This window comes from Streptomyces sp. NPDC001153, assembly GCF_053598315.1.
Genome location: NZ_JBSFJZ010000010.1, coordinates 56,172 through 113,376 on the forward strand (window position 1 = coordinate 56,172; position 57,205 = coordinate 113,376).

Here is a 57,205-nt window from a genome sequence, read left to right on the forward strand (position 1 = left end):
GTAGACCGTGCCCTTCGCGACCCCGGCCCGCTCCGCGATCTCGTCCACCGTGGTCGCGGAGAAGCCCTGCTCGGCGATGAGCGTGACGGCCGCCTCGTAGAGCTTCTGCCGGGTGGCCTCGCGGCGCGTGCTGCCGCCGGACCTGGCGCTGCTGCTTTCCATGGCCCTGATTCTCACAGGTACGCGTGCGTGCGGGGCGTCCCCCTGGCTCACAGGCTCAGCTCCGGGTGCAGCCGGTCCAGCGTCCACACCTGGCGGCGGCGGGCCGCGAGGGCCGTCAGCGCGAGCGCGCCCGCGGTGAACGCGGCCAGCACACCGCACGCCTGCCAGACCGGGCCGAGCCCGCCGCCGGTGATCAGCCGGCGCAGTGCCTCCACGATGTAGCTCATCGGCAGGAACGGGTGGATCGCGTTGAAGAAGCCCGGGCTGGTCTGCACCGGGTAGGTGCCGCCCGCCGAGGTCAGCTGGAGCATCAGCAGCGCGAGCACCAGGATCCGGCCGGCCGCGCCGAAGCGGGCGTTCAGCCACTGCACGATCGCCCCGAAGCACGCCGTGACCAGGCACAGGAAGCCGATCGTGCCGGCCGCGCGGAGCATCTGCAGACCGATCGCCCAGTGCAGGACGGCCATCAGCGCGGACACCTGGAGCACGCCCACGGCGACCACCGGCAGCCAGCCGGCGAGCGCGATCCGCCAGGCCGGCGAACCGGCCGCCAGGGCACGCCGGTTGAGCGGCGGGATCAGCATGTAGGCGACCATCGCGCCCACCCACAGGGACAGCGGGATGAAGTACGGGGCGAATCCCGTGCCGTAGTTCGGCGCCTTGTGCAGGTCGTGCGAGGCCAGCTGGACCGGGTCGGCCATCACGCCGGTGCGCCGGTCGCGGTCCTTCTTGTCGTAGTCCGGGATCTTCCTGGCGCCGTCGTGCAGTCCGCCGGCCAGCTTCCCGGAGCCGTCGGACAGCTTGTACAGGCCGCCGTTCAGGGTGGTGGCGCCCGACGCGGCGGTGCCGATGCCCTCGTCCAGCGTGGTCGCGCCGGTCTGCGCGGTACCGAGCCCGGAGTGCAGTTTCCTGGCGCCTTCGGCGACCTTCAGGGCGCCGGCGTTCAGCTTGTCGATCTTCGCCACGGCGTCCTCGACGTCCTCGTACAGGTGCGGTGCGCGCTTTTCGAGGGCCGTGGCCTGGTTCTGCAGGGTGCCGAGGTTGTCCCGCATCGTCTTCAGGTCGCCGTCCTGGTCCGCGATCAGCGTGTTGAGGTCGTCGGCGACGGTGGCCACCTCGGCGGCGGCTGTCCTGGCCCGCTTCAGGTCCGGACAGACCGGGTCGGGAACGGCCGCGGTCTCGCAGCGCGCCTTGTAGATCTCCTCCAGGACGGCGGAGTTCGTGTGGGCGGCCTGTGCGGCGCCCGGGGCGAGCTTCACCAGGACGTCGAGGTTGTCCTTGACGGTCTTGGCCGAGTCGGCGACCAGGCGCGCGGTGTCCCCGATGGTCTTCTCGTTGTCCTTGAGGTAGGGCCCTGCCGTGTCGTGGACGCCGTTGACCTTGTCGGCGAGGGCCTGGGTGCCGTCGGCGACCTGGCGGGACCCGTCCTGGAGGTCACCGGCGCCGGTGTTCAGCTTCTTCAGGCCCGTGGCCAGCCTGCCGCTGCCGCTCTTGGCGTCCTTCAGCCCGTCGGCGAGGTCCCTCGAGCCCTTCTCGGCCTTCCCGATGCCGGTGTTCAGCCGGTCGGCACCCGCGGCGGCGGTGACGGTCTTGTCGTGGATGCCGGAGAACGAGACGAAGATCTTGTCCAGGAAGGTCCGGGAGGCCTTGGCGGAGGCGGCCGAGCGGACCTCGTGGAAGACGGTCCGGGAGATCTGGCCGACGATGTAGTTGTTCGCGTCGTTGGTGCGCACCTGAAGGGCGCCGGTCTCCGGGGAGTCGCCGGAGCTGGAGGCGATCCGCCGGCTGAGGTCGGCCGGCATGGTCAGCGACAGGTAGTACGTGCCGTTCTCGACCCCCTCGCGAGCCTCCTCGTCGCTCACCTCGTGCCATTCGAAGGTCCGGCTGTCGCGCAGTCCGTCCACGATGTCGTCGCCGGCGGTGATCCTCTTCCCGCCCGCGGTGGCACCCTTGTCGTCGTTCACCAGGGCCACCGGGATCCGGTCCAGACGGCCGTACGGGTCCCAGAAGGACCACAGGTACAGGGCGCCGTAGAGCAGCGGCAGCACGAGCAGCGCCACCAGGGCGGCGCGCGGCAGCCGCCCGCGTCCGAAGCGCCTCAGCTCGAGCACGGCCAGCCTAGGCGAGCGCATCGATGTCCTCCTTCGGGTCGCTCTTCTCGCTCGCGCCGTCCGTGCCGGCACCGGCTTCGGTGTCCTTCGGCCCGGTCGGTACGACGACGCAGTCGCCGGGGGCCGTGCGGCAGACGACCGCCACCGTCGTCCCCGCGCGCGTGAGCGAGCGCAGCAGCTCCCACAGCTCGGCGCGTTCGGTGTCCGAGAGTTTGGTGCCGATGTCGTCGACGCCGAGCAGTCCGGGCCTGCCGAGCAGCGCCAGGGCGATGGACAGGCGCAGTTCCTGCGGCCGCTCCAGGTCGCGCACGGCCGTCCGGGAGCCCTTGGGCAGCGTTTCCGGATCGAGTCCGGCGGCGGCCAGGGCCGCGTCGACGCGCAGCCGTGCCTCGTGCACGCGCTGGGTGCGCGGGCGCAGCAGTTCGCGCAGGGAGTCGCCGAAGCGGCTCTGCAGCAGGGCCCGTTCGCGCAGGTGCTCGCCGACGGTCAGGGCCGGCTCCAGATCGGTCACCCCGGCCACGTTGGCGACCGCGCTGACGCGGCGCAGCCGGGCCATGTGCCGCGGGAGCCGGAACCCGCCCACGGTGGCCGTGCCCTCGGTGGGCTTCATCCGTCCTGTGAGTGCGAGCAGCAGACACGTGCGGCCCGAGCCGGACGGTCCCTCGATCGCGATGAGTGAGCCGGGCTCCGCGTCGAGGGTGACGCCGCGGAAGGCCCACCCCCGCGGTCCCTTGAGGCCAAGGCCCTCGGCCCTGACGTGCACGCCGTCCACAAGCCCCCCTGCGGCTTCGTGTTTTGAACTGACTGGTCAGTGCAAAAGTACGCCCGAACCTACGCTCGAAGCAAAGTCCCAGGTCAGAACGGATTGTCAGTGCCATACCTCACGATGGGCACATACGGCACCCGTGCCGTCACCCAGACGACAGGAGGTTCGTCATGGCCAACCCGTCCGCAGCCGCCGCACGCCGGCGCCGCGCCACCGGCCCTGCCCCCTCACTGACCGGCCCGGCGAGCGACGTGCACCCCGTGCTCCGCCGGGCCACGGCCCCGCCCGCCGCCCTCGACCTGCTCGCCCAGGCCCGCGCAGGACTGGACGAGGCCGCCGTCCTGGAAACGCCGAACGAGCGCTATGCGACGGCCCACCTCGCCGCCCTGCGCACCGCCGCCGCCGTGCTCGCCGCCCGCGGCCGCCCCGAGACCTCCCCGCGCCGCCGCGCCCGGATCCGCAGCGCCTGGGAGGTACTGCCCGAGATCACCCCCGAACTGACCGAGTGGAGCGCGCTGTTCGCCTCCGGCGCCGCCCGCCGGGCCCGGGCCGAGGCCGGCATCCAGGGCGCGGCGAGCCGCCGCGACGCCGACGACCTGATACGCGACGTGGCGATGTTCCTGCGCATCGTCGAGCGGATGCTCGTCCTCCAGCCGGTCCTGCCCCAACCCCGCCAGGACCCCGGACAACCGGACGGCCCGAGAGCGCGCGGTGACCTTCCGGACGCGGGCTGACCACCGGCGCGGAGCGCCCCGGAGGCGAACGGACGGAGAGGCCGTCCGGCCTGCGAGACGCGGGCGGCGCTACCCGCCCGCGGTGACCGGGTACGGCGGCGGAGGCAATAGGGTGGAGGACGTCTGAAGCCTTCAGCCTTCCGCCCCCGCCGAGGAGTCAACTGCCGTGTCGGACCCGATGCGCCCCCGCGCCTCCCTGCGTACCGCCGTGGTCTGGGAGGTCCTCCAGGACGCCCTCGACCGCCGGGTCAAGGCCACGGGCCGGGAGTCGCTGGACGTCCTCGACACCGGAGGCGGCAGCGGCAACTTCGCCGTGCCCGTCGCCCGGCTCGGCCATCGCGTCACCGTCGTCGACCCCAGCCCCAACGCGCTGTTCGCGCTGGAGCGCCGGGCCGCCGAGGCCGGCGTCGCCGAGCGGGTCCGGGGCGTCCAGGGCGATGCGCACGGCCTGTTCGACGTCGTCGAGCGAGGCGGCTACGACGTCGTGCTGTGCCATGGCGTCCTGGAGTACGTGGACGACCCGGCCGAGGGCGTCCGCAACGCCGTCGCCGCGCTGCGCTCCGAGGGCGTCCTCAGCCTGCTCGCCGCCGGCCTCGGCGGCGCCGTGCTCGCCCGCGCCCTCGCCGGACACTTCACGGAGGCCCGGCAGGCGCTGCAGGACCCCGAGGGCCGCTGGGGCGCCGGTGACCCGATGCCGCGCCGGTTCACCGCCGAGCAGCTCACCGCGCTGGTCGAGGGCGCGGGCCTGAACGTCGGCGCCGTGCACGGCGTGCGGGTCTTCGCCGACCTGGTCCCCGGCGTCCTCGTGGACACCGAGCCCGGCGCCCTGGACGCGCTCCTCAAGTTGGAGGCCGCCGCGGCCGAGCAGCCCGCGTTCCACTCCGTCGCCACCCAGCTGCATGTGCTCGGTGAGACGCCGGGTGCCGCCGAGGTCTGAGCGGACGACCGTGACCCGCCGCTGATCAGGGCCTCGGCGGTGGATGGAGTACGCCACAGGACCCCCGATCGAGGGGTTTGCGCCGTATGATCGAGGTACACCACCCGGCATGACGGGTCGGCCGCCGGGGAATGGAAGCCTCAGCGAGCCGGGACTGTCATGGCGGATTCCGGTTGGCCAATTGGCGTAGAGGGGCGGGTTTCACGGGGGCGATTCCCTGCCTATCCTGAAGGGACCCCCCGGGTCGCCCCGGCGACTGCACGATGAGGAGGACTCCGTGCCGCTCTCGGAGCACGAGCAGCGCATGCTCGAGCAGATGGAGCGAGCGCTGTACGCCGAAGATCCCAAGTTCGCGTCAGCGCTTGAGGGAAACGGGCTGCGGACGTACACCCGGCGGCGGGTCTACCAGGCGGTTGCGGGCTTCCTCGTTGGTATCGCGCTCCTCATGACCGGAATGGTCATGCAGCTGATCTGGGTCAGCGTGGTGGGTTTCCTCGTCATGCTGGGCTGTGCCGTACTCGCCGTCACCGGCTGGCGCAAGGCCCCCAAGCCGGGCGAGCAGCCCGCGGCGGGTGCCGTCCGTCGCCAGGTGCGGCCGAAGCGCTCGATGATGGACCGGATCGAGGAGCGCTGGCAGCGCCGCCGGGACGAGCAGGGCCACTAGGCGTCCGGCGGTTTCCGCGGACGCGGAGGAACAACCACAGACAACGTGTGAGGGGCGACCACCGGCGGTGGTCGCCCCTCAGCCTTGCTCTCAGCCCTGCCGCTGCGGCGTCCGGCGCGGGACGCCGGGCCGGGCCGCCGCCACCCGCGCCCCGAGCGCGGACCAGCGGGCCGACACCGCCCACAGCACCCGCACCGACGAGCGGGGCAGGAACAGCGCCCGCAGCCGCGTGCCGGTGCTCGCCGTGCCGCGCAGCCCCTCGATCACCCGGCGCACGTCCGCCGCCGTACCCGCCGCCGGGCGCGGCCGGGGCGCGTACAGCACCTGCTCCAGCGCGTCCGCGACCCGGTGCACCGCGGCCCCGTTCGCCGGGTCCAGCCGACCCAGCTCGACGATCCGCCCGGCCGCCCTGCGCGGGGTCAGCGACTCGTCCGGCGCGATGCCGTGGTCCCAGGCGCTGTCCGTCAACTCCTGCCAGGCGTCCAGGGTGTGCGCCGCCGCGCCCTGCTCGGTCCGGGCGTGCCCGCCGAGCCGCGCCGAGCGTACCCGTGTCCGCCACAGCAGCGGAGACAGCGGAACCGCGAGCACCACCAGCGCGGCCAGAGCGATCAGCGGATACCACCACGGGCCCGTGCCACCGCCGCCGCCGTGCGGGGCCGCCGCGGCCGACGCGGTTCCGCAGTCCCGCAGCTTGACCAGCTCGGGCGGGCAGCTCCGGCTCGGCGAGGCCGCCGCCGAAGGAGCCGAGGACGACTGGTGCGAGGGCAGAGCCGGGTCCGGCAGCGTGGTGCCGGGCGTGTCCGACTGGGTGTACGACGGCGTGGTGCCGCGGGTCGGGGTCGGCTCGAAGCGGGTCCACCCCACACCCTCGAAGTACAGCTCGGGCCAGGCGTGCGCGTCCTTCTGGTTCACCGCGACGGTGCCGTCGGCCTGCGGGGTGCCGGGCGCGAAGCCCACCGCGACCCGGGCCGGAATGCCGAGGGTGCGGGCCATCGCCGCCATGGCGAAGGAGAAGTGGACGCAGAAGCCCTGCTTCTTCTTGAGGAAGTTGGCGATGGCGTCGGGGCCGCGGCCGACCTCGACCTGGGTGTCGTACTGGAAGCCGCCCGTGACCGCGAAGTAGTCCTGGAGCCTGACCGCCTCTTCGTAGTGGCTCCGCGCGCCCGCCGTGATCTGCCGGGCGGTCCTGGCCACCACCTTCGGCAGCGAGGACGGCACCATCGTGTACTCGCGCTTCAGGGCCGCCGGCGGCTCCGGCGCGCTCGACAGCTGCTCGGCGGTCGGCTGCACGTCCAGGCTGGTCACCTGGTAGGTCTCGCCCCGCGTGGTCTGGCCGTGGTCGCCGACCAGGGTCATGCCGACGGGCTCGTAGCGCCAGCGGCCGCCGATCTTCACACCACTCGGCGGGTACGGCATCGGCAGCCAGTTCTGGGCGTACCAGTCCGACGACGTGATCGTGGTTTTCACCGTGCCGCGCCTGATGTCCGCGCCGAGTCCGATGGGCGTGGGGAACTGGTCCGGCACCCCGACGATGTGCCGCTGGGCCGGTTTCCACGTGGTGCCGTCGAAATCGTCCAGGGACACGATCCGCAGATAGAGGTCCGAGACGTCGTCCGTGCTGGTCTTCAGGGTCAGCACCTGGCGGTCGTCGTTCGTGTTCAGGCTGTCGCGCAGCGACACCAGCGGGTTCACCGCGGAGATCATGCCGCCGTTGCCGTTGCCGACTCCCACGCCCGTGCCGGCGGCGTCCAGCAGGCCTCCCTGCATCGCCGGCAGGGCGAGCGGCACCACCAGGGCCGCGCCGAGCGCCAGCGCGCCGATCCTGCGCCCGGTACGCACCGGGGCCACGACGTCGTCCTCCAGCGGGCCCGGAGTACGCGGGGCACCGCCGAAGACCCGGCCCCACTGCGCCAGCCGGTCCCGGCCCTCCGCGAGCAGCAGCATCAGATAGCCGGCCGCCGCCACCAGGAACCACAGCCAGTCGGTTCCGCCGTCGGACAGCCCGGCGGCCACCGAGTACAGCGCGAGCAGCGGCAGTCCGGCCGGGGCCGCGCTGCGGAAGGTCACCGCGAGCGTGTCCACCAGCAGGCCGATCAGCAGCACGCCACCGATCAGCATCAGCTTGATGCCGTCGGTCAGCGGCGCCGGTATCGCGTACTCGCTGACATCGGTCGAGCCCTGCTGGAGCAGGTCGGCGAAGTGCCGGAAGGCGTCCGGGCCGGGGATCAGCCCGATGACCGCGTACCCCCGGGCGAAGACCAGGGTCAGCAGCACCAGGGTCACCAGCGACTGCGCCGCCACGGTCAGCGGCCGGCCCAGCGGCACCCGGCGGGCCGCCGCGCCCACCCCGGTCTGCACGGCCACCAGCGGGACCAGCTGCAGCAGCCAGGTCGGCTCAGCCACCAGGGGCAGCAGCGCGCAGGAGGCCATCAGCGTCGCCGCGGCCGCGCACAGTGCCAGCCGTGCCCGCCCGCTCATCGCACCGTCTCCCCGCCGACCGGGGCCAGGCCCGAGCGCTCCCGGTCCGCCTGCTGCCACAGCCCGTTCAGCGCAGCGCCGCGGGGCACGCTCAGCGCCGTCCAGCCCGCCTCGCGCAGCATCCGCAGCCGCTCGGCGTGCCGTTCGCCCGGCTGCGGCACATCGGTCGCCTCCCGGGTCCAGGTGTCCGGGTCCAGCACGAAGGCGACGGCACCGCCGCTGCGCCGGCTCATCTTGGCGACCGTCGCCGCCTGCTCCTCGTCCAGGTCGCCCAGGAAGGCGACCAACAGCCCCTCGTTTCCGCCGCGCAGCACGTCGTACGCCCGGGACAGGCCGCTGCCGTCGGAGTGGTCGATCACCGCGAGGGTGTCCATCATCAGCCCGGCCGCCTCCGCGGTCTCCTGGCCGGTGCCCGCGAACCCGTCGGCTCCCTTGCCGGGCACCACGCTGCCGCTGTCGGTCAGCAGCCGTACCGAGAAGCCGCGTTCGAGCATGTGCACCAGCACCGAGGCGGCGCCGGAGACGGCCCACTCGAAGGCCGAGTCGGGGCCCGCGCCCTCGAAGGCGCCGCCCCGGGTGTCCAAAAGGACGGTGCACCTCGAGCGCCGGGGCTGCTCCTCGCGGCGCACCATCAGCTCGCCGTAGCGCGCGGTGGACCGCCAGTGCACCCGGCGCAGGTCGTCGCCGTAGCGGTAGCCGCGCGGGATCACGTCGTCCTCGCCGGCCAGGGCCAGCGAGCGCTGCCGCCCGTCGCCGTACCCCTTGGCCTCGCCGCTGAAGCGGACCGGGGCGAGCGGCTCCACGCGCGGGATGACCGTGAGGGTGTCGAACGCCGAGAAGGAACGGGTGAGTTCGCACATCCCGAAGGGGTCCGTCAGCCGCAGCTGCAGCGGGCCCAGCGGATAGCGGCCGCGCAGGTCGGAGCGGACCCGGTAGGACACCTCGCGGCGGCCGCCCGGCTCCACCCGGTCCAGTACGAACCTCGGGCGCGGACCGAGGACGTACGGCACGCGGTCCTGGAGCATCAGCAGGCCGGTGGGCAGCCGGGAGACGTTGTCCATCCGCAGGTGCACCCGGGCCTCGCTGCCGGCCGGCACGCGCGCGGGGGAGAGCCGGCGGGTGCCGGCCACCCGGTAGCGCGTGCGGTACACCACGGTCGCGCAGATGACCGGCAGTGCGGCCAACAGCAGCCCGACCCGCAGCAGATCGCTCTGGCCCAGCACGTACGCGCAGATCGCGGCCGCGATCCCGGCCGCCAGGAAGGAACGGCCGCGGGTCGTCAGGCCCGCCAGGGCGGTACGAACGCCGCCCGTGTCCCCGCGGTCGGCCTCCGCCTGCCCCGTCCCCCCGGCGCTCATCACAGACTCCGCGGGGGCTGCTGGGGATACGCCGGAACGCCCTGCCCGAGGCCGCCGAAGCCGCTGTGCGGGCCCGGTGCCGCGGGCACCGGGGTGTGCTGGAGGATCTCCTGTACGACCTGCTCGGCGGTACGGCGGTTCAGCTGGGCCTGGGCGGTGGGCAGCAGGCGGTGCGCGAGGACGGCGACGGCGAGCGCCTGGACGTCGTCCGGCAGCGCGTACTCCCGGCCGGCGAGGGCCGCGGACGCCTTCGCGGCGCGCAGCAGATGCAGCGTCGCGCGCGGGGAGGCGCCGAGTCTGAGGTCGGGGTGGGTGCGGGTGGCGGCGACCAGCTCCACCGCGTACCGCCGGACCGGCTCGGAGACGTGCACGGTGCGCACGGCCTCGATCAGCTTCACGATCTCGTGCGCGTGCGCCACCGGCTGCAGGTCCTCCAGCGGGTTCGCCCCGCCGTGGATGTCGAGCATCTGCAGCTCGGCCTCCACACTCGGGTAGCCGACGCTGACGCGGGCCATGAAGCGGTCGCGCTGGGCCTCGGGCAGCGGGTAGGTGCCCTCCATCTCGACCGGGTTCTGCGTGGCAACCACCATGAAGGGGCTGGGCAGTTCGTACGTCTGCCCGTCGATGGTGACCTGCCGCTCCTCCATGGACTCCAGCAGCGCCGACTGGGTCTTGGGCGAGGCGCGGTTGATCTCGTCGCCGATCACGATCTGCGCGAAGATGGCGCCCGGCTTGAACTCGAAGTCCCGGCGCTGCTGGTCCCAGATGGACACACCGGTGATGTCCGAGGGCAGCAGGTCGGGCGTGAACTGGATGCGCCGCACCGAGCAGTCGATGGACCGCGCCAGCGCCTTGGCCAGCATGGTCTTGCCCACTCCGGGGACGTCCTCGATCAGCAGGTGGCCCTCGGCGAGCAGCACGGTCAGCGCGAGCCGTACGACCTCGGGCTTGCCCTCGATCACGCCCTCCACCGAACCGCGCACCCGTTCCACCGTGGCGGTCAGATCAGTGAGGCTCGCTCGATCGTCATAGGTCGTCACCCGGCCCTCCTCGGCCCGTTCTTTCCGGGCCGACGCTGCGTGCGAAACCGGCCCACCCCGAAACACGGACACCGCGCGGGAAAAGTTCCGCGCGACGCCACACCCGCATTCTTGCCGCCGTTACCGATTCGTGTCACTCGCCTGTGGACAACTGCCCGCAGGATGTCGGTCTTACCTCTTTTTCGACCGCATTTTCGATACGGCGACGGCGGGATGCTTCCGGGGCGGCCGGCCGGTGTGCCCGGTCAGGCCGGGTCGACCTCGCGCAGCAGACCGGTGCGCACGTCGAACACGAAGCCGCGCACGTCGTCGGTGTGCACCAGGAACGGCGAGGTGCGCACGCGCTGCATGGACTGGCGCACGTCCTGGTCGACGTCCCGGAAGGACTCCACCGCCCAGGCCGGCCGCTGGCCGACCTCCATCTCCAGGTCGTGCCGGAAGTCCTCGGTGATGGTCTCCATGCCGCACCCGGTGTGGTGGATGAGTACGACGCTGCGGGTGCCGAGCGCCCGCTGGCTGATGGTCAGGGAGCGGATCACGTCATCGGTGACGACACCGCCCGCGTTGCGGATGGTGTGACAGTCACCGAGCTGCAGGCCGAGCGCGGCGTGGAGGTCGAGACGGGCGTCCATGCAGGCCACGACCGCGACCTTGAGAACGGGGCGGGCGTCCATCCCGGGGTCGGTGAACTCGGCGGCGTAGGCCTGGTTGGCCTCGACCAGGCCATCCGTCACGGAGCCGCCGGTCGTTATGGCGCCTTCGGATCCAGTGGGAACTGCTGCGGAAGTCGTCATACTCATGACGTTACTGGTCACCCCCGGTCCCGTCCTCCTGTCAGAGCGGGACAAAAAACGTCATCGCGGCTTGTTGTGAGCTATCCCATACGGAGGGTAAACATGCCCCGGACGGGTGAATCCGGTCGAATTGCGGCGCCCGTCGCGATGCGGTAGGCGACGCGCAGGCCGGTTGATTGACCGCGAGACAGGGTGGACTAAAGTGACGCGAAGCGGGAGGCGTGGCTCTCCCTGCTGGTGAAACCCCCGGAGACCCCGGCTCACCCCGGACCGTCTCCCCACGTGCGCGGCGCGTACGTACGGCTCGGCCTCCTCCCGCTCCCGGTCCGGCTGACGCTTCCGGCGCCGGCAGGCCTGACCCTTCACGAGCTGGCGGGGACCCGGCGGTGCGTACGGCCCGCCGGAAGATGAGAGGCCCCCTTGAGCCAGAGTCGACACGTCCCGGTGATGCTCCAGCGGTGCCTGGACCTGCTGGCGCCCGCCCTGGAGCGCCCGGGAGCGGTGGTCGTCGACTGCACCCTCGGCCTCGGCGGACACAGCGAGGCGCTGCTGACGCGGTTCCCCGAGGCGCGGCTGATCGGCCTCGACCGGGACAAGGAGGCGCTGCGCCTGTCGGGCGAGCGGCTGGCGCCCTACGGTGAGCGCGCCACCCTCGTGCACGCCGTCTACGACGAGCTGCCCGACGTACTGCACAAGCTCCGCATCGCGCGCGTGCAGGGCGTTCTGTTCGACCTCGGGGTCTCCTCCATGCAGCTGGACGAGGCCGACCGCGGCTTCGCCTACGCCCAGGACGCGCCGCTGGACATGCGGATGGACCAGACGACGGGGATCAGCGCCGCCGAGGTCCTCAACACCTACCCGGCGGGCGAACTCGTGCGGATCCTGCGTGCGTACGGCGAGGAGAAGCAGGCCAAGCGGATCGTGGCCGCGATCGTGCGCGAGCGCGAGAAGGAGCCGTTCAGCAACAGTGCGCGGCTGGTCGAGCTGATCCGTGACGCTCTTCCGCAGGCCGCCAAGCGCACCGGCGGCAATCCCGCCAAGCGCACCTTCCAGGCGCTGCGCATCGAGGTCAACGGCGAACTGTCCGTACTGGAGCGGGCGATCCCGGCGGCGGTGAAGGCCCTCGACGTGGGCGGCCGCATCGCGGTGCTGTCGTACCACTCGCTGGAGGACCGCCTGGTCAAGCAGGTCTTCGCGGCCGGCGCCGCCTCCACCGCGCCCCCCGGCCTGCCGGTCGTGCCGGAGCGCTACCAGCCGCGGCTCAAGCTGGTCACCCGGGGTGCCGAACTTCCCACCGAGGAAGAGGTCGCCGAGAACCGCCGGGCCGCACCGGCCAGGCTGCGCGGCGCCGAACGCATCAGGGAGGACGCCGAGTGACCGAGACGGGTCGGTTGGATTCCCGAACTCACCGGGGAGACCGCGAGGGTTTTCGCACGCACCCGGTGGCCGGCGGGAGCCGTCGGTCTCTCCAGGAGGGCCACGAGGGTTCCTGGACCCACCGGGTGGCTCGCGGAGGCCGCCGGACTCACCAGAGCGGTCATGTGGTTCTTGGGACGTACCGGGGTGCCGGTGCGGGATCCCGGGCGTACCGGGAGACCGGCGAGCGGGCCCGGGCATACTGCCGGACCGGTGAGGGAGCCCGGGCGTACTGCGGGAGCGGTGAGGGATACCCGACGTACCGGGAGACCGGTGAAGGTCTCCAAACCCACCGGGAGCGCCACGAGGGCTCCCGAACCGACCGGGGGAGCCGTGAGTAGGAAACCCGAACTGAGGGGGCGGGCCGCGCGGCTCGCCCGGCTCTTCCCGGCCGGCCGTGCGCGGGCCGCCCGCACCCCGTTCGTCCTGCTCGTCGTCCTGCTCCTCGGCGGCGGCCTCATCGGGCTGCTGGTGCTCAACTCCGCACTCAGCGAAGGCTCGTTCAAACTCGCCGACCTGCAGAAGCAGACGAAGAACCTCACCGACGAGGAACAGGCCCTGCAGCGGGACATCGACGCCTACTCCGCTCCCGACGCCCTCCAGCGCCGCGCCCACGAACTCGGCATGGTCCCCGGCGGCGACCCGGCCTTCCTCGGTGCGGACGGCAAGGTCAAGGGCGTCCCGAGCGCCGCCGGCCCCGAGTCCGCCACCTTCGCCGACCCGGCCGCCCCTCAGTCCCTGACCCCGGCCACGGCTCCCGCCACGACCCTGGCCCCGCCCACCACCCCGGCCTCGGCCACGCCCGCCGCGCCGACCCCCGCCGCGCCCACCACCCCGGCCCCGGCCACGCCGTCGCCCGCCGCACCGGCACCGGGACAGCCCCGGTCCGCCGCCGTCGCCTCCGACCCCGCCGCGGCCATTCCCCCGCCCCCCTCCATCCCCCAGCCCGCCCCCACCCCGGCCCCCGGCAGGTGACGGACGTGTCCGACAGGGAACCGCGCCGTCGTGTGCCGGGGCCGGCGTGTGCGCTCCGCCCGGGTGGCGGGAGGGGCGGGCGCCGGTCCTGGTGTGCCGTCGGTGCGGTCCAGCCGGCGCTGTGCTGCCGTCCGGCCCCGGTCGCCGCCCCGGAAGGTGTCGTGGCGCGGCTTTCGATGTCCCAGCCCATTCCCACCCCGACCCCTGGCAGGTGACGCAAGTGTCCGACAGGGAACCGCCGCGCCGTCGTGTGGCCGGGCCGGCCAGGCCGCCGCGGCCGAGGAGTGCCGTGCGGCGGCAGCCCGTGCCCGGTGCGCGTCCGGCGCGACGGCCGAGCGGTGCTCTGCCGCCGGCCCAGCGCCCGCTCCGGCTCGGCAGCCCCCGGCCCCGGCTGCGCCTGGTCAGCCTGACGCTGACCCTGGTCCTGATCGCCTTCGTCGTACGGCTGCTCCAGGTGCAGGCCGTCGACGCCGGCGCGTACGCCGCGCAGGCCGAACAGAACAGGTATGTCGTGCACACGCTGGCCGCCGACCGCGGCGGGATCACCGACCGCAACGGCGTGGCCCTCGCCATCAGCGAGGACGCGTACGACATCACGGCCGATCCGACGATGTTCAGCAGGCAGCAGCTGAAGATCGGCGACGGCCCGGAGCAGGCCGCCGCGCTGCTCGCGCCGATCCTCGGGCAGAGCCAGGCCGACCTCGTGAGGAAGCTGCGGCCCCGGAACATGAACTCCCGGTACGCCCGGCTCGCCACCCGGCAGACCCCGCAGGTCTGGAAGCAGATCAAGGACCTGAAGAGCGCGCTCGCCAAGAAGGCGGAGAAGGACGGCAACACCGTCAACGTGCTCGCCGGCGTCTTCGCCGACCCGAGCAGCCAGCGGGTGTACCCCAACGGCGACCTCGCCGCCGCGATACTGGGCTGGGTCAACGCCGACGGCCAGGGCGGCGGCGGCATCGAACAGGAGCTGAACAAGCAGCTCACCGGGAAGGACGGCAAGATCCGGTACGCCCAGTCCGGGGGGCGTGAGGTGCCCACGGCCGGGTCGACGGAGACGCCCGCCGTGCCCGGTTCCGACGTCGAGCTGACCATCGACCGCGACATCCAGTGGGCCGCGCAGAACGCCATCACCGAGCAGGTGGCGAAGTCCAGGGCCGACCGCGGCTATGTCGTCGTCCAGGACACCCGCACCGGGCAGATCCTGGCCATGGCCAACTCGCCCGGGTTCGACCCCAACGACCTGTCGAAGGCCGACGGCGAGGCCCTGGGCAACGCGGCCCTCCAGGACGCCTACGAGCCCGGCTCCACCGCCAAGCTGATGTCCATGGCGGCCGTGCTCCAGGAGAACGCGGCGACCCCGCTCACCCACGTCGTCGTACCCAACCGGCTGCACCGCGGCGACCGGCTCTTCCAGGACGACGTCGACCACGACACCTGGTATCTCACGCTGAACGGCGTCCTCGCCAAGTCCAGCAACATCGGCACCATCCTCGCCACCGGCCAGCTCGGCAGGACGCAGTCCGAGGCCGACAGGGTGCTCTACTCGTACCTGCGCAAGTTCGGCATCGGCAGCTACACCGGACTCGGCTTCCCCGGCGAGACCCCCGGCATCCTCGCGCCGTACCAGAAGTGGTCCACCTCGCAGCAGTACACGATTCCTTTCGGCCAGGGTTTCTCCATCAACGCCGTACAGGCCGCCTCCGTGTACTCGACCATCGCCAACGGCGGGGTCCGGATCGAGCCGACCCTGGTGCGCGGCACCAAGGGGCCCGACGGGCGCTTCACACCCGCGCACAAGCCCAGGCAGACCCGGGTCGTCAGCGAGAAGACGGCCAGGGCCCTCGCGCAGATGCTGGAGTCCGTGGTGGACGACGAGCAGGGCACCGGCATCAAGGCCCGCATCCCCGGCTACAACGTCGCCGGCAAGACCGGCACGGCCAACCGCGTGGATCCGGCCACCGGCAGGTACCGCGGCTACACCTCGTCGTTCGCCGGGTTCGCGCCCGCCGACAACCCCCGCATCACCGTCTACTGCGCCATCCAGAACGCCACCTCCGGCAGCTACTTCGGCGGCCAGATCTGCGGTCCCATCTACAAGCAGGTGATGGAGTTCGCCCTGAAGACCCTCCAGGTCCCGCCGACCGGTGCGCCGGCCGCGAACCTGCCCGTCGACTACAAGCCCTGATCAGCACCGGAACACCAGGAACCAACTCGTGACAACGATCACCCCCGACGCCGGGAACCAAGGGGCCGAGAACCCCTCACTTCGCTCCGGAGCGGGTACGCCCGGTACGCTCACCGCCGTGCCACACGCTGATCAGTCCCAAACCACCCAGAAGGGCGCTTCCGTGACATACCCGGGACCGCCGCGACCGGTTCAGGTCTCCGCCACACCCCTCGCGGAACTGGCCGATCAGCTGGGTGCCGCCGCTCCGGACGCCGCCGCCGAGGTCACGGGGATCACCCACGACTCGCGCGCCGTCCGCCCCGGCGACCTGTACGCCGCCCTCCCGGGCGCCCGCCTGCACGGCGCCGACTTCGTCACCCAGGCCGCCGGCCTCGGCGCGGTCGCCGTGCTCACCGACCCGACGGGCGCCGGGCGCGCCGCCGCGACCGGACTGCCGGTCCTCGTCGTGGACGACCCGCGCGGACGGATGGGCGAGCTGGCGGCGACGATCTACGGCCACCCCGGCCGCGACCTGCTCCAGATCGGCATCACCGGCACCTCCGGCAAGACCACCACCGCCTATCTGGTCGAGGGCGGGCTCAGGACCGCGAAGTCCACGGGCCTCGTCGGCACCGTCGAGATGCGCATCGGCGACGAGCGCATCAAGTCCGAGCGCACCACCCCCGAGGCCACCGACCTGCAGGCCCTGTTCGCCGTCATGCGCGAGCGCGGCGTCGAGGCGGTCGCCATGGAGGTCTCCAGCCACGCCCTGGTCCTCGGCCGGGTCGACGCCTGTGTCTTCGACATCGCCGTGTTCACCAACCTCAGCCCGGAACACATGGAGTTCCACTCCGACATGGAGGACTACTTCCGGGCCAAGGCGCAGCTGTTCACGCCGGAGCGCAGCAGACTCGGTGTGATCAACGCCGACGACGCGTACGGCCGCCGGCTCGCCGAGGAGGCCACGGTCCCGGTCGTCACCTTCTCCGCCGAGGGCCACCCCGACGCCGACTGGCGTGCCGAGGACGTCCAGGTCGGCCCCATGGACTCGACGTTCACCGTCGTGGGCCCGAAGGGTGAGCGCGTACACGCCAAGTCTCCGATCGCCGGTCCCTTCAACGTGGCGAACACCCTCGCCGCCGTCGTCGCCCTCGCCGCCGCCGGTCTCGACCCGCAGACCGCCGCCGACGGCATCGCCGCCGTCCCGGGCGTCCCCGGCCGCCTGGAGCGCGTGGACGCCGGGCAGCCCTACCTCGCGGTCGTCGACTACGCCCACAAGACCGACGCCGTCGAGTCCGTGCTCAAGGCGCTGCGCAAGGTCACCAAGGGCCGCCTGCACATCGTCCTCGGCTGCGGCGGTGACCGCGACCAGACCAAGCGCGCCCCGATGGGCGCCGCCGCGGCCCGGCTCGCTGACACGGCCGTACTGACCTCCGACAACCCCCGCTCCGAGGACCCCCTCGCGATCCTCGCGACCATGCTCCAGGGCGCCGCCTCCGTGCCCGCGCACGAGCGGGGCGAGGTGCTCCTGTTCGAGGACCGGGCCGCCGCGATCGCCGCCGTCGTGGGCCGCGCCCAGGCCGGCGACACCGTGCTGGTCGCGGGCAAGGGGCACGAGCAGGGCCAGGACATCGCCGGCGTGATCCGTCCCTTCGACGACCGCCAGGTGCTCCGCGAAGCCATCCAGAAAACCCAGGGATGAAAATCCAGAAGACCCAGGGGATGAACTTGTGATCGCCCTCTCCCTCGCCGAGATCGCAGCAGTCGTCGGCGGGCAGACGCACGACATACCGGATCCGTCCGCCGAGGTCACGGGACCGGTCGTCCGGGACTCCCGCGAGGTGGTGCCGGGCAGCCTGTTCGCCGCCTTCGTCGGCGAGCGCGTGGACGGCCACGACTACGCACCGCAGGTGATCGAGGCGGGCGCGGTCGCCGTACTGGCCTCGCGCCCGGTCGGCGTGCCCGCGATCGTCGTCGACGACGTCCAGACCGCGCTCGGCGCCCTCGCCCGGCACGTCGTACGCCGGCTCGGCGCGACCCTCGTCGCCCTGACCGGCTCGGCGGGCAAGACCAGCACCAAGGACCTGATCGCGCAGGTGCTCCGGCGCAAGGCGCCGACCGTGTTCACGCCCGGCTCGCTCAACAACGAGATCGGGCTGCCGCTGACCGCCCTGTCCGCCACCGAGGAGACGCGGTTCCTCGTGCTGGAGATGGGCGCGCGCGGCATCGGGCACATCCGCTACCTCACCGGCCTCACGCCCCCGAAGATCGGCCTGGTCCTCAACGTCGGCACCGCCCACATCGGCGAGTTCGGCGGCCGGGAGCAGATCGCACAGGCCAAGGGCGAGCTCGTCGAGGGCCTTCCGGAGGACGGCGCCGCGATCCTCAACGCCGACGACCCGCTGGTGCGCGCCATGGCCGCCCGTACCAAGGCGAAGGTGGTCCTTTTCGGAGAGTCGGCCGAAGCGGACGTACGCGCCGAGAACGTGCGACTCACGGACAGCGGACAGCCTTCCTTCAGGCTTCTCACACCCTCCGGTGCAAGCGATGTGACCATGCGCCTGTACGGTGAGCACCACGTGTCGAACGCGCTCGCCGCGGCCGCCGTCGCCCATGAGCTGGGCATGTCCGCGGAAGAGATCGCCACCGCGCTCTCCGAGGCGGGCTCCCTCTCCCGCTGGCGGATGGAGGTCACCGAGCGCCCGGACGGCGTGACCATCGTCAACGACGCCTACAACGCCAACCCCGAGTCCATGCGGGCCGCCCTTCGGGCGCTCGCGGCCATGGGCAAGGGGCGCCGCACGTGGGCGGTGCTCGGCAAGATGGCCGAGCTGGGGGACGAGGCGCTCGCCGAGCACGACGCCGTCGGACGGCTCGCCGTCCGGCTCAACGTCAGCAAGCTCGTCGCCGTCGGGGGGATTGAGGCCTCCTGGCTGCAACTGGGCGCATATAACGAGGGTTCGTGGGGTGAGGAGTCGGTGCACGTGTCCGACGCACAGGCGGCGATCGACCTGTTGCGCAGCGAGTTGCGCCCGGGGGACGTCGTGCTCGTGAAGGCGTCCCGTTCGGTGGGTCTGGAGAGCGTTGCCCAGGCGCTCGTCGAGACCGGTGCCGAGGGCGAGGTTGTCGCCCGATGATGAAGCAGATCCTGTTCTCAGGAGTCATTGGCCTCTTCCTGACGCTGATCGGCACCCCGCTGCTGATCAAGCTCCTCGCCCGCAAGGGCTATGGCCAGTACATCCGTGACGACGGTCCGCGCGAGCACGCCAGCAAGCGCGGTACGCCGACGATGGGCGGTATCGCCTTCATCCTGGCGACGATCGCGGCGTACTTCCTGAGCAAGCTCATCACCGGTTACCCGCCCACCTACTCCGGGCTGCTGGTCCTCGGCCTGATGTTCGGCATGGGCCTGGTCGGCTTCCTCGACGACTACATCAAGATCGTCAAGCGGCGTTCGCTGGGTCTGCGGGCCAAGGCGAAGATGGCCGGCCAGCTGATCGTCGGCATCGCCTTCGCGGTGCTGTCCCTGATGTTCGCCGACGCCCGCGGCAACACCCCGGCCTCCACCAAGCTGTCCTTCATCACCGACTTCGGCTGGACGATCGGCCCGGTGCTGTTCGTCGTCTGGGCGCTGTTCATGATCCTCGCGATGTCGAACGGCGTGAACCTCACCGACGGTCTGGACGGTCTGGCCACCGGCGCCTCCGTGCTGGTCTTCGGCGCCTACACGTTCATCGGCGTGTGGCAGTTCCAGGAGTCCTGCGCCAACGCGCAGACCCTGACCAACCCGGCCGCCTGCTACGAGGTGCGCGACCCGCTCGACCTCGCGGTGATCGCCTCCGCGCTGATGGGCGCCTGCCTGGGCTTCCTGTGGTGGAACACCTCGCCGGCGAAGATCTTCATGGGCGACACCGGTTCGCTCGCCCTCGGCGGTGTCCTCACCGGCCTGGCCATCCTCTCCCGCACGGAGCTGCTGCTGGCCATCATGGGCGGCCTGTTCGTCCTGATCACCATGTCGGTCGTCATCCAGGTCGGCTCCTTCCGGCTCACCGGCAAGCGCGTCTTCCGGATGGCGCCACTCCAGCACCACTTCGAACTCAAGGGCTGGTCCGAGGTCCTGGTGGTGGTCCGATTCTGGATCATCCAGGGAATCTGTGTGATTGTCGGACTGGGCCTCTTCTATGCAGGATGGGCAGCGGAAAAGTGACCTCCACCTCGGAGCCCCACGACTTCCAGGGCAAGCACGTCACCGTCGCAGGGCTCGGTGTCTCCGGCGTCCCGGCGGCCAAGGTGCTGCACGCGCGCGGGGCGAGCGTCACGGTCGTCAACGACGGCGACGACGCACGCGCGCGTGAGCAGGCCGCCGAACTGGAGGCGCTCGGCATCACCGTGCGCCTCGGCGACGGGGCGACCCTGCCCGAGGGCACCGAGCTGATCGTCACCGCGCCGGGCTGGAAGCCCGACAAGCCCCTGTTCACCGCGGCCGCCGAAGCGGGCGTGCCGGTCTGGGGCGACGTCGAGCTGGCCTGGCGCCTGCGCGGCCCCGACGCCGCCCCGTGGCTGGCCGTCACGGGCACCAACGGCAAGACCACGACCGTGCAGATGCTCGCGTCCATCCTGAGGGCCGCGGGCCTGCGCACGGCCGCCGTGGGCAACATCGGCGTCTCGCTGCTGGACGCCGTCCTCGGCGAGGAGACCTACGACGTCCTCGCGGTGGAGCTCTCCAGCTACCAGCTGCACTGGGCGCCCTCGCTGCGCGCCCACTCGGCCGCCGTCCTCAACCTCGCCCCCGACCACCTCGACTGGCACGGCTCCATGGAGGCGTACGCCAGGGACAAGGGCCGTATCTACGAAGGCAATCGGATCGCCTGCGTCTACAACGTGGCCGACAAGCTCACCGAGGAGCTGGTGCGCGAGGCCGACGTCGAGGAGGGCTGCCGGGCCATCGGCTTCACCCTCGGCAGCCCCGCGCCCTCCCAACTCGGCGTCGTGAACGGCATCCTGGTCGACCGCGCCTTCGTCGAGAACCGGCAGAAGAACGCCCAGGAGCTGGCCGAGGTCTCCGACATCGATCCGCCGGCCCCGCACAACATCGCCAACGCCCTTGCCGCGGCGGCCCTCGCGCGCGCCTACGGGGTGCCCGCCCAGGCCGTACGGGACGGCCTCAGGGCCTTCCGCCCGGACGCGCACCGCATCGAGCACGTCGCCGACCTCGACGGCGTCGCGTACGTGGACGACTCCAAGGCGACCAACACCCATGCCGCGGAGGCCTCGTTGGCGGCATATGAGTCGATTGTATGGATTGCGGGTGGTCTGGCGAAGGGTGCGACCTTCGGGGAACTGGTCGCCAAGTCGGCAAAGCGACTTCGCGGTGCCGTCCTGATCGGCGCCGACCGGGCGCTGATCCGCGACGCCCTCGCGCGACACGCCCCGGAAGTACCCGTGGTCGACCTCGACCGGACCGACACTGGGGCGATGCTCCAGGCGGTGACGGAGGCGAGGCGGCTCGCTCAGCCCGGTGACACGGTGCTGCTGGCCCCGGCCTGCGCCTCCATGGACATGTTCACCAACTACAACCAGCGCGGTGACGCGTTCGCGGCGGCGGTCCGCGAACTCGAAGCCTGACCCCGGCCGCCCGCCGGGCGGATCTTGGGAGGGACGCGTGGGACGGTCGACGTTCAGTGGAGGCGCCGATGCCCAGTAGCCGTACCGGAAAGCCGCCCGTGCAGGGGGCGTCCCGGCGTCCGCGTCCCGCCGTCTCCCGGCCCACGGGCGAGAGTCCCGTGCAACGGCTCTACGGGCGGGCACGCAAGGCCTGGGACCGGCCGCTGACCGCCTACTACCTGATCCTCGGCGGCAGCGTGCTGATCATCGTGCTGGGCCTGGTGATGGTCTACTCGGCCTCCCAGATCACCGCACTGCAGATGTCGCTGCCGGGGTCGTACTTCTTCCGCAAGCAGCTGCTGGCCGCCGTGCTGGGCGGCGTACTGCTGTTCACGGCCTCCCGCATGCCGGTGAAACTGCACCGGGCGCTCGCCTATCCGATCCTGGCCGCCGCCGTCTTCCTGATGGCCCTGGTGCAGGTGCCCGGGATAGGGATGACGGTCAACGGCAACCAGAACTGGATCTCCCTCGGCGGCTCCTTCCAGGCCCAGCCCAGCGAGTTCGGCAAGCTCGCCCTGGTGCTGTGGGGCGCGGACCTGATCGCCCGCAAGCAGGAGAAGAGGCTGCTGACCCAGTGGAAGCACATGCTGGTGCCGCTGGTGCCGGTCACCTTCCTGCTGCTCGGTCTGATCATGCTCGGCGGCGACATGGGTACGACGATCATCCTCACCGCGATCCTGTTCGGCCTGCTGTGGCTCGCGGGGGCGCCCACCCGGCTGTTCGCGGGGGTGCTGACGATCGCGACCCTGATCGGCGGCGTCCTCATCAAGACCAGCCCCCACCGCCTCGCCCGCCTCAACTGCATCGCCGCCACCGACTCCGGCCCGAACGACATGTGCTGGCAGGCCGTGCACGGCATCTACGCCCTCGCCTCCGGCGGACTTTTTGGTTCCGGTCTCGGTGCGAGTGTGGAAAAATGGGGCCAACTTCCCGAAGCCCACACCGACTTCATCTTCGCGGTCACCGGTGAGGAACTGGGCCTGGCGGGGACGCTGTCGGTGCTCGCCCTGTTCGCGGCTCTAGGCTATGCGGGTATCCGCGTGGCCGGACGCACGGAGGACCCCTTCGTGAGGTACGCCGCGGGAGGCGTGACCACCTGGATCACCGCCCAGGCGGTGATCAACATCGGTGCGGTGCTCGGTCTGCTGCCGATCGCCGGCGTCCCCCTCCCGCTGTTCTCCTACGGAGGGTCCGCCCTGCTGCCGACCATGTTCGCCATCGGGCTGCTGATCGCCTTCGCACGCGACGAGCCCGCTGCGCGGGCGGCGCTTGCGATGCGGCAACCTCGCTTTGGTAGAAAGCGGGCGGGAGGCTCCGGCGGTGAGCGGGGGCCTCGGAGATGGAACACGATGCGACGGCGTGCCTCGGTGGCGCGTTCGTCCGGAGAGCGGTGAATTTCGGTGCATGTCGTACTCGCCGGTGGGGGGACCGCCGGCCACATCGAGCCCGCGCTCGCCCTCGCGGACGCCCTGCGCAGGCAGGACCCGACCGTGGGGATCACGGCCCTGGGCACGGAGCGCGGCCTGGAGACCCGGCTCGTCCCGGAGCGCGGCTACGAGCTGGCGCTGATCCCGGCGGTGCCGCTGCCCCGCAAGCCGACCCCCGAGCTGATCACCGTTCCGGGCCGGCTGCGCGGCACCATCAAGGCCGCCGAACAGATCCTGGAACGCACCAAGGCGGACGTGGTGGTCGGTTTCGGCGGTTATGTCGCCCTGCCCGGCTACCTGGCCGCCAAGCGCCTCGGCGTGCCCATCGTGATCCACGAGGCCAACGCCCGCCCGGGCCTGGCCAACAAGATCGGCTCGCGGTACGCGGCCCGGGTCGCCGTCTCCACGCCCGACAGCAAGCTGCGCGACGCCCGCTACATCGGCATCCCGCTGCGCCGCTCCATCGCCACCCTGGACCGTGCGGCCGTCCGCCCCGAGGCGCGCCACCGCTTCGGCCTCGACCCGAACCTGCCCACGCTGCTCGTCTCCGGCGGCTCCCAGGGCGCCCGCCGCCTCAACGAGGTCGTCCAGCAGGTCGCCCCGTGGCTGCAGCAGGCCGGCATCCAGATCCTGCACGCGGTCGGCCCGAAGAACGAACTGCCGCAGGTGCACCAGATGCCGGGGATGCCCCCCTACATCCCGGTAAGTTACCTGGACCGGATGGACCTCGCGTATGCCGCGGCGGACATGATGCTCTGCCGCGCGGGCGCGATGACCGTCGCCGAACTCTCCGCCGTCGGACTCCCGGCCGCCTATGTCCCGCTGCCCATCGGCAACGGCGAACAGCGGCTCAACGCCCAGCCGGTGGTGAAGGCCGGCGGCGGCCTCCTCGTCGACGACGCGGAACTCACGCCCGAGTGGGTGCAGCAGAACGTCCTGCCCGTGCTCGCCGATCCGCACCGGCTGTACGAGATGTCCCGCGCGGCAAGCGAGTTCGGCCGCCGGGACGCCGACGACCTGCTCGTCGGCATGGTGTACGAGGCGATCGCCTCGCGCCGTTAGGACCGTATGACGAAAGGGCAGTGAGCGTGGCCGGACCCTCCACCGCCGAGCGCGGTGAACGCCAGCAGGAGTCGTCCGGCCCGCCGCTCGTCCGCAGGCTCAAAAAGCCGCGCCTTCGTACGATCGTCATCCTGGCCGCACTCGCCGTGCTCCTCGGGGCCGGTGGCACCTGGGTGTTGTACGGATCGACATGGGTGTGCGTCGAGCACGTCTCGGTGTCCGGCACGCGCGTGCTGACCCCCGCCGAGGTGCTGGACGCGGCGGCCGTACCGGTCGGGGCGCCGATGATTTCCGTCGACACGGACGGCATCGAAGCCCGACTCCGCCGGAAACTGCCCCGAATTGACACGGTTGACGTGGTCCGTGCCTGGCCCCATGGAATCGGCCTGAAAGTGACCGAGCGCACTCCGGTTCTGCTGAGCCGAAAGGGACGGGACTTCGTCGAAATCGACCACGAAGGTGTCCGGTTCGCCACGGTTTCGCAGGCGCCGAATGGCGTTCCGGCACTGGAATTGTCCCTCTCCCGCACCGGTTCCGCCGCCGCGAGCTTCCGGCGCTTCGGCACCGACCGGCTGGTGCGGGAGGCGGTCCGGGTCGCGGGCGATCTGCCGGCCGCCGTGGCTGCGGACACCCGGTCCGTCCAAGTCCGTTCCTACGACGCCATCTCGCTGGAGTTGGCCGACGGCCGCACGGTCGCGTGGGGCAGCAGCGAGAACGGCCGGGCCAAGGCACGGACCCTCGCAGCTCTCATGAAAGCAGCTCCCGGCGCGCGGCACTTCGACGTCAGCGTTCCCACCGCCCCTGCGTCATCGGGGAGTTGACGCACATCAGCGCAGGCCAGCACCCTGGTTGGGCACTGCTATGGCTGATCACATAGGGTGAAAAGAAAAACGGGAGGTTCGGCGTGTTCGTTGAACGGGCGCCACTTGTCGACTTAGTGTCCTGTTCAGAAGACTCCAGGGAACAGACACACTGGTAACCCTAAACTTCAGGGTTAGGGTTCGGGTCGGCGTTACGGACCGTCCCATTCGGCATCCGTCGTCCCGGCGCGGGGCACCGCCCGGCGGCGACAACGTAATTCGAGGCGAGAGGCCTTCGACGTGGCAGCACCGCAGAACTACCTCGCAGTCATCAAGGTCATCGGTGTCGGCGGCGGTGGTGTCAATGCCATCAACCGGATGATCGAGGTCGGTCTCAAGGGTGTCGAGTTCATCGCCATCAACACCGACGCACAGGCGCTGTTGATGAGCGACGCCGACGTCAAGCTCGACGTCGGCCGCGAACTCACCCGCGGACTCGGCGCCGGAGCCAACCCGGCCGTCGGCCGCAAGGCCGCCGAGGACCACCGCGAGGAGATCGAGGAGGTCCTCAAGGGGGCCGACATGGTCTTCGTGACGGCCGGTGAAGGCGGCGGCACCGGCACCGGCGGCGCGCCCGTCGTGGCCAACATCGCGCGCTCGCTGGGCGCCCTGACCATCGGCGTGGTGACGCGCCCGTTCACCTTCGAGGGACGGCGCCGCGCGAACCAGGCCGAGGACGGCATCGCCGAGCTGCGCGAAGAGGTCGACACCCTCATCGTCATCCCCAACGACCGGCTGCTGTCCATCTCGGACCGCCAGGTCTCGGTCCTGGACGCCTTCAAGTCCGCCGACCAGGTCCTGCTCTCCGGTGTCCAGGGCATCACCGACCTCATCACCACGCCCGGCCTGATCAACCTCGACTTCGCCGATGTGAAGTCGGTCATGTCCGAGGCCGGTTCGGCCCTCATGGGCATCGGCTCGGCCCGCGGCGACGACCGCGCGGTGGCCGCGGCCGAGATGGCCATCTCCTCGCCGCTGCTGGAGGCGTCCATCGACGGCGCCCGAGGCGTGCTGCTCTCCATCTCCGGCGGCTCCGACCTCGGTCTGTTCGAGATCAACGAGGCCGCCCAGCTGGTCAGCGAGGCCGCCCACCCCGAGGCCAACATCATCTTCGGCGCGGTCATCGACGACGCCCTCGGCGACGAGGTCCGGGTCACCGTGATCGCGGCCGGCTTCGACGGCGGCCAGCCCCCGGCCCGCCGGGACAACGTCCTCGGCTCGGCCTCGGCTTCGGCGGGCTCCCGCCGCGACGAGCCCGGTCCGGCCCGGCCGAGCGAGCCCAGCCGTCCGTCCTTCGGCTCGCTGGGCAGCGTCAAGCCCAAGGAGGAGCCGGAGCCGGCGCCCGAGCCGGTGGCCGACATCCCGGCCGCCCCGCCGGTGACGCCGGCGCCCCGCCCCTCCTACGCGGACAGCGCGGCCGAGGAGCTGGATGTGCCGGACTTCCTCAAGTGATAGGAACGCGCGAGCGCGTGAGCGGCGCGCACTTCGCCTTCACCGACCGGTGGGGCGGGGTGAGCGCCGCTCCGTATGAGGAGCTGAACCTCGGCGGCGCGGTGGGCGACGACCCGGAGGCCGTACGGGCCAACCGGGACATCGCGGCCAAGTCGCTCGGCCTCGACCCGGGCCGGGTCGTCTGGATGAACCAGGTGCACGGCGCCGACGTGGCCGTGGTGGACGAGCCCTGGGGAGAGAGCCCGGTGCCGGAGGTCGACGCGATCGTCACCGCCCGCCGCGGACTCGCCCTCGCCGTCCTCACCGCCGACTGCGTGCCGGTGCTGCTCGCCGATCCCGTCGCCGGGGTCGTGGCGGCGGCGCACGCGGGCCGGCCCGGCATGGTCAAGGGCGTCGTCCCCGCCGCCGTACGGGCCATGGTCGGACTCGGCGCCGAGCCGGGCCGGATCGCCGCCCGCACCGGACCGGCCGTGTGCGGGCGGTGCTACGAGGTGCCGGAGGCGATGCGCGCCGAGGTGGCGGCCGTCGAACCGGCGGCGCACGCTGGGACGAGCTGGGGCACGCCGGCGGTCGACGTGAGCGCCGGGGTGCACGCACAGCTCGACCGGCTCGGGGTGTGCGACCGGGCGCAGTCGCCGGAGTGCACGCTGGAGTCGGGCGACCACTTCTCGTACCGCCGAGACCGCACCACCGGGCGGCTCGCGGGCTATGTCTGGCTGGACTGATGGGGCATGACGGACCGTAAGACCGAACTCGCCGGAAACCTGGCGAAAGTGGAGGAGCGCATCACCGCCGCGTGTGTGGCGGCAGGGCGCAAGCGGGAGGAGGTGACCCTGATCGTGGTCACCAAGACCTACCCGGCGAGCGATGTGCGGATCCTGTCGGAACTCGGTGTGCGCCATGTCGCCGAGAACCGTGACCAGGACGCGGCACCGAAGGCTGCGGCATGTGCGGATCTGCCGCTCAAATGGCACTTTGTCGGTCAGTTGCAGACCAACAAGGTCCGTTCCGTGGTCGGTTACGCGGATGTCGTGCAGTCCGTGGATCGCCCCAGGCTCGTCACGGCTCTGTCGAAGGAGGCCGTGCGGGCGGGGCGCGAGGTGGGCTGCCTCGTCCAGGTGGCCCTGGACGCGGGGGAGAGCGGCCGGGGCGAGCGCGGAGGCGTGGGCCCGGGCGGAATCGAAGAGTTGGCCGACCTCATCGGCGAGGCTCCGGGACTGCGGCTCGACGGGCTGATGACCGTCGCTCCGCTCACCGGGGAGTACGCGGGACGCGAACAGGCGGCGTTTGAACGGCTCATGGATTTGTCGACTGACCTGCGCCGAGCCCATCCGGCTGCAACCATGGTGTCAGCAGGGATGAGTGCGGACCTCGAACAGGCCGTGGCCGCCGGGGCGACACATGTGCGCGTCGGCACTGCGGTACTCGGAGTCCGCCCTAGGCTCGGGTAACGTCGCCAAGAAGTCGGACCACAGCAGAAAATATGGTCAATGCCTGTTCAAAGCGGGCGCAACGACCTCGTGGATCGCGGGCACTTGGCAGTCGTCAGCCGATCCACCACAGAGCGGAGGACTCAGAGCATGGCCGGCGCGATGCGCAAGATGGCGGTCTACCTCGGCCTCGTGGAGGACGATGGGTACGACGGCCGCGGATTCGACCCCGACGACGACTTCGAGCCCGAGTTGGACCCGGAACCCGAGCGGGATCACCGAAGGCACGAATCTTCACACCAGTCGCACAGCGCACATCAGTCCCAAAGGGACGAAGAGGTGCGAATCGTGCAACCGCCCGCGCCGCGCGAGCCGGTGGTCCGTTCGGCTGCGCTCGCCGCGGAATCCGGACGTCCGGCGCGGATCGCGCCCGTGGCATCCATCACACAAGAACGTCAGTCCCTCGAGAAGAACGCACCGGTGATCATGCCCAAGGTTGTGTCCGAGCGAGAGCCTTACCGGATCACCACGCTTCACCCCCGGACCTACAACGAGGCCCGTACCATCGGGGAACACTTCCGTGAGGGCACCCCGGTGATCATGAATCTGACTGAGATGGATGACACAGACGCAAAGCGACTTGTCGACTTTGCGGCCGGTTTGGTGTTTGGTCTTCACGGCAGCATCGAGCGGGTGACGCAGAAGGTGTTCCTGTTGTCTCCTGCTAACGTCGATGTCACGGCGGAGGACAAGGCCCGCATCGCAGAGGGCGGGTTCTTCAACCAGAGCTGAGACGCAACAACCGGATCGAGGCTCGGAAGAGCACGGAACAGGGGAGAGGGAAGCGCAGGCCATGAGCGTGTTCGTCACGGTGGTCCACACCGCGCTGCTGGTGTTCCTCGTCGTGCTCATCTTCCGGCTGGTCATGGATTACGTGTTCCAGTTCGCCCGCTCGTGGCAACCCGGCAAGGCGATGGTGGTCGTACTGGAGGCCACCTACACTGTCACCGATCCACCGCTGAAGCTTCTGCGGCGGTTCATCCCGCCGCTGCGTCTCGGGGGCGTGGCGCTCGACCTGTCCTTCTTCGTACTGATGATCATCGTCTACATCCTCCTCTCCATCACGGGGAGCTTCATGTGATGAGGGTGGACGATACGGTCTTGCCGACTGCCGATGACTACGTTGAGGTGAAGAGATGCCGTTGACCCCCGAGGACGTGCGGAACAAGCAGTTCACGACCGTCCGCCTCCGAGAAGGCTATGACGAGGACGAGGTCGATGCCTTCCTCGACGAGGTCGAAGCCGAACTGACCCGTCTGCTCCGCGAGAACGAGGACCTGCGCGCCAAGCTGGCCGCGGCGACCCGTGCGGCCGCGCAGAACCAGCAGAACATGCGCAAGGGCCCGCCGGAGCAGGACCAGCAGCCGCACCCGCAGCAGCAGGGCATGCGAGGTCCCGGCGCGCCGGTGCCCGCCGGCATATCGGGCCCGCCGCAGCAGCAGATGGGCGGCCCCATGGGTGGCCCGCCCCAGCTGCCGAGCGGCGCCCCGCAGCTGCCCGCCGGTCCCGGCGGCCAGGGCGGCCCGCAGGGTCCCGGTCCGATGGGTCAGGGTCCGATGGGTCAGGGTCCGATGGGCCAGGGCCCGATGGGCCAGGGCCCGATGGGCCAGGGCCCGATGGGTCAGGGTCCGATGGGTCAGGGCCCGATGGGCGGCCAGCCGCCCATGCAGCAGATGGGTGGCCCGATGGGCGGCCCCATGGGCGGTCCGATGGGCGGCCCCGGTCAGGGCCCCGGCGGCGACAGCGCCGCCCGAGTCCTCTCGCTGGCCCAGCAGACCGCCGACCAGGCGATCGCCGAGGCCCGCTCCGAGGCCAACAAGATCGTCGGCGAGGCCCGCAGCCGCGCCGAGGGTCTGGAGCGTGACGCCCGAGCCAAGGCCGACGCCCTGGAGCGGGACGCGCAGGAGAAGCACCGCGTCGCGATGGGCTCCCTGGAGTCCGCCCGCGCCACGCTGGAGCGCAAGGTCGAGGACCTGCGCGGCTTCGAGCGCGAGTACCGCACGCGCCTGAAGTCGTACCTCGAGTCCCAGCTGCGCCAGCTGGAGACCCAGGCCGACGACTCCCTGGCCCCGCCGCGCACCCCCGCCACCGCGTCCCTGCCGCCGTCCCCGGCGCCCTCCATGGCCCCGGCCGGCGCGAGCGCCCCGTCCTACGGCGGCAACCAGACGATGGGCGGCAACCCCGGTCCGTCCGCCCCGTCGTACGGCGGCCAGCAGCAGATGACCCCGGCCATGACCCAGCCGATGGCCCCGGTCCGCCCGCAGGGCCCGTCCCCGATGGGTCAGGCACCCTCGCCGATGCGCGGGTTCCTGATCGACGAGGACGACAACTGAGCACCGGGCACTAGTACGACAACGGCGTCGGCAGCGCTCAACAGGGCGGGCCCCCGGGACTTCGGTCCCGGGGGCCCGCCCTGTTCACGCGGGTTGACGGAGGTGTCAGCGGCGGGTTGTAGCGTGCCGGGCCATGGAGGAGCAGACGTACTACGGCTTCGAGCGCGCGGACGCCGAGACGCTGCACCGCCGGCACGTGTGGGCGGGCGAGGTGCGGACGCAGCTCGCGGCGGCGGGGCTGCCGGTGGAGGCGGAGCGCATGGACGCGGCGGTGAGCGGCGGCGTCGAGGTGACCGTCGATCCCGGAGCCGACGAGGCGGGCGGCGTGTACGTCGGCCGGCACCCGGCGCCCGTGCTTACGTCGGCCGGCACCCGGCGCCCGTGCTGCGGACGGCCTCGATGCGGACCGCGCACCGGCAGGACGCCCAGGACCTGGCGCCCCCCACAGGAGCCGCTGCTGCAGCGGCTCCTGTGGGGGGGCGCCGGGTCCTGCTCTGCACGGGCGAGGGCGTTGGCCCCCACCTGAACCCATGAGGAAGGGCCCGGCCTCCGCACTGGAGACCGGGCCCTTCCTCACACCACTGGGCGCTTACGCCTTCCGCAGCCGGAACGTGAGAGACAGCCCCTCGTCGGTGAACGGCTCACCGAAGCCGTCGTCGCCCTCACCCTGCCGGAAGTCGGTGGCCAGAACCTCGTCGGCGATCAACTCACTGTGCTCGGCCAGCGCAGCGACCACCGCGGGGTCCGTCGACACCCAGCGCAGAGCGATCCGGTCGGCCACGTCCAGACCGCTGTTCTTGCGGGCCTCCTGGATCAGCCGGATCGCGTCACGGGCCAGGCCCGCCTGCCGAAGCTCCTCGGTGATCTCCAGGTCCAGCGCCACCGTGGCACCGGAGTCGGAGGCCACCGACCAGCCCTCGCGCGGGGTCTCGGTGATGATCACCTCGTCGGGAGCGAGGGTCACCGTCTCGCCGTCGACCTCCACCGAGGCCGTGCCCTCACGCAGCGCGAGGGACAGCCCGGCCGCGTCGGCGGCGGCGATCGCCTTGGCCACGTCCTGCACCCGCTTGCCGAACCGCTTGCCCAGCGCGCGGAAGTTGGCCTTGGCGGTGGTGTCCACCAGGCTGCCGCCGACCTCGGACAGCGACGCCAGCGAGGAGACGTTCAGCTCCTCGGTGATCTGGGTGTGCAGCTCGGGATCCAGGGACTCGAAGCCGGTCGCCGCGATCAGCGCGCGGGACAGCGGCTGGCGCGTCTTGACGCCCGACTCCGCACGCGTGGCCCGGCCCAGCTCCACCAGTCGGCGGACCAGGACCATCTGCCTCGACAGCTCCGGGTCGATGGAGGACAGGTCCGCCTCCGGCCAGGGGGCCAGGTGCACGGACTCCGGTGTGCCCGGGGTCACCGGCACGATCAGGTCCTGCCACACCCGCTCGGTGATGAACGGGGTGATCGGCGCCATCAGCTTGGTGACCGTCTCCAGCACCTCGTGCAGCGTGCGCAGCGCGGCCTTGTCGCCCTGCCAGAAGCGGCGGCGCGAGCGGCGGACGTACCAGTTGGACAGGTCGTCGACGAACGCGGACAGCAGCTTGCCGGCGCGCTGGGTGTCGTACGCCTCCAGCGCCTGGGTCACCTGGTCGGTGAGCGCGTGCAGCTCGGACAGCAGCCAGCGGTCCAGCACCGGGCGCTCGGCCGGGGCCGGGTCGGCCGCGCTGGGCGCCCAGTTCGACGTACGGGCGTACAGCGCCTGGAAGGCCACCGTGTTCCAGTACGTCAGCAGGGTCTTGCGGACGACCTCCTGGATGGTGCCGTGGCCGACCCGGCGGGCCGCCCACGGGGAGCCGCCGGCCGCCATGAACCAGCGCACCGCGTCCGCGCCGTGCTGGTCCATGAGCGGGATCGGCTGCAGGATGTTGCCCAGGTGCTTGGACATCTTGCGGCCGTCCTCCGCGAGGATGTGCCCCAGGCAGACGACGTTCTCGTACGACGACTTGTCGAAGACCAGCGTGCCGACGGCCATCAGCGTGTAGAACCAGCCGCGGGTCTGGTCGATCGCCTCGGAGATGAACTGCGCCGGGTAGCGGCTCTCGAACAGCTCCTTGTTCTTGTACGGGTAGCCCCACTGCGCGAACGGCATCGAACCCGAGTCGTACCAGGCGTCGATGACCTCCGGCACGCGTGTGGCGGTCTTGCCGCAGCCGTCGTGACGGCACGCGAAGGCGACCTCGTCGATGTACGGCCGGTGCGGATCGAGGCCGGACTGGTCGGTGCCGGTCAGCTCGGTCAGCTCCGTCCGGGAGCCGACACAGGTGAGGTGGCCTTCCTCACAACGCCAGATCGGCAGCGGGGTGCCCCAGTAGCGGTTGCGGGACAGCGCCCAGTCGATGTTGTTGTTCAGCCAGTCGCCGTACCGGCCGTGCTTGACCGTGTCCGGGAACCAGTTGGTCTTCTCGTTCTCCTGGATGAGGCGGTCCTTGATCGCCGTCGTGCGGATGTACCAGGAGGGCTGCGCGTAGTAGAGCAGCGCGGTGTGGCAGCGCCAGCAGTGCGGGTAGCTGTGCTCGTACGCGACGTGCTTGAAGAGCAGGCCGCGCTGCTGGAGGTCCTCGGTGAGCTTTTCGTCCGCCTTCTTGAAGAAGACGCCGCCGACCAGCGGGACGTCCTCCTCGAAGGTGCCGTCCGGGCGGACCGGGTTCACGACCGGCAGGCCGTACGCGCGGCAGACCTTGAGGTCGTCCTCACCGAAGGCGGGGGACTGGTGGACCAGACCCGTACCGTCCTCGGTCGTCACGTAGTCGGCGTTCACCACGTAGTGGGCCGGCTCCGGACCGTGCCCATGGGTTCCCTCGCTGACGCTCGGGAACTCCACGAGCTCGAAGGGACGTTGGTAGTTCCAGCGCTCCATCTCGGCGCCGGTGAAGGTCTGGCCCGTGCTCTCCCAGCCCTCGCCGAGTGCCTTGGCGAGCAGCGGCTCGGCGACGACGAGCTTCTCCTCGCCGTTGGTCGCGACGAGGTAGGTGACCTCCGGGTGCGCGGCCACGGCCGTGTTGGACACCAGGGTCCAGGGGGTCGTCGTCCACACCAGGAGCGCGGCCTCGCCCGCGAGCGGACCGGAGGTGAGCGGGAAACGGACGTACACGGAGGGGTCCACGACCGTCTCGTAGCCCTGTGCCAGCTCGTGGTCGGACAGGCCGGTACCGCAGCGCGGGCACCAGGGCGCGACCCGGTGGTCCTGGACGAGGAGGCCCTTGGTGAAGATCTCCTTCAGCGACCACCAGACCGACTCCACGTACTCGGGGTCCATGGTCCGGTAGGCGTCGTCCAGGTCGACCCAGTAGCCCATGCGGGTCGTCAGCTCGGCGAAGGCGTCGGTGTGCCGGGTCACGGACTCGCGGCACTTGGCGTTGAACTCGGCGATGCCGTACGCCTCGATGTCCTGCTTGCCGGAGAAGCCCAGCTCCTTCTCGACGGCCAGCTCGACGGGCAGGCCGTGGCAGTCCCAGCCGGCCTTGCGGGCCACGTGGTAGCCGCGCATGGTGCGGAAGCGCGGGAAGACGTCCTTGAAGACGCGCGCCTCGATGTGGTGGGCGCCGGGCATGCCGTTGGCGGTGGGCGGGCCTTCGTAGAACACCCATTCCGGGCGGCCCTCGGACTGCTCCAGGCTCTTGGCGAAGATCTTCTGCTCGCGCCAGAAGTCGAGCACGGCGTGCTCAAGAGCGGGCAGGTCGACCTGTGCGGGCACCTGGCGGTACGTCGGCGCTGTCATCTGCGAGCATCCTCCAACGGACTTGCTGCCTTCCGTCGGAGGGACGAGAGCCTTCGATCCTGCCTACGCCGTGTGCGGCGCGCTCCCGCGGTACCACCCTCCTTGGCCCTCCGCCGCGCCGTACGCGCCGGTGAGCCCCCTCATTGGGGTCGCGAAGCCGGTTCTACTCGCCCCGGCCTGCTGGCTGCGGCTTTCTTCCGGCGGCTCCGGGGTGATCTTCACGTCGCGCTCGCCCCCGGGCTCACACCGTCCCCGGGTCGCTCTGGGCTGCGTACGCCGCTACTCGTCCCCATCCACGCTTTTCGCTCCGCCCAGTGTACGGCGCCGCGCGGACAGCGGCCGACCGGTTTCCCGTGCGGCCCGTTCTGCGTCCGGTGCGCCCGCCGGCCGCGTGACGGTCCGGGATGACCCGAATGGCCAGCAGGCGGGCGCCGGGGTCCGTGCGGGCGGGGCCCGGCGGATTACCCGGCGGGGAGCTGGGCACAACGGATGCAGGCCCGCTGCGCGGGGGGTGCGGGCGGGCGAATCAGGCGGTGTGCCCCGTTGCCGCGGGACTCAAGTCGATTTATCGTCCCAGCACGATTCGCGAGCAACATCACAATATGTGAAGGGGTCGCGGCCATGGTGGCGAAAAGGACCGCCGTACGGCAGCCGGCGACCGGCCGGAGCGGGGGCGCGGCCGCCGCCGGAGCTGCGGCTGCCTCCGACGGCGAGGCCAAGGGAGTGGGCAGGAGGGCTGCCGGGACAGGGGGCGCGGAGCCGGCCGCGAGGAACACGGCGATGAGAGAGCCGACCGCGAAGGAGCTCGCCACGAAGGAACCCGCCGGCACGAAGACGGCCGGGAAGGAGCCGGCCGCCGGGAGGACGGCTGCCAGGAGGACGGTCGCCGAGAAGGCGGCTGCCAAGAAGTCCGCGGCCAAGGGGACGGCTGCCAAGAAGGCGGTGGTGAAGGAAGAAACCGCGTCGAAGAAGGCCGTCACCAGGAAGACGGCCGGTGCGGCCAAGAAGGCGGCCGGTGAGGAGCGTGCCGCCAAGGAGAAGCCGCCCGGGAAAGCCGCCGCCAAGAAGGCGTCGGCCGGAAAGGCGGGCGCCGGTGACGTGGCCGAGGCGGCCCCGGAGCGGGCGGTGGCCGAGAAGACCGGCGGAAAGCAGCCGGCGGCGAAGGGAGCGGCGCGGGAGTCGGCCGTCAAGAAGGCGTCGGCCAGGAAGGCCGGCGGCAGGAAGGCGGCCGAGGAGGCCGTCTCCACGGAGGCGGCCGGCACGAGCAGGGCCAAGAAGGCGGGCGCGGCGCGGGCCGCGAAGCAGACGGGAGCCACGACAGTGGTTGCGAAGAAGACTCCTGGCACGGCCACGGCGGACACCGCCGTTCCCAAGGCGCGGGTCGCCGCGGCGGAGCCCGGCGAACTGGCGGTGCGCCCCGGCGAGGACCCCTGGACCCCGGAAGAGGTCGCCGAGGCCCGTGCCGAGCTGCTGTCCGAGGTGGAGCGGCTGCGTGCCGAGATCAGCTCCTCCGAGGCGTCCCTCGCGGGCCTGATGCGGGACTCCGGGGACGGCGCGGGAGACGACCAGGCCGACACCGGTACCAAGAACATCACGCGCGAGCACGAGCTGGCGCTCGCCGCCAACGCGCGCGAGATGCTGGTCCAGAACGAGCACGCCCTGGAGCGGCTGGACTCGGGCACCTACGGCCTGTGCGAGAACTGCGGCAACCCCATCGGCAAGGCCCGGATGCAGGCCTTCCCCCGGGCCACGCTGTGTGTCGAGTGCAAGCAGAAGCAGGAACGCCGCTCCTGAATGTGCGTGACCGTGCCGTAGTCTCGTCCTCAGTCAGGCACCTAGGTTGAGGGACTCACGTGGCAGAGGCGGAGCGCATCATCGGTACGCCGGACACCCCGGACGACGGCGGCGAGCGGGCGGCGGCCGGAGCGCCCGCCGGTTCCGGCGCGTCCACCCCGGCCGCCGCGTCCGGCGCGGGCGAGCAGCAGTCCCCGGCCCAGGCCCGGGGCCCTCGCGGGCGCCGGATCGCCCTGCTGTTCGCGGTGGCCGTCTTCGCGTACTCCCTCGATCTGGTCAGCAAGCTGCTGGTGGTCGCCAAGCTGGAGGGCCACGAGCCGATCAGGCTCGTCGGGGACTGGCTGGAGCTGAACGCCACCCGCAACCCGGGCGCGGCCTTCGGCTTCGGGGCGGCCTTCACGATCATCTTCACCCTGATCGCCGCGGCCGTGATCCTGGTGATCATCCGCCTGGCCCGCAAGCTCTACAGCTACCCCTGGGCCATCGCGCTCGGTCTGCTGCTAGGCGGCGCCCTCGGCAACCTCACCGACCGGATCTTCCGGTCGCCCGGTGTCTTCGAGGGCAAGGTCGTGGACTTCATCGCGCCCAAGGGGTTCGCGGTGTTCAACCTGGCCGACTCGGCCATCGTGTGCGGCGGCATCCTGATCGTCCTGCTGTCCTTTAGGGGGCTGGACCCGGACGGCACCGTCCACAAGGACTGAGGCCGGCGTCGTCCACAGGCGGTTTTCCACAGGCTCGTGCGGGCCGGTTCCACTCGTCCGGCATACTCGACGGGTGAGCACGATTCCCGAGATCCGCACCCTGCCCGTGCCCGACGGCCTGGAGGGCGAGCGCGTCGACGCCGCCATCTCCCGCATGTTCGGCTTCTCCCGCACGAAGGCGGCCGAGCTGGCCGCGGCCGGCAAGGTGCAGGTCGACGGCACGGTGGTCGGCAAGTCCGAGCGGGTGAGCGGCGGCGCCTGGCTCGAGGTCGAGATGCCGCAGGCGCCCGCGCCGGTGCAGGTGGTCGCCGAGCCGGTCGAGGGCATGGAGATCGTGCACGACGACGAGGACGTGGTCGTGATCGTCAAGCCGGTCGGTGTGGCCGCGCATCCGTCGCCGGGCTGGAGCGGCCCGACCGTCATCGGCGGTCTCGCCGCCGCCGGATACCGGATCTCCACCTCCGGCGCAGCCGAGCGCCAGGGCATCGTGCACCGCCTGGACGTCGGCACCTCCGGCCTGATGGTGGTCGCCAAGTCGGAGCGGGCGTACACCTCGCTCAAGCGCCAGTTCAAGGAGCGCACGGTCGACAAGCGCTACCACACCCTGGTCCAGGGCCACCCGGACCCGACGAGCGGCACGATCGACGCGCCGATCGGCCGCCATCCGAACCACGACTACAAGTGGGCGGTCACGGCCGACGGCAAGCCCTCCGTCACGCACTACGACCTCATCGAGGCCTTCCGCGCCGCCTCCCTGCTGGACGTGAAGCTGGAGACCGGCCGCACCCACCAGATCCGCGTCCACATGTCCGCCCACCGCCACCCCTGCGTCGGTGACCTCACCTACGGCGCCGACCCGACCCTCGCCAAGCGGCTGCGCCTGACCCGCCAGTGGCTGCACGCCGTGCGCCTCGGCTTCGAGCACCCCGGGGACGGCCAGTGGGCGGAGTTCGAGAGCGCCTATCCCGAGGACCTGCAGAAGGCCCTCGACCAGGTCCGCGAGGAGACGTACGCGTGAGCGCGCCGTACGCCCTCCGGCTCGCCGAGGACGCCGCCGACCGCGAGGCCTGCTTCGCGGTGCGCAAGGAGGTCTTCGTCGTCGAACAGGGCGTCGACGAAACCATCGAGTACGACGCCTACGACGCGGTCGCCGTGCACGTGCTGGCGATCCGCGAGGACGGTGTGCCGCTCGGCACCGGGCGGCTGCTGCACGGCGAGGCCGCGGCCGCGAAGACCGGTGCGGACGTCTCGGTGGGCTCCCTGGGGCGGCTCGCCGTCGTCCGCGAGGCCCGCGGGCTCGGCGTCGGCGTGGCCCTCGTGCGGGCCATCGAGGACGCGGCACGCGCGCGTGGCCTCACCGCGGTGGACCTGCACGCACAGACCCACGCGCTCGGCTTCTACGAGCGGCTCGGCTATGCGGCGTACGGCCCGGAGTTCCCGGACGCCGGCCTACCGCACCGGGCGATGCGCCGCGCCCTGTAGGCCGTCGCGCCGCGCCCCTCGGCGGCGGGCGTCGCCGCCGGTCGGCTGGCAGGCTTGAGCCCTGCCGTGTGACTGGCGCTCCCCGGAGCGCCGGCCGTGTGTCAGTCGGCTCTGCTGTTCGTCCTGCAGTCCGCGGTGATCCTCGTGGCTGCACGGCCGTTGTGGACAGTCGCTGCGCACGAATAGTCGTACAAACATGCCGGACCTGTGGACAAATCCCGGCATCGTCGGCGGTTCGCTCCTACTCTCGGATCATGACTCGCAACATCGTGATCAGTGGTGGCGGTACGGGCATCGGGCTGGCGGCGGCGCAGATGTTCGCGGCGGACGGCGACCGGGTGCTGTTGCTGGGGCGGCGTGCGGAGGTGCTGGAGAAGGCCGCGGTGCCCGGGGCGCTCACCTGTGCGGCAGACCTGTCCGAGCCCGATCAGGTACGGCGGGTGGCCCGGTTCGTCGCCGATGAGCTGGGAACGGTCGACGTCCTCGTGCACGGCGCGGGCGGCGCCGGGCAACTGGAGCCGCCGGCCGGCAGCGACGACCCCCTGGACCGGGTGGCCCACGACTGGACCGTCAACTTCCGGCAGAACGCGCTGACGGCCGCCCTCCTCACCGAGGCGCTGAAGGACCGCCTCGCCGAGCCCGGCGGGCGGGTGCTCTTCATCTCGTCCATCGCCGCGTACCGGGGTTCGGGCAGCGGTGCCTACGCGGCGGCCAAGGCCGGGCTGCATCCCTACGCGCATGACCTGGCCCGGCAGCTGGGACCGCGCGGCATCACCGTGAACGTGGTCGCCCCGGGGTTCGTCGAGGACACCGAGTTCTTCGGGGACACCATGGACGAGGCCCGGCGGGCACGGCTCATCGCCGACACGCTGACCGGCCGCGCCGGGATACCGGGAGACGTGGCCGCGACCCTGCACTGGCTGGCCTCGCCCGGCGCCGGGCATGTCACCTCCCAGGTCATCCAGGTCAACGGCGGTTCGGAGCGCGGACACTGACGGGCTCAGAGGGGGGCCGCACCGCCTCGGCGGTGTTGACGCGGGGCAGCGCGTAGGGGTGCTCCGCCGCCAGCCAGGTGATCATCCGCTCGCGGACCGTGACCCGTATCGTCCAGATGTCGTCGGCGTCCTTCGCGGTCATCAGGGCCCGCACCTGGACGGTGTTCGGGGTGCTGTCCGTCATCACGAGGCCGTAGGCGCGGCCGTCCCAGGCGGGGCTCTCGCGCACGATGTCGCGCAGCTTCTCGCGCATCTCCTCGATGGGCGCGCTGTGGTCGAGGTGCCAGAAGACGGTCCCGGTCATCTGCGGGGTGCCCCGCGACCAGTTCTCGAAGGGTTTGGAGGTGAAGTACGAGACCGGCATGGTGATCCGCCGCTCGTCCCAGGTCCGTACCGTCAGAAAGGTCAGGGTGATCTCCTCGACCGTGCCCCACTCGCCGTCCACGACGACCGTGTCACCGATGCGGACCATGTCGCCGAAGGCGATCTGCAGCCCGGCGAACATGTTGGACAGGGTCGACTGGGCCGCGACACCGGCCACGATGCCGAGGAGGCCGGCCGAGGCCAGCAGCGAGGCGCCGGCCGCGCGCATCGCCGGGAACGTCAGCAGCATGGCGGCGATCGCCACGACGATGACGATCGCGGACACCACCCGCATGATCAGCTCCACCTGGGTACGCACCCTGCGCACCCGGGCCGGATCCCGGTGCGCGCGGGCGTAGCGGCTGTAGGTGGTCTCGACGACCGCCGCGGCGATCCGGATCACCAGCCAGGCGGCGGAGCCGATCAGCACCAGCGTCAGCGCGCGGCCGATGCCGACCTGGTGCCGCTCGAGCAGCTTCGCCTGGTCGTACGACCCGCGGAGCAGGGCGGCGCAGAGCACGAGTTGGTAGGGGATGCGGCCGCGGCGCAGCAGCTCCCACAGCGGCGAGTCGTGGTCGCTTTCGTCGGCCTTGCGCAGGAGCCGGTCGGTGGCCCAGCCGATGGCGAGCGTGAGCAGCACCGAGCCGCCGATCACGATCACAGGGCGGACTAGATTCTCCATGCCTGCGCTCCTAACCGGCGCCCCGCGGACATGAACATGTGAGTTCGGGTGTTTCCCGGGTACGGCGGCTCCGGCGGTGTCGCACCGGCTGGCACCATGGCCTCATGAACATCATGCTTTTTCACTCGACCTACGGCCTCAGGCCCGCGGTGCGCGAGGCCGCGGACCGGCTGCGCGCGGCCGGCCACGAGGTGTGGACGCCGGACCTCTTCGAGGGGCGCACGTTCGACACCGTCGAGGAGGGCATGGAGTTCAAGGAGTCGATCGGCAAGGAGGAGCTGCTGAAGCGGGCCGTGCTGGCGGCGGCCCCGTACTCGGACCGCGGGCTGGTGTACGCCGGGTTCTCGCTCGGCGCCTCGATCGCCCAGACCCTCGCCCTCGGCGACGACAAGGCGCGCGGGCTGCTGCTTCTGCACGGCACGTCGGACATCGCGCCGACGGCGCACGTGGAGGAACTGCCGGTGCAGCTGCATGTGGCCGAGCCGGACCCGTTCGAGACGGACGACTGGCTGACCGCCTGGTATCTGCAGATGGGCCGGGCCGGAGCCGACGTGGAGGTCTACCGCTACGCCGGCGCCGGGCACCTATACACCGACCCCGGGCTGCCGGACTACGACGCCGAGGCCGCCGAGGCCACCTGGCGGGTGGCGCTCGGCTTCCTCGACGGTCTGCGGGCGGCGTAGCGACAGGCCCTGGTCACCTCCGGACCAGCGGGAACGGACGGCTACACCGGGTCGTAGGTCCGCTCGACCTTCTGCGTGCCGCTGCGGGTGCGGTAGGAGCGCACCCACTTGGAGGTGGCGCTCGCGTCCGTGCGGTCGGAGAGGACGTAGTAGTCCATCTGCGTACGGGCGTCGGTGATGTCGAGCACGCCGTAGCCGTGCCGGTCGGTGTCCACCCAGTGGACGTGCCGGTTGGCGGCCTCGATGAGCGGCGCGGCGACCGCGGAGACCGTGCCCTCGGGGACCTTGACGATGTCGTCGAGGTTGTCGGAGGTCACCGAGGTGATCACGAACTCGGTGGCCGCCGACGGCGACAGCGGGTAGGTGCCCGCGTCCACCGGCACGTCGTTGGCCCAGGACATGTGGATGTCACCGGTCAGGAAGACGGTGTTGCCGATGGCGTTCGAGCGCAGGTGGTCCAGGAGTTCGCGGCGGTCGTGGGTGTAGCCGTCCCACTGGTCGGTGTTGACGCCGATGCCGTCCTGCGGCAGGTCGAGCAGCTTGGCGAGCGGCTTGAGCAGATCGGCGGTGAGGGAGCCGACGACGAACGGCGCGATCATCACCGAGTTGCCGACCAGCCGCCACTTGGTGTCGGAGGCCTTCAGGCCCGCCTTCAGCCAGTCGAGCTGGGCCCGGCCGGTGATGGTGCGGTTCGGGTCGTCCACCGAGCCGCTGCCGGCGGACGCCTGCTGGGAGCGGAAGGAACGCAGGTCCAGCAGGGACAGATCGGCGAGCCTTCCGAAGCGCAGCCGCCGGTAGGTGGTGCCCTCGATCGCGGGCCGGACCGGCATCCACTCGAAGTAGGCCTGCTTGGCGGCCGCCTTGCGGGCGGTCCAGGTGCCCTCGGCGCCCTCGGTGTGGTTGACCGCGCCGCCCGACCAGGCGTTGTCGGCGAACTCGTGGTCGTCCCAGATCGCGATGACCGGTGCCTTCAGGTGCAGGGCCTGCAGGTCCGGGTCGGTCTTGTACTTGCCGTGCCGGATCCGGTAGTCGGCGAGCGTGATGATCTCGTTGGCCGGCGCGTGCGGGCGGACAACGGTGCCGCGCGCAGCGTACTCGCCGGACTTGTACTCGTAGATGTAGTCGCCGAGGTGCAGCCAGGCGTCCAGGTCGCCGCGGGCCGCGAGGTGACGGTAGGCGGCGAAGTAACCGGCCTCCCAGTTGGCGCAGGTGACCACGCCGAAGCGCAGGGAGGACACGGCCGCGTCCGCCGCGGGCGCGGTGCGGGTGCGCGCCACCGGGGAGTCGGTGCCGCCGGCCGAGAACCGGAACCAGTAGTCGGTGGCCGGCTGCAGGCCGCGGACGTCGGCCTTCACGGTGTGGTCGGAGGCCGCGGTCGCGGTGACGGAGCCCTTGGCGACGACGCTGGTGAACGCCTTGTCCCTGGCGACGACCCAGCTCACCTCGGTGTCCGGGCCGATGCCCGAGCCGGGTACCGCGTCCGGGGCCGGGGTCACCCGGGTCCACAGCAGGACGCCGTCGGGCAGCGGGTCACCGGAGGCGACACCGTGCAGGAAGGCGGGCGCCTGGCCGGCGGCGCGGGCCGGCAGCGAGGCGGCGAGCGGGCCGGCCAGGACAGCGGTCGCCGCCGCGGCCTTGACGACCGTACGGCGGCGGGGCGAGAGGGAGGCACGGCCTTCAGTGGCCGAAAGTGATCTTTTACGACTGGTCACGACCGATCAGGTTACTGATCAGTACGCACACAAGAGCGGGCGAACTCTCAATGTTCGCCCGCTCTTCACGGGAAGGTTGTATTCCGCCGGGGCGTCAGCCCTTGAGGGCCGCGTCCACGACCTTGTCGAAGTCGGCCACCGTCAGCAGCGGGGTGCCGCCGTTGAGCTGCTTGCCGTCCATGACGAAGCCCGGGGTGCCGGTCACGCCGTCCTTGTTGTCGTCGAAGGTCTTCGACATGTGCATCGCCCAGGCGTCGTAGGTGCCCTTCTTGACCGCGTTCTGGAACGCGGCGTTGTTCTTCAGGGCCGGGACGGTGTCCGCGACCTGGATGAGGTAGCTGTCGTCCTTGAACTTGTCGACCGTCTCGTCCGGGTGCCACTTCGCCGAGTACAGCGCGGACTTGTACTCGAGGAACGCCTCGGGGCTGACGTTCAGCGCGGCGCCCAGGGCGCTCAGCGCGTTCTTGGAACCCTGGCCGTTGTCCTTCAGGTCGATGAAGGTGGCGCCCACGTACTGGAACTTGAACTTGCCGTCGTCGATGTCCTTCTTCACGGTCGCGCCGACGTTCTGCTCGAACTGGGCGCATATGGGACAGCGCGGGTCCTCGTAGATCTTGAGGGTCTTCTTGGCGCTGTCCTTGCCGATGACGACCGTGGTGCCGTCCTTGCCGGTGGTGTTGGCCGGCGCGACGACACTGGCGGTCTTCATGCCCTCCCAGTAGCTGGGCTTGTTCGCCTGGACGACGGCATAGCCGATGCCGCCGGCCGCGGCCAGCACGGCCACGACCGAGGCGGCCACGATGACCTGCCGCTTGGCCTTGTCGCGCTTGGCCTGCCGCTCGCGCTCCTCGCGCAGCCGCTCCCGGGCCGCCGTCTTCGCCGACTGGGTGTTCCGCTTGCTCATGTTGGTGATCTCCGTGTGGGACGCGCACATGCCGTACGCGGGATACGTGTGGGGGACTGGGTGTGCTCAGGTCTCGCCGCTCAGCAGGCGGCGAGGGCGGGCGAGCACGGCGGTCCACGCCGTCCCAGGGAGTGCACGAGAAGCAGGTCACGGGCGGCGGCCCGGCGCGGGGCCGGGCGCGGCAGCCGGCGGGCCGGGGCCAGCCGGACGGCGACCGCGGCGGCCGCGAGCAGCAGCGGCCGGAAGGTGGTGGCGGCTACCGCGCGCAGCAGCTGCTCCAGCGCCCGCTCGCCCCGGCGCAGCCAGGCGGCGGCGAGCAGGCCCACGCCGACGTGGGCGGCGAGCAGCAGCCAGGCGGCCGCCGGACTGGCGTGTGCGAGCAGTGCTCCGGGGCGGCCGTGGGCCCCGGTCATCTGGGCCAGCGGGGAGCCGACGGCGCCGCCCTGGCACAGCACGTCGAAGCCGAACGTGTGCAGCGGTCCGGCGACCGGGCCGCCGGCCCTGCCGTAACAGGTGTTCTGTCCGGTGGTGAACACCGTGTCGGCGGCCAGTTCCAGCGGGATCAGCAGGGCCGCGATCCGGCCGAAGCCGCGCTCGCGGCCCGCCGGCGCATACGCGGTGGCGAACACCGCGGCGGCGACCGCGAGCACGGTCGCCACCGGCAGCGGGGCCCTGGACAGCAGCACGTGCGACGCGGTGCTGAGCGTCACGACGACAGCCGTGAACAGCGCCGCGCGCACGGCTCTGAGCTGGGTCCCGGATATGTCCATGGTGAGAGAAGAGTGTGTCACGTACGCGGTTAAGGGACCCCTAAAGGGTGCCTGTGAGTCTGCGAAGTCACAGCCCCGGAATCCGGCCGTTGCGGAACAGGTCGACGAAGATCTGGTGGTCGGCACGCGCGCGTGCGCCGTAGCCGTGCGCGAAGTCCACCAGGAGCGGCGCGAAGCCCTCCTCGTCGGCGGCGACGGCCGCGTCGATGGCGCGCTCGGTGGAGAACGGCACCAGGGACTCGCCGGAGGTGTCGTCCGCCGCCGCGTGCATCGTCGCCGTGGCCCGCCCCAGGTCGGCGACGACCTGCGCGATCTCCTCCGGGTCGTCGATGTCGCCCCAATCCAGGTCGACCGCGTACGGCGAGACCTCGGCCACCAGCTGGCCCGCCCCGTCCAGCTCGGTCCAGCCCAGCCACGGGTCGGCGTGCGCCTGCAGGGCGCGCTGGGAGATCACCGTGCGGTGGCCCTCGTGCTGGAAGTAGCCGGCGATGGCCGGATCCGTGATGTGCCGGGAGACGGCCGGGGTCTGGGCCTGCTTGATGTAGATCACGACGTCGTTCTCCAGGGCGTCGCTGTGACCCTCCAGGAGGATGTTGTACGACGGCAGGCCCGCCGAGCCGATGCCGATGCCCCGGCGGCCGACGACGTCCTTCACGCGGTAGGAGTCCGGGCGGGCCAGGGAGGAGTCCGGCAGCGTCTCCAGGTAGCCGTCGAAGGCCGCGAGGACCTTGTAGCGGGTGGCCGCGTCCAGCTCGATGGAGCCGCCGCCCGGCGCGAAGCGGCGCTCGAAGTCCCGGATCTCGGTCATCGAGTCCAGCAGCTCGAAGCGGGTGAGCGAGCGGGCCGCGCGCAGGGCGCCCAGCAGCGGGCCCTCGGCGGTGTCCAGGGTGAACGGCGGCACCTCGTCGCTCTTCGCGCCGGTGGCCAGCGCGTGGATGCGCTCGCGGTACGCGCCCGCGTAGACGCGCACCAGCTCGGTGATCTGCTCGTCACTGAGCGCCTTCGCGTACCCGATGAGGGCGATCGACGCCGAGAAGCGCTTCAGGTCCCAGGTGAACGGGCCGACGTAGGCCTCGTCGAAGTCGTTGACGTTGAAGACCAGGCGGCCGTTGGAGTCCATGTACGTGCCGAAGTTCTCCGCGTGCAGGTCGCCGTGGATCCACACGCGCGAGGTGCGGTCGTCCAGGAACGGACCACCGCGCTTCTCAGCGTCCAGGTCGTGGTAGAAGAGGCACGCCGTGCCCCGGTAGAACGCGAAGGCCGAGGCCGCCATCTTCCGGAACTTCACCCGGAACGCGGCCGGGTCGGCGGCCAGGAGCCGGCCGAAGGCGGTGTCGAAGACGGCGAGGATCTCCTCGCCGCGCTGCTCGTCGCTGAGCTGGGGGACCGACATCGCTGGGTGCCTCCTGGTGCGGTGCATGAATGTGCATGAATGGGTACGACAGCGCTTCCGCCGTCTCCAACGGGCGACGCCACGCGGGAGTGCCCGGTTCCCGCACGAAGGTACGCAGGGATCCCCCTCCTGTGTCAGTCCCGGGGCATAGACTTCGACGCTGACCCCAGAACTGTCCGCCCGCCCGCCACCCAGTGTTTCCGCCGGAGGCCATACCGTGTCAAAGCCGCCCTTCACGCACCTGCACGTCCACACCCAGTACTCGCTGCTGGACGGTGCCGCGCGGCTCAAGGACATGTTCAACGCCTGCAACGAGATGGGCATGACGCACATCGCCATGTCCGACCACGGCAACCTCCACGGGGCGTACGACTTCTTCCATTCCGCGAAGAAAGCCGGAGTCACCCCGATCATCGGGATCGAGGCATATGTCGCCCCCGAGTCCCGGCGCAACAAGCGCAAGATCCTCTGGGGCCAGCCGCACCAGAAGCGGGACGACATCTCCGGTTCCGGTGGTTACACTCACAAGACGATGTGGGCCGTGAACAAGACCGGCCTGCACAACCTCTTCCGCCTCTCCTCCGACGCCTACGCCGAGGGCTGGCTGCAGAAGTGGCCCCGGATGGACAAGGAGACCATCGCCCAGTGGTCCGAGGGCATCGTCGCCTCCACCGGCTGCCCCTCGGGCGAGGTGCAGACCCGGCTGCGTCTCGGCCACTTCGACGAGGCCCTGAAGGCCGCCGCCGACTACCAGGACATCTTCGGCAAGGACCGGTACTTCCTGGAGCTGATGGACCACGGCATCGAGATCGAGCGCCGGGTCCGCGACGGCCTGCTGGAGATCGGCAAGAAGCTCGGCATCCCCCCGCTGGTCACCAACGACTCGCACTACACCTACGCCCACGAGGCGGGCGCCCACGACGCGCTGCTGTGCATCCAGACCGGCAAGAACCTCTCCGACCCGGACCGCTTCAAGTTCGACGGCACCGGCTACTACCTGAAGTCCACGGACGAGATGTACGCCATCGACTCCTCGGACGCCTGGCAGCAGGGTTGCGCCAACACCCTCCTCGTGGCCGAGATGGTGGACACCACCGGCATGTTCGAGAAGCGCGACCTCATGCCCAAGTTCGACATCCCCGAGGGCTACACCGAGGTCACCTGGTTCAAGGAGGAGGTCCGCCGCGGCATGGAGCGCCGCTTCCCCGGCGGCATCCCCGAGGACCGCCAGAAGCAGGCCGACTACGAGATGGACGTCATCATCTCGATGGGCTTCCCCGGCTACTTCCTCGTCGTCGCCGACTTCATCATGTGGGCCAAGAACAACGGCATCGCCGTCGGCCCCGGCCGGGGCTCCGCGGCCGGCTCGATCGTCGCCTACGCCATGGGCATCACCGACCTCGACCCGATCCCGCACGGCCTGATCTTCGAGCGCTTCCTCAACCCCGAGCGCATCTCGATGCCCGATGTCGACATCGACTTCGACGAGCGCCGGCGCGTCGAGGTGATCCGGTACGTGACCGAGAAGTACGGCGCCGACAAGGTCGCCATGATCGGCACCTACGGCACCATCAAGGCCAAGAACGCGATCAAGGACTCCGCGCGCGTGCTGGGCTACCCGTACGCGATGGGCGACCGCATCACCAAGGCCATGCCCGCCGACGTCCTCGGCAAGGGCATCCCGCTGTCCGGCATCACCGACCCCAGCCACCCGCGCTACAGCGAGGCGGGCGAGGTCCGCTCGATGTACGAGAACGAGCCGGACGTGAAGAAGGTCATCGACACCGCGCGCGGTGTGGAGGGCCTGGTGAGGCAGATGGGCGTGCACGCCGCCGGCGTGATCATGTCCAGCGAGACCATCACCGAGCACGTCCCGGTCTGGGTCAGGCACACCGACGGCGTGACCATCACCCAGTGGGACTACCCGAGCTGTGAGTCGCTCGGCCTGCTGAAGATGGACTTCCTGGGCCTGCGCAACCTCACGATCATGGACGACGCGGTCAAGATGGTGAAGGCCAACAAGGGCCTCGACATCGACCTGCTGTCCCTGCCGCTGGACGACCCCAAGACCTTCGAGCTGCTCCAGCGCGGCGACACCCTCGGCGTCTTCCAGTTCGACGGCGGCCCCATGCGCTCCCTGCTGCGGCTGATGAAGCCGGACAACTTCGAAGACATCTCCGCCGTGTCGGCCCTGTACCGCCCGGGCCCGATGGGCATGAACTCCCACACGAACTACGCCCTGCGCAAGAACAAGCAGCAGGAGATCACTCCGATCCACAAGGAGCTGGAGGAGCCCCTCGAGGAGGTCCTGGCCGTCACCTACGGCCTGATCGTCTACCAGGAGCAGGTGCAGAAGGCCGCCCAGATCATCGCGGGCTACTCGCTCGGCGAGGCCGACATCCTCCGCCGCGTCATGGGCAAGAAGAAGCCCGACGAGCTGGCCAAGAACTTCACCATCTTCCAGGCCGGCGCCCGCAAGAACGGCTACAGCGACGAAGCCATCCAGGCCCTCTGGGACGTGCTGGTCCCCTTCGCCGGCTACGCCTTCAACAAGGCGCACTCCGCCGCGTACGGCCTGGTGTCGTACTGGACGGCGTACCTGAAGGCGAACCACCCGGCCGAGTACATGGCCGCGCTCCTGACCTCCGTCAAGGACGACAAGGACAAGTCGGCGGTCTACCTCAACGAGTGCCGCCGCATGGGCATCCGCGTCCTCCCGCCGAACGTCAACGAGTCCGAGGCCAACTTCGCCGCCCAGGGCGACGACGTGATCCTCTTCGGGCTCTCCGCCGTGCGCAACGTCGGCACCAACGTGGTCGAGTCGATCATCAAGTGCCGCAAGGCGAAGGGGAAGTACGCCTCCTTCCCCGACTACCTCGACAAGGTCGACGCGGTGGTCTGCAACAAGCGCACCACGGAATCGCTCATCAAGGCCGGCGCCTTCGACACCATGGGGCACACCCGCAAGGGGCTCACGGCGCAGTACGAGCCGATGATCGACAACGTGGTCGCGGTCAAACGCAAGGAGGCCGAGGGGCAGTTCGACCTCTTCGGCGGCATGGGCGAGGACACCGGCAGCGAGCCCGGCTTCGGACTCGACGTGGAGTTCTCCACCGACGAGTGGGACAAGACCTATCTGCTCGCCCAGGAACGGGAGATGCTCGGTCTCTACGTCTCCGACCACCCGCTCTTCGGCCTGGAACACGTCCTCGCCGACAAGGCCGACGCGGGCATCTCCCAGCTCACCGGAGGCGAACACGCCGACGGTGCGGTCGTCACCATCGGCGGCATCATCTCGGGCCTGCAGCGCAAGATGACCAAGCAGGGCAACGCCTGGGCGATCGCCACCGTCGAGGACCTCGCCGGCTCCATCGAGTGCATGTTCTTCCCGGCGACCTACCAGCTCATCTCGACCCAACTCGTCGAGGACGCCGTGGTGTTCGTCAAGGGGCGCCTCGACAAGCGCGAGGACGTGCCCCGGCTCGTCGCCATGGAGCTGATGGTCCCGGACCTGTCCAACGCGGGCACCAACGCGCCGGTGATCCTCACCATCCCGGCCACCAGGGTCACCCCGCCCATGGTCAGCCGCCTCGGTGAGATCCTCAGCCACCACAAGGGCGACAGCGAGGTCCGCATCAGGCTCCAGGGCCCGCGCAAAACCACCGTGCTGCGCCTGGACCGGCACCGGGTCAAGCCCGACCCCGCGCTCTTCGGCGACTTGAAGGTGCTGCTCGGCCCGTCCTGCCTCGCAGGCTGAGCCCGCTGCCTGGGAACACACGCGAAGGGGCGCACCCGTCAGGGGTGCGCCCCTCCTGCGTGCCTGGGCTTCAACTGCCCTTTAGTTGTGGCCGAAGCTCTTCCGTTTCTTGCCGGCGACATCCGCGGGGCTGCCCTGGATGTGCGACACCGGCGACTCGTGTGCCTCCGTCTGCCGCTGCGCGTGCTCCTGGCTCTGCTCGGCGTGCGACGCGCGGTTCTGCGGGCCGGCCTGCTTGCGGTTCTTGTTCTTGGCCATGGTGATCTGCCTCCTGTGGGGGATCTAGGGGCCAGGGCCGGGACCAGATTCACATACGCTGACATCAATCGCATGTCGGATAATTACCGTGCGTGACAGGGCCGGTGGGCCGGCGGGTTCCCGAAACGCCACGCCGAAGATCGAGTTCGGGCCGTTAACCCCCGCGCCGTCGGGCAGACTCGAAGGAAGTCCGAAGCAAAACCTCCCGGGAAGAGGGTGAGTCGCGTGGACCGCTGCATCGTCCTGGTGGACGCCGGGTACCTGCTGGGAGCCGCCGCCAGCCTCCTCGCCGGTGAGCCCTCGCGGTCCCGGATCACCGTCGACCACACCGCGCTGATCCAGGCCTTGCGGGTACGCGCCGAGTCGGAGACCGAGCGCCCGCTCCTGCGCATCTACTGGTTCGACGGCGCCCCCGACCGCGTCCCCCAACCGGAGCATCGCAGGCTGCGCGTGATGCCCCGGGTCACCGTCCGGCTCGGCGCCCTCACCCGCAGCGACGGACGCTGGGCGCAGAAGGGCGTGGACGCCGCCATGCACGCCGAGCTGACCGAGCTGGCCCGCAACCGGGCCTGCTCCGACGTCGTCCTGGTCACCGGCGACGGCGATCTGCTGCCCGGCATGATGGCCGCCAAGGAGCACGGCGTCGCCGTCCACCTGTGGGCCGTACAGGCCGCCGACGGCGACTACAACCAGTCCGAGGACCTGGTCGCCGAGGCCGACGAGCGGCGCGTGCTGGACCGTGCCTGGATCACCCAGGCCGTCCGCGCCAAGGAACTGACCGGCGTCTGCGCCCCGCCGCCCGCGCCCCGCCCCGAGATCGCCGCGATCCTCTCCGCCCCGCTGCCCGAGTCCGCGCTCGCGGCGGCGGCCGAGCGGCCCGCCGACCAGGGCGCGCCCCAGCCGGCCGCGGCGGTCACGGAGAACGGCACCCAGGAGCGGGCCGGCGGCCACAAGGGCGTCCCCACCCCCAAGGACCTCGCCGCGCTGCGCGCCCCCGGCGCCCAGCCCGCCCCGCAGCCGGCGACCGCGACCCTGCGCTGGTCCTCCGACAAGGGCTGGGTGGACCGGCCGGGCGCGGTCGCCGAACCGCCCGAGGTCGCCTCCATGCCGACGCTCGCCCAGCTCACCACGGCGGAGCAGCGGTGGGCCGACCGCGAGGAGGACATCACCACCGTCGGCGGTGACCCCTACGAGGTGGGACAGGTCTTCGCCCGCCGCTGGATGTCCCGGCTCGGCGACCAGGGCCAGTTGCAGAAGCTCTCGCAGCTGTATCCGCGCATCCCGCACCGCATCGACGGAGAGCTGCTGCGCTACGCCGCCCGGTTCGGGCTGCTCGCCCACAAGGACGACCAGATCGACGAGCACGACCGCTACGCCATTCGGGCGGGGTTCTGGCGGGAGATCGACGTGCCGGCGGCGGCGGAGAGCGCGACGGGGGAGTGACGGCGGGCAGTCCTTACCGGCCGGGTACAGAAGTGCCCCCAAAGGCGAGTAAAGGGCTCCGACCCCGTACCCTCGTCCCTTGTGAGTACGCGCGCGGAACAGGCATCTCGGTATGACGAGGTCGTACGCGTGCGCGGGCTCAACAAGACCTATCCGGCCGTGAAGGGGCGGCGCGGTGCGCCCGGCACCCCCGAGGTGCGGGCCACCGACGAGGTCGAGCTGGACGTGCGGCGCGGCGAGGTCTTCGGGCTGCTGGGGCCGAACGGCGCCGGCAAGTCCACGCTCGTACGGCAGCTCACCGGCCTGCTGCGGCCGGACACCGGCAGCATCGAGATCCTCGGGCACGACATCGTCAGGCACCCGGAGCGGGCCGCGCGCCTCCTCGCCTACCTGGGGCAGGAGTCCTCGGCGTTGGACGAGCTGACCGTCTCCCTCGCCGCCGAGACCACCGGCCGCCTGCGCGGCCTGGACGTGCGCCGGGCCCGCGCCGAGCGGGACGCCGTCCTGGAGGAGCTGGGGCTCACGCCGATCGCCGGGCGGGCGCTGAAGAAGCTGTCCGGCGGGCAGCGGCGGCTCGCCTGCCTCGCCGCCGCCCTGGTCGGCCGGCGGCCGCTGCTCGTGCTGGACGAGCCGACCACCGGCATGGACCCGGTGGCCCGGCGCGCGGTCTGGGCGGCCGTGGACCGGCGGCGCGCCGAGCACGGTACGACCGTGCTGCTGGTCACCCACAACGTCATCGAGGCCGAGACCGTGCTGGACCGGGTCGCCGTCGTCGACCAGGGCCGGGTGATCGCCTGTGACACCCCGGCCGGGCTGAAGGAACGGGTCGCCGGGGAGGTGCGGGTCGAGCTGGTGTGGCGGGAGAGGGCGCCGCTTCAGGTGCCCGAGGTCGCCGCCCTGCGCGAGCGTGCCGTGGAGTCCGGCCGGCGCTGGACGCTGCGGCTCGCGCCCGAGGAGGCCCGCGCCGCCGTCGCCACCGTGACCGGCGGGGCCGCCTTCGCCGCCCTGGACGACTTCACGCTCGCCACGCCCAGCCTGGAGGACGTCTACCTGGCGCTCGGCGGTGCGGCCCGGCAGGGATTGGTGAAGGCGTGAGCGCGGCGGACGTACGGTGCGTATGGGTCTGTACGCCGGTCTGCGCGACTGCCGTAGGGAAGAGGAGCAGCTCGACGTGAGTGTCGTACCCGCGGAGGTTCTGCCGGGCGGTGCCCCGGCCGTGCCGGAGACGGCACGGGGCGCGGCCGAGCTCGGGCCGGCCGCGCGGCTGTGGCCGTCGCTGGCGGCCGTCTACCGGGCGCAGCTGTCCAGGGCCCGGGTGGCCCGGATCCCGCTGCTGTTCGTGGCCACCTTCCAGTCCGTCGGCATCGCCGTGATGATGCGGGGTGTCGTCGACAGCGGCAGCGAGGCCCAGTCCGTGGTGGCGGGGTCGTCGGTGCTGGTCGTCGCGTACGTCGCGCTGAACCTGCTGTCGCAGTACTTCGGGCAGCTGCGGGCGAGCGGCGGGCTCGACCACTACGCCACCCTGCCGGTGCCGCCCGCGGCCGTGGTGCTGGGCGCGGCGGCGGCGTACGCCTCCTTCACCGTGCCGGGGACGCTGGTGACCGCCGTCTTCGGGTGCGTCCTGTTCGGACTGCCGCTCGGCAATCTGTGGATCCTGCTGGCCGTGATCCCGCTCGCCGGCGCCGCGCTGTCCGGGCTCGGCGCCGCCTGCGGACTGCTCGCGCCGCGGCCGGAGCTGGCCACGCTGCTCGGGCAGCTGGGCATGTCGGCGGCGCTGCTGCTGGGTGTGCTGCCGGCCGACCGGATGCCGGAGCTCGTACGGCTGGCGCGGGACCTGCTGCCGTCGACGTACGGTGTGGAGGCGTACGCCCGCACCTTCGGGGCCCATCCGGACTGGGCCGCCGTCCTGGTCGACCTGGGGGTGTGCGCGGGTGTCGGAGTCGTCTCGCTGGCCGTGGCGGCCCGGGCGTACCGCAGGGCCGCCGTCCGGTGACGCGGCCCACAAGGCGACCTGGCACGATGTCAGGGTGACCGCACCGCTGACTCCACCACCGCACGAGAACTCCGCACACGATGTCCGGCAGGCGCCGCCGCCTGCCGGCGCGCCGGACTTGGGCGGGTACGAACAGGACGGCCCCGGGATGAAGACCGAACTGCGGGACGCCGCCGTCATAACGGTGGCCATGGCGTTGGCCGGGGTACTGCTGGGGCTGCTGTGGTGGTGGCTGGCGCCGCATGTGCCGCTGGTCGGCGACGTGGCCGACAACAGCTGGGTCGTGTACCTCAAGGACAGCGAGGGTGAGCAGGCGGTGGGGGTGGACGGCACGTTCGCCCTGCTGGGGCTGGGGTTCGGGCTCGTCAGCGCGGTGGCCGTCTTTCTGCTGCGCCGGCGCGGGGGCGTGCCGGTCGTGGCGGCACTCGGGCTCGGGGCGCTGCTCGGTTCGGTGGTGGCGTGGCGGCTGGGGATGTGGCTGGGACCCATGTCCGACGTGCTGGCGCACGCCAAGCAGGTGGGGAAGGGCGTCACCTTCCCGGCGCCGCTGAAGCTGGGGGCCAAGGGGGCGCTGCTGGCCTGGCCGCTGGGTGCGTTGCTGGTCCACCTCGGGCTCACGGCGCTGTTCGGGCCGCGCGACCCCGAGGTGCCGTACCCGCAGTCGTAGTCCGGGGCTGCGCCCCGGGCCGTTTCAGCCCCGCCCGACGGGCGCCAGCACCGCGCCCGTCAGCTTCGCCAGGTCCGTCGGAGCCAGTTCCACCTCGAGGCCCCGCCGGCCCGCCGACACACAGATCGTCTCGTGGGCCTCGGCCGAGTCGTCCAGGACCGTCGGCAGTCTCTTGCGCTGGCCGAGGGGCGAGATGCCGCCCCGCACGTACCCCGTCGTCCGCTCGGCGAGCGCCGGGTCGGCCATCGTCGCCCGCTTGCCGCCCACCGCGGCCGCGAGGGCCTTCAGGTCCAGGGAGCCCGACACCGGGACCACCGCCACGGTCAGGGCGCCGTCGACGTCGGCCACCAGGGTCTTGAAGACGCGGTCGGGGGACACGCCCATCGCCTCCGCCGCCTCCTCGCCGTAGGAGGGGTGGGAGGGGTCGTGGTCGTAGGAGTGCACCGTGAAGGCCACGCCGGCCGAGGACAGGGCGACCGTGGCGGGGGTGCCCCCGGACTGCTGCTGCTTCTTCGGCTTCTTCGCCATCTGCCGTCTTCCCTCAGTTCAGGCTCGTCGGCGCCCGCGTCAGCTCGAACGCGGGCAGCGACGGAAGACTACGGATGATGGCCGTCTCGGCGCGAAGGAGTTTCAGCTCGTCACGGAGCCGGGACGCGGTGTCGGGGGCCTGGAGAAGCCGCTGCTTGGTAGGCGTGTCGTGCACCATCGCCGCCGCCACCAGATAGGAGACCACCGACGGGTCGTCGGGCAGCTCCGCGCCCGTCGACAGCGAGCGCTCGCGGGCGCCCGCCAGCCGCTTCTGGTACTGGCGGAAGGAGCGCAGCACCCCCTCGGCCAGCGCACCCGCCTCGTCGCCCGGCTCCTCCGGCAGTTCCTCCAGCTCCGCCGTCAGGAACGGGCCCGACGCGTCGACGGACAGCAGCCGTACCCGGGTCGTGCCCGTCGCCAGCACCTCGAACGTGCCGTCGGCCCGCTCCCGGACGGTCGCCGCGTCCGCCACACACCCGACCCCCTGGAAGGCCTTGAGGGGGTCCGGGCCGAAGCCCGCGGCCGGTCCCCGGTCGGGCTGTGCCGTGGGGTCCGGCATGCCGGGGGCGCTCGGCGCCACCTCGTAGCCGTCACGGATGGCCACGACGGCGAACCGGCGCGGCTCGTCCTCCGGTGTCTTGAGCAACTCGCGCATCATCGCGCGATAGCGCTCCTCGAAGACGTTCAGCGGCAGCACGAGCCCCGGGAACAGCACCGTGTTCAGCGGGAAGAGCGGGAGACGGACGGTGGTCACGACGCACCAGCCTAGTGGTCACCGGCACCGGCGTGTCCGCCGTGGTCGCCGACATGGTCCGGGAAGGCCGGCATCAGCCCGGCCGGGGCGGGCGGGCAGGCCGCCGTCAGCAGGTGCTCGCGCAGCCGCAGGAAGTGCCCGAGCGGATCCTCGGAGAACCGCTCCCAGGGGAAGGACGTGGCATACGGGCCGATCACGCGCAGCTGGTCGCGGGCGTCCTCCCAGCGGTCCAGGCGCATCAGGACGTACAGGAGCTTGTTGCGGATCTCGGCGGGCGAGGGGTCGGCCGCCGGGAAGCGCGCGGAGAGCGCGATCGCGCGGTCGGCGGCCGCGTGCAGACGGACGCGCGGCACCTCGGGACCGCGGCCGTCGGTCAGGTAGCCGAAGGCGGCCCGGGCCGGCAGCGCCTGGACGGGCGAGTCGGCGGGGGCGTCCTGGGCGGCCCGCTCGGCGAAGTCGAAGCAGGCGCCGTGGGAGCCGCGCCGGAAGGTGGCGAGGTAGCGCAGGGCGGCCACGTGGCAGCCGTAGTGGTGCGGGGCGCGCCGCACCGCCGCCTCCCACAGCTCCTCGAAGTAGCGGTGCCCGGCGCGCGAGCCACGCGCGTGGTCCAGCGCGATCCGCCAGGGCACCGGGTCGCGGTCGTCGGCGCGGGCAGCGGCGGTGATCAGCGGGCTGACCTCGCGCAGCAGCTCGACGCGGGCCGGGGAGGGCCAGGCGCGGTCCACCGCCAGCTGTGCCCCGACCAGCAGCGCGCCGGGGTCGTCGGGGGCGTGCGCGCGCCAGGTCTCGAACCACTCGGGGCGCGAGCGGGCGAAGGCGGCCAGGCGCCGGGCGTACCGGTCGTGGTTCTCCCACTCGGCGCCGCCGCGGGTGGTCGCGAGCAGATCGGCGGCGGCCCGGTACTCGCCCCGGCCGGCCCCGACCAGTGCCGGGGAGAGCCGGTCGTCGGGTGCGTCGAGCACGACCTCGTCCCCGGTCGGCGGTCGGCCGGCCGGGCGCGCGGAGCGTTTGGTCATCCGGGTCGGGCGGATGAACGGGGGAAGCGCAACCATGGTGCCGACCATTGAAAGACCGCAGGTCGGCGGCGCGCCAGAGGGTGTGGGGAAGTCGCGGAAAGTTGTACGGTCCAGGGTCAAGGACCGGTAAAGGGTGACTGTTCGACTTTTGTCGGGTTAGTTCCCGTCCCCGTCCCCCTCCCCGTCCGCGTCCCCGTCAGCTCCGCCGCAGCAGCCGGGTCGCCCCCGCCGCCACCGTCGTGGCCAGGATCCAGCCGAGCAGGATCATCACCGCCGCCAGCCACTGCCAGCCGCCGCTCAGCTGCCACTGGCCTACCTGGCCCAGGTCGATCACCGGCAGCAGCAGGTCCAGGGTGAACAGGGCCGGACTCCAGTACGGGTGGGCGTCATGGTTCATCGGCGGATGGGCCGCGTGGGCGAACGCCAGCGTGCCCGCCGCCCACAGCACCGCCATCCACACCGCGGCCCGGCCGGGCCGGTAGCCGTAGGCGACCGTCCAGTCCTGGACGTACCCCCAGACCTTCGCGGCCGGCGGCAGCGTCTCGCGGCGCCGGCGCTGCTTGGCGAGCAGCACCTCCCGCGCGTCCTCGTCCTCCCCGGCGGCCCGCAGCACCGCCGCCAGCCGCTCGTACGGCTCCGGGGCGTACTCGGCGGTGGCCGCCGCGACCCAGTCCAGCCGGCCGTTCAGCGGGAACGGGCCGCGCGGGACGAGGTTCTCGTACACGAAGCCGCCCATGTGCAGATTGCCGGGGCCCGGCCAGCTCGCCGCCCGGTCCACCAGGTTGACGATCCGCGCTCCGGACAGCACCACCTTGCCGCGCTGCGGCCCGTCCCCGAGGAAGCGCAGCTCCGACGCGTGCACCCGGCGCAGCGACAGCTCCTGGTCGTCGGTGAGGGTGAACCGGGCCCGTTCGAAGTCGACGGCGTCCCCGAACCGCCCGTCGTCCAGCCGGATCCCGCCCCGGCACTCGAAGCGCTGGATCCGCGTCCCGCGCGCCGGTGTCGTGCCGCTCAGCAGCGGGCTGCCCACGCCGGCCGGGGTCAGGTACAGGGTGCGCTCGACGGTCAGCTGGGGCGCGTTCAGGGCGTAGCGGGAGTAGGGGTTGTCCAGGTTCGCGCCGCGCAGGCTGAGCGACACGCCGACCTTGGCGCCGCGCAGCCGCAGCTCGCCGTGCGACTGCAGCATCTCCGCCTGCAGGTCCTGGCCCACGGTCATGCCGTCCGCTGAGATCGACCGCCCGCTGCGGTCCCGGTACACCACCGCCTCGTTGAGCATCAGGTCGGTGCCGATGTGCGCGTCCGTCAGCCGGGCGCCGTTCTGGAACCGGCAGCGCGGCAGATGCAGGTCGCCCTCGGTGTGCACCCGGGCCGCCTCCAGCCGGGGCACCGCGCAGTCCACCATGCGCAACGTCGTGAAGCGGGCCTCCGGCAGCAGGACCTCCTCGTCGAAGCGGCAGCCGCGCAGCTCGACGTACGGCTGTACGGTGCCGCCCGAGAGGTCCAGCGTGCCGGCGATCCGCACACCGGTCAGCTTCAGCGAGGACACCCGGCCCGCGAGCGCCGGCGGGCCGTCCAGCAGCAGCCAGGCCACGATCCGCGCCCGCACCGTGCGCTCCGGACCCCAGGGGTGTCCGCCGTGCGGATCGTCCACCAC

49 protein-coding genes (2 of these 49 only partly in view) are annotated in these 57,205 nt (G+C 71.5%); 31 read left to right on the top strand and 18 right to left on the bottom strand.

Annotated features, from left to right (window positions below; all coding sequences use genetic code 11):
• The 3 genes in view from ACWDEN_RS13590 to ACWDEN_RS13600 are tightly spaced (at most 47 nt apart) and all read right to left on the bottom strand, a layout consistent with a single transcriptional unit that may run on beyond the window.
• Positions 1-162, bottom strand: the beginning of a protein-coding gene (locus tag ACWDEN_RS13590) for a TetR/AcrR family transcriptional regulator (RefSeq protein WP_351609914.1). 468 nt of this gene lie to the left of the window's left edge; 162 of the gene's 630 nt are visible here — the first part of the coding sequence; its start codon is at positions 160-162; its stop codon lies off the left edge, out of view.
• A 47-nt stretch (positions 163-209) separates the two neighbouring features.
• Positions 210-2,294, bottom strand: coding sequence for a YhgE/Pip family protein (locus ACWDEN_RS13595; protein ID WP_450858969.1), 2,085 nt, complete (start codon positions 2,292-2,294; stop codon positions 210-212).
• Entirely contained in the window at positions 2,281-3,045 is a 765-nt protein-coding gene (locus ACWDEN_RS13600) for an ATP-binding cassette domain-containing protein (RefSeq protein WP_351609909.1), read from the bottom strand. The genes ACWDEN_RS13595 and ACWDEN_RS13600 overlap by 14 nt, the downstream gene beginning before the upstream one ends.
• Before the next feature lie 164 nt (positions 3,046-3,209).
• Here ACWDEN_RS13600 and ACWDEN_RS13605 point away from each other — a divergent pair, with 164 nt between their 5' ends.
• From ACWDEN_RS13605 to ACWDEN_RS13615, 3 genes are all read left to right on the top strand, one after another.
• On the top strand, positions 3,210-3,773 hold the full coding sequence (locus ACWDEN_RS13605; protein WP_351609907.1) for an SAV_6107 family HEPN domain-containing protein: 564 nt from the start codon (positions 3,210-3,212) through the stop codon (positions 3,771-3,773).
• Between the two features lie 166 nt (positions 3,774-3,939).
• Entirely contained in the window at positions 3,940-4,710 is a 771-nt protein-coding gene (locus ACWDEN_RS13610) for a methyltransferase (protein WP_351609905.1), read from the top strand.
• Between the two features lie 277 nt (positions 4,711-4,987).
• Entirely contained in the window at positions 4,988-5,374 is a 387-nt protein-coding gene (locus ACWDEN_RS13615; protein ID WP_450858972.1) for a DUF3040 domain-containing protein, read from the top strand.
• A 90-nt stretch (positions 5,375-5,464) separates the two neighbouring features.
• Here ACWDEN_RS13615 and ACWDEN_RS13620 read toward each other — a convergent pair whose 3' ends face one another.
• The 4 genes from ACWDEN_RS13620 to ACWDEN_RS13635 all read right to left on the bottom strand — a co-directional run bounded on the left by ACWDEN_RS13620 (position 5,465) and on the right by ACWDEN_RS13635 (position 11,044).
• Positions 5,465-7,852: a transglutaminase TgpA family protein gene (locus ACWDEN_RS13620; RefSeq protein ID WP_450858974.1), complete on the bottom strand. Its 2,388-nt coding sequence runs from the start codon at positions 7,850-7,852 to the stop codon at positions 5,465-5,467.
• A complete protein-coding gene (locus tag ACWDEN_RS13625) occupies positions 7,849-9,210 on the bottom strand; it encodes a DUF58 domain-containing protein (protein WP_450858976.1) in 1,362 nt (453 codons plus the stop codon). The genes ACWDEN_RS13620 and ACWDEN_RS13625 overlap by 4 nt, the downstream gene beginning before the upstream one ends.
• Positions 9,210-10,250 carry an AAA family ATPase gene (locus ACWDEN_RS13630; protein ID WP_351609893.1) on the bottom strand — a complete coding sequence of 347 codons (1,041 nt, stop codon included), beginning with the start codon at positions 10,248-10,250 and terminating at the stop codon, positions 9,210-9,212. Before ACWDEN_RS13630 ends, ACWDEN_RS13625 begins: the two co-directional genes overlap by 1 nt.
• Positions 10,251-10,495: 245 nt before the next feature.
• Positions 10,496-11,044: a beta-class carbonic anhydrase gene (locus ACWDEN_RS13635; RefSeq protein WP_351609891.1), complete on the bottom strand. Its 549-nt coding sequence runs from the start codon at positions 11,042-11,044 to the stop codon at positions 10,496-10,498.
• Between the two features lie 420 nt (positions 11,045-11,464).
• Here ACWDEN_RS13635 and rsmH point away from each other — a divergent pair, with 420 nt between their 5' ends.
• From rsmH to ACWDEN_RS13720, 17 genes are all read left to right on the top strand, one after another.
• Positions 11,465-12,421 carry a 16S rRNA (cytosine(1402)-N(4))-methyltransferase RsmH gene (gene rsmH / locus ACWDEN_RS13640; protein ID WP_351609888.1) on the top strand — a complete coding sequence of 319 codons (957 nt, stop codon included), beginning with the start codon at positions 11,465-11,467 and terminating at the stop codon, positions 12,419-12,421.
• A gap of 372 nt (positions 12,422-12,793) precedes the next feature.
• Entirely contained in the window at positions 12,794-13,435 is a 642-nt protein-coding gene (locus ACWDEN_RS13645) for a septum formation initiator family protein (RefSeq protein WP_450858979.1), read from the top strand.
• Positions 13,436-13,655: 220 nt separating this feature from the next.
• Complete coding sequence (locus ACWDEN_RS13650; RefSeq protein ID WP_450858981.1) at positions 13,656-15,620, top strand: peptidoglycan D,D-transpeptidase FtsI family protein; 1,965 nt, start codon at positions 13,656-13,658, stop codon at positions 15,618-15,620.
• A gap of 163 nt (positions 15,621-15,783) precedes the next feature.
• On the top strand, positions 15,784-17,304 hold the full coding sequence (locus tag ACWDEN_RS13655) for a UDP-N-acetylmuramoyl-L-alanyl-D-glutamate--2,6-diaminopimelate ligase (protein ID WP_351609879.1): 1,521 nt from the start codon (positions 15,784-15,786) through the stop codon (positions 17,302-17,304).
• A gap of 28 nt (positions 17,305-17,332) precedes the next feature.
• On the top strand, positions 17,333-18,739 hold the full coding sequence (locus ACWDEN_RS13660; RefSeq protein WP_351609876.1) for a UDP-N-acetylmuramoyl-tripeptide--D-alanyl-D-alanine ligase: 1,407 nt from the start codon (positions 17,333-17,335) through the stop codon (positions 18,737-18,739).
• Positions 18,736-19,809 (top strand): phospho-N-acetylmuramoyl-pentapeptide-transferase, encoded by a 1,074-nt coding sequence (mraY, locus tag ACWDEN_RS13665; protein ID WP_351609873.1) that lies wholly within the window; start codon positions 18,736-18,738, stop codon positions 19,807-19,809. Before ACWDEN_RS13660 ends, mraY begins: the two co-directional genes overlap by 4 nt.
• Positions 19,791-21,227 (top strand): UDP-N-acetylmuramoyl-L-alanine--D-glutamate ligase, encoded by a 1,437-nt coding sequence (murD, locus tag ACWDEN_RS13670; RefSeq protein WP_450858984.1) that lies wholly within the window; start codon positions 19,791-19,793, stop codon positions 21,225-21,227. Before mraY ends, murD begins: the two co-directional genes overlap by 19 nt.
• 68 nt (positions 21,228-21,295) lie before the next feature.
• Positions 21,296-22,660: a putative lipid II flippase FtsW gene (gene ftsW, locus ACWDEN_RS13675; protein ID WP_351609868.1), complete on the top strand. Its 1,365-nt coding sequence runs from the start codon at positions 21,296-21,298 to the stop codon at positions 22,658-22,660.
• 6 nt (positions 22,661-22,666) lie between these two features.
• On the top strand, positions 22,667-23,755 hold the full coding sequence (gene murG / locus ACWDEN_RS13680) for an undecaprenyldiphospho-muramoylpentapeptide beta-N-acetylglucosaminyltransferase (RefSeq protein ID WP_351609865.1): 1,089 nt from the start codon (positions 22,667-22,669) through the stop codon (positions 23,753-23,755).
• Positions 23,756-23,781: 26 nt separating this feature from the next.
• Entirely contained in the window at positions 23,782-24,576 is a 795-nt protein-coding gene (locus ACWDEN_RS13685) for a cell division protein FtsQ/DivIB (RefSeq protein WP_450858987.1), read from the top strand.
• 279 nt (positions 24,577-24,855) lie between these two features.
• On the top strand, positions 24,856-26,067 hold the full coding sequence (gene ftsZ, locus ACWDEN_RS13690) for a cell division protein FtsZ (protein ID WP_351609859.1): 1,212 nt from the start codon (positions 24,856-24,858) through the stop codon (positions 26,065-26,067).
• The gene (gene pgeF / locus ACWDEN_RS13695; protein WP_450858989.1) at positions 26,064-26,792 is read left to right on the top strand and encodes a peptidoglycan editing factor PgeF; all 729 of its coding nucleotides are present in this window, start codon (positions 26,064-26,066) and stop codon (positions 26,790-26,792) included. Before ftsZ ends, pgeF begins: the two co-directional genes overlap by 4 nt.
• 6 nt (positions 26,793-26,798) lie before the next feature.
• Positions 26,799-27,518: a YggS family pyridoxal phosphate-dependent enzyme gene (locus tag ACWDEN_RS13700; RefSeq protein ID WP_351609854.1), complete on the top strand. Its 720-nt coding sequence runs from the start codon at positions 26,799-26,801 to the stop codon at positions 27,516-27,518.
• A 129-nt stretch (positions 27,519-27,647) separates the two neighbouring features.
• Complete coding sequence (locus ACWDEN_RS13705; RefSeq protein ID WP_351609851.1) at positions 27,648-28,289, top strand: cell division protein SepF; 642 nt, start codon at positions 27,648-27,650, stop codon at positions 28,287-28,289.
• A 61-nt stretch (positions 28,290-28,350) separates the two neighbouring features.
• Complete coding sequence (locus ACWDEN_RS13710; protein ID WP_076090190.1) at positions 28,351-28,638, top strand: YggT family protein; 288 nt, start codon at positions 28,351-28,353, stop codon at positions 28,636-28,638.
• A gap of 55 nt (positions 28,639-28,693) precedes the next feature.
• Positions 28,694-29,890 carry a DivIVA domain-containing protein gene (locus ACWDEN_RS13715; RefSeq protein ID WP_351609849.1) on the top strand — a complete coding sequence of 399 codons (1,197 nt, stop codon included), beginning with the start codon at positions 28,694-28,696 and terminating at the stop codon, positions 29,888-29,890.
• A gap of 133 nt (positions 29,891-30,023) precedes the next feature.
• Positions 30,024-30,416 carry a hypothetical protein gene (locus tag ACWDEN_RS13720; protein WP_450858992.1) on the top strand — a complete coding sequence of 131 codons (393 nt, stop codon included), beginning with the start codon at positions 30,024-30,026 and terminating at the stop codon, positions 30,414-30,416.
• 63 nt (positions 30,417-30,479) lie between these two features.
• Here the strand turns inward: ACWDEN_RS13720 and ileS are convergent, their stop codons facing one another.
• Positions 30,480-33,656 (bottom strand): isoleucine--tRNA ligase, encoded by a 3,177-nt coding sequence (ileS, locus tag ACWDEN_RS13725; RefSeq protein WP_450858994.1) that lies wholly within the window; start codon positions 33,654-33,656, stop codon positions 30,480-30,482.
• A 621-nt stretch (positions 33,657-34,277) separates the two neighbouring features.
• Here ileS and ACWDEN_RS13730 point away from each other — a divergent pair.
• The 5 genes from ACWDEN_RS13730 to ACWDEN_RS13750 all read left to right on the top strand — a co-directional run bounded on the left by ACWDEN_RS13730 (position 34,278) and on the right by ACWDEN_RS13750 (position 38,628).
• On the top strand, positions 34,278-35,450 hold the full coding sequence (locus ACWDEN_RS13730) for a TraR/DksA C4-type zinc finger protein (RefSeq protein WP_450858996.1): 1,173 nt from the start codon (positions 34,278-34,280) through the stop codon (positions 35,448-35,450).
• A 59-nt stretch (positions 35,451-35,509) separates the two neighbouring features.
• Positions 35,510-36,151: a signal peptidase II gene (gene lspA, locus ACWDEN_RS13735; protein WP_351616688.1), complete on the top strand. Its 642-nt coding sequence runs from the start codon at positions 35,510-35,512 to the stop codon at positions 36,149-36,151.
• 73 nt (positions 36,152-36,224) lie between these two features.
• Positions 36,225-37,169, top strand: a complete 945-nt coding sequence (locus ACWDEN_RS13740; RefSeq protein WP_351616691.1) for an RluA family pseudouridine synthase — start codon at positions 36,225-36,227, stop codon at positions 37,167-37,169.
• A complete protein-coding gene (locus tag ACWDEN_RS13745; protein WP_351616694.1) occupies positions 37,166-37,633 on the top strand; it encodes a GNAT family N-acetyltransferase in 468 nt (155 codons plus the stop codon). Before ACWDEN_RS13740 ends, ACWDEN_RS13745 begins: the two co-directional genes overlap by 4 nt.
• A gap of 254 nt (positions 37,634-37,887) precedes the next feature.
• Positions 37,888-38,628: an SDR family NAD(P)-dependent oxidoreductase gene (locus tag ACWDEN_RS13750; RefSeq protein ID WP_351616697.1), complete on the top strand. Its 741-nt coding sequence runs from the start codon at positions 37,888-37,890 to the stop codon at positions 38,626-38,628.
• Here ACWDEN_RS13750 and ACWDEN_RS13755 read toward each other — a convergent pair.
• On the bottom strand, positions 38,600-39,673 hold the full coding sequence (locus tag ACWDEN_RS13755; RefSeq protein ID WP_351616699.1) for a mechanosensitive ion channel family protein: 1,074 nt from the start codon (positions 39,671-39,673) through the stop codon (positions 38,600-38,602). The genes ACWDEN_RS13750 and ACWDEN_RS13755 overlap by 29 nt on opposite strands.
• 104 nt (positions 39,674-39,777) lie before the next feature.
• Between ACWDEN_RS13755 and ACWDEN_RS13760 the strand changes: the two genes are divergently transcribed.
• Positions 39,778-40,356 carry a dienelactone hydrolase family protein gene (locus ACWDEN_RS13760; RefSeq protein ID WP_450859000.1) on the top strand — a complete coding sequence of 193 codons (579 nt, stop codon included), beginning with the start codon at positions 39,778-39,780 and terminating at the stop codon, positions 40,354-40,356.
• Between the two features lie 41 nt (positions 40,357-40,397).
• Here ACWDEN_RS13760 and ACWDEN_RS13765 read toward each other — a convergent pair whose 3' ends face one another.
• The 4 genes from ACWDEN_RS13765 to ACWDEN_RS13780 all read right to left on the bottom strand — a co-directional run bounded on the left by ACWDEN_RS13765 (position 40,398) and on the right by ACWDEN_RS13780 (position 45,135).
• Complete coding sequence (locus tag ACWDEN_RS13765; protein WP_351616705.1) at positions 40,398-42,068, bottom strand: alkaline phosphatase D family protein; 1,671 nt, start codon at positions 42,066-42,068, stop codon at positions 40,398-40,400.
• 94 nt (positions 42,069-42,162) lie between these two features.
• Positions 42,163-42,972: a thioredoxin domain-containing protein gene (locus ACWDEN_RS13770; protein WP_351616707.1), complete on the bottom strand. Its 810-nt coding sequence runs from the start codon at positions 42,970-42,972 to the stop codon at positions 42,163-42,165.
• Positions 42,973-43,052: 80 nt separating this feature from the next.
• Positions 43,053-43,742 (bottom strand): hypothetical protein, encoded by a 690-nt coding sequence (locus tag ACWDEN_RS13775; protein ID WP_351616710.1) that lies wholly within the window; start codon positions 43,740-43,742, stop codon positions 43,053-43,055.
• A gap of 67 nt (positions 43,743-43,809) precedes the next feature.
• Entirely contained in the window at positions 43,810-45,135 is a 1,326-nt protein-coding gene (locus tag ACWDEN_RS13780) for a DUF2252 domain-containing protein (protein WP_450859003.1), read from the bottom strand.
• A gap of 217 nt (positions 45,136-45,352) precedes the next feature.
• Between ACWDEN_RS13780 and dnaE the strand changes: the two genes are divergently transcribed.
• Positions 45,353-48,892 (top strand): DNA polymerase III subunit alpha, encoded by a 3,540-nt coding sequence (gene dnaE, locus ACWDEN_RS13785; RefSeq protein ID WP_450859005.1) that lies wholly within the window; start codon positions 45,353-45,355, stop codon positions 48,890-48,892.
• Positions 48,893-48,973: 81 nt separating this feature from the next.
• Here dnaE and ACWDEN_RS13790 read toward each other — a convergent pair whose 3' ends face one another.
• Positions 48,974-49,150, bottom strand: coding sequence for a hypothetical protein (locus ACWDEN_RS13790; protein WP_228622693.1), 177 nt, complete (start codon positions 49,148-49,150; stop codon positions 48,974-48,976).
• A gap of 225 nt (positions 49,151-49,375) precedes the next feature.
• Between ACWDEN_RS13790 and ACWDEN_RS13795 the strand changes: the two genes are divergently transcribed.
• The 4 genes from ACWDEN_RS13795 (at position 49,376) to ACWDEN_RS13810 (ending at position 53,253) form a co-directional block, all read left to right on the top strand.
• A complete protein-coding gene (locus ACWDEN_RS13795) occupies positions 49,376-50,593 on the top strand; it encodes an NYN domain-containing protein (RefSeq protein WP_351616717.1) in 1,218 nt (405 codons plus the stop codon).
• 81 nt (positions 50,594-50,674) lie between these two features.
• Positions 50,675-51,688: an ABC transporter ATP-binding protein gene (locus ACWDEN_RS13800; protein ID WP_351616719.1), complete on the top strand. Its 1,014-nt coding sequence runs from the start codon at positions 50,675-50,677 to the stop codon at positions 51,686-51,688.
• Positions 51,689-51,764: 76 nt separating this feature from the next.
• Positions 51,765-52,586: an ABC transporter permease gene (locus tag ACWDEN_RS13805; protein WP_450859008.1), complete on the top strand. Its 822-nt coding sequence runs from the start codon at positions 51,765-51,767 to the stop codon at positions 52,584-52,586.
• A gap of 34 nt (positions 52,587-52,620) precedes the next feature.
• Positions 52,621-53,253 carry an AAA family ATPase gene (locus ACWDEN_RS13810; protein WP_450859010.1) on the top strand — a complete coding sequence of 211 codons (633 nt, stop codon included), beginning with the start codon at positions 52,621-52,623 and terminating at the stop codon, positions 53,251-53,253.
• Positions 53,254-53,277: 24 nt separating this feature from the next.
• On the opposite strand, the gene ybaK is transcribed toward ACWDEN_RS13810, so the two are convergent.
• The 4 genes from ybaK to ACWDEN_RS13830 all read right to left on the bottom strand — a co-directional run.
• Complete coding sequence (ybaK, locus tag ACWDEN_RS13815; protein ID WP_450859012.1) at positions 53,278-53,781, bottom strand: Cys-tRNA(Pro) deacylase; 504 nt, start codon at positions 53,779-53,781, stop codon at positions 53,278-53,280.
• A 13-nt stretch (positions 53,782-53,794) separates the two neighbouring features.
• The gene (locus tag ACWDEN_RS13820) at positions 53,795-54,535 is read right to left on the bottom strand and encodes an LON peptidase substrate-binding domain-containing protein (RefSeq protein WP_351616727.1); all 741 of its coding nucleotides are present in this window, start codon (positions 54,533-54,535) and stop codon (positions 53,795-53,797) included.
• 11 nt (positions 54,536-54,546) lie between these two features.
• The gene (locus tag ACWDEN_RS13825; RefSeq protein WP_450859014.1) at positions 54,547-55,599 is read right to left on the bottom strand and encodes a hypothetical protein; all 1,053 of its coding nucleotides are present in this window, start codon (positions 55,597-55,599) and stop codon (positions 54,547-54,549) included.
• A 148-nt stretch (positions 55,600-55,747) separates the two neighbouring features.
• Positions 55,748-57,205 carry the 3' portion of an oxidoreductase gene (locus tag ACWDEN_RS13830; RefSeq protein WP_351616731.1) on the bottom strand. The gene runs 120 nt beyond the window's last position, so the window shows 1,458 of its 1,578 coding nt (coding positions 121-1,578); the start codon falls outside the window, past its right edge; it ends in the stop codon at positions 55,748-55,750.

Excerpts from the sequence above, each read along its gene's own strand:
- ACWDEN_RS13595 (WP_450858969.1), bottom strand. The coding sequence starts at position 2,294 with ATGCGCTCGCCTAGGCTGGCCGTGCTCGAGCTGAGGCGCTTCGGACGC.
- ACWDEN_RS13605 (WP_351609907.1), top strand. The coding sequence starts at position 3,210 with ATGGCCAACCCGTCCGCAGCCGCCGCACGCCGGCGCCGCGCCACCGGC.
- ACWDEN_RS13620 (WP_450858974.1), bottom strand. The coding sequence starts at position 7,852 with ATGAGCGGGCGGGCACGGCTGGCACTGTGCGCGGCCGCGGCGACGCTG.
- ACWDEN_RS13625 (WP_450858976.1), bottom strand. The coding sequence starts at position 9,210 with ATGAGCGCCGGGGGGACGGGGCAGGCGGAGGCCGACCGCGGGGACACG.
- ACWDEN_RS13635 (WP_351609891.1), bottom strand. The coding sequence starts at position 11,044 with ATGACGACTTCCGCAGCAGTTCCCACTGGATCCGAAGGCGCCATAACG.
- mraY (WP_351609873.1), top strand. The coding sequence starts at position 18,736 with ATGATGAAGCAGATCCTGTTCTCAGGAGTCATTGGCCTCTTCCTGACG.
- murD (WP_450858984.1), top strand. The coding sequence starts at position 19,791 with ATGGGCAGCGGAAAAGTGACCTCCACCTCGGAGCCCCACGACTTCCAG.
- ftsW (WP_351609868.1), top strand. The coding sequence starts at position 21,296 with ATGCCCAGTAGCCGTACCGGAAAGCCGCCCGTGCAGGGGGCGTCCCGG.
- ACWDEN_RS13700 (WP_351609854.1), top strand. The coding sequence starts at position 26,799 with ATGACGGACCGTAAGACCGAACTCGCCGGAAACCTGGCGAAAGTGGAG.
- ACWDEN_RS13705 (WP_351609851.1), top strand. The coding sequence starts at position 27,648 with ATGGCCGGCGCGATGCGCAAGATGGCGGTCTACCTCGGCCTCGTGGAG.
- ACWDEN_RS13710 (WP_076090190.1), top strand. The coding sequence starts at position 28,351 with ATGAGCGTGTTCGTCACGGTGGTCCACACCGCGCTGCTGGTGTTCCTC.
- ACWDEN_RS13715 (WP_351609849.1), top strand. The coding sequence starts at position 28,694 with ATGCCGTTGACCCCCGAGGACGTGCGGAACAAGCAGTTCACGACCGTC.
- ACWDEN_RS13720 (WP_450858992.1), top strand. The coding sequence starts at position 30,024 with ATGGAGGAGCAGACGTACTACGGCTTCGAGCGCGCGGACGCCGAGACG.
- ileS (WP_450858994.1), bottom strand. The coding sequence starts at position 33,656 with ATGACAGCGCCGACGTACCGCCAGGTGCCCGCACAGGTCGACCTGCCC.
- ACWDEN_RS13730 (WP_450858996.1), top strand. The coding sequence starts at position 34,278 with ATGGTGGCGAAAAGGACCGCCGTACGGCAGCCGGCGACCGGCCGGAGC.
- ACWDEN_RS13750 (WP_351616697.1), top strand. The coding sequence starts at position 37,888 with ATGACTCGCAACATCGTGATCAGTGGTGGCGGTACGGGCATCGGGCTG.
- ACWDEN_RS13755 (WP_351616699.1), bottom strand. The coding sequence starts at position 39,673 with ATGGAGAATCTAGTCCGCCCTGTGATCGTGATCGGCGGCTCGGTGCTG.
- ACWDEN_RS13760 (WP_450859000.1), top strand. The coding sequence starts at position 39,778 with ATGAACATCATGCTTTTTCACTCGACCTACGGCCTCAGGCCCGCGGTG.
- ACWDEN_RS13770 (WP_351616707.1), bottom strand. The coding sequence starts at position 42,972 with ATGAGCAAGCGGAACACCCAGTCGGCGAAGACGGCGGCCCGGGAGCGG.
- ACWDEN_RS13775 (WP_351616710.1), bottom strand. The coding sequence starts at position 43,742 with ATGGACATATCCGGGACCCAGCTCAGAGCCGTGCGCGCGGCGCTGTTC.
- ACWDEN_RS13780 (WP_450859003.1), bottom strand. The coding sequence starts at position 45,135 with ATGTCGGTCCCCCAGCTCAGCGACGAGCAGCGCGGCGAGGAGATCCTC.
- ACWDEN_RS13790 (WP_228622693.1), bottom strand. The coding sequence starts at position 49,150 with ATGGCCAAGAACAAGAACCGCAAGCAGGCCGGCCCGCAGAACCGCGCG.
- ybaK (WP_450859012.1), bottom strand. The coding sequence starts at position 53,781 with ATGGCGAAGAAGCCGAAGAAGCAGCAGCAGTCCGGGGGCACCCCCGCC.
- ACWDEN_RS13825 (WP_450859014.1), bottom strand. The coding sequence starts at position 55,599 with ATGGTCGGCACCATGGTTGCGCTTCCCCCGTTCATCCGCCCGACCCGG.